Consider the following 57,671-nt stretch of genomic DNA (forward strand, 5'->3'; position numbering starts at 1 on the left):
ACTGCTTCGCCATCCAGCCCGGTACTTTTACGTTGTTCATCGCAGCAAAGCGAGATGCTTGCTTGAAGTTAGAAACCGGCAGAATGCCCGGTACAATCTCAACATCAACGCCAGCCGCTACACAGCGGTCACGAAAGCGTAGGTAGCTCTCTACATCAAAGAAGAACTGAGTGATGGCACGGTTGGCACCCGCATCCACTTTACGCTTTAGGTTAATAAGATCAGATTGAGCGCTTTTTGCTTCAGGGTGAACCTCAGGGAATGCCGCTACTGAGATATCAAAATCGTGGCGAGATTTAAGTAGCTCGACTAGGTCAGATGCGTACATCTCTGGCGCGCCGCCGCCTGCTGGAATATCACCACGTAGCGCAACAATACTCTCGATACCATTTGCCCAGTAATCGTCGGCAATTTGAATCAGCTCTTCACGGCTTGCATCAATACACGTTAGGTGCGGTGCAGCCACTAGGCCGGTTTGGTTTTTAATTTCTTTAATGATTGAGTGGGTACGGTCACGTTCACCCGAGTTTGCACCGTAAGTTACCGATACAAATTTTGGTTGAAGTGTTTTAAGGCGGTGAACAGAGTTCCACAGGGTCTCTTCCATCTTCTCACTGCTCGGTGGAAAAAACTCAAATGACACATTGATGTTGTCAGAAAGCTCAGCGATATTCTGATTTAAAGCGTCGATATGACTAGCGTGTGTGTATCCCATCTTACTCTCCCTGTGGCAAAAGCAACCACTAAAAACTCAAATCCTTAAACGACGTTTAGACGTCTATATGTCTGTAGAATGTATTGAATACGATTTAATGTCAACAGATCCATTATGAATTTTTCTCAAGTAGATCGTGAGTAAAACTCAAGTCGTTAGATGGGTCGCAAAGCAGAAATAATGTAGAAAAAAGGCTGAAAAACACATCGTGCTTTCAGCCTTATTTATCTTAGTGAATAGTATGCCATTTACGTACTAAAACAATTGATCTGAGTTTCAAACCAACCGATATGAGTATCAGAACAGACTAGACATTCTGTTTAGATCAGATTGAATTGCACCTGCCGTTACTTCACGACCGGCACCTGGGCCACGAATAACCAACGGATTATCTTTGTACCATTTGCTCTCAATCGCAAAGATGTTATCGCAAGGCAGCAAGTTCGCTAGAGCGTGTTCTTTAGATAGGGCTTCAACAGCTACGGTTGCCTTACCATTCTTCTCTAAACGCGCTACGTAACGCAGAACCTTCTGTTGAGAGTGCGCTTTCTCTAAGCGCTCCGCCAACTCTTCGCTTAGCACAGAAGCCTTATCAAAGAAGTCATCTACCGACAGGTCTTGCAACTCTTCAGGTACCAGTGATTCCACTTTTACGTTTTCAGGTTCGATATCCAAACCAGATTCACGCGCCAGAATCACCAGCTTACGCATCACGTCTGAGCCATCTAGGTCAGCACGAGGGTCAGGTTCCGTAAGGCCTTGTTGCCATGCTAAGTCAACCAACTCGCTGAACGGCACGGTGCCATCAAACTGTTGGAACAACCAAGACAACGTGCCCGAGAAAATGCCAGACAACGCAATGATGTCATCGCCACTTTCACGTAGGTCACGTACCGTGTGGTTAATCGGCAATCCAGCACCCACTGTCGCGTTGTACAACCAATGACGGCTGATCTTAGCGAAAGCATCTTGTACTTGATGGTAATACTCGCTCGATGCAGAACCTGCCACCTTGTTCGCCGAGATTAGGTGAATACCTTGTTGTGCGATTTGCAGATACTTTGCTGCAAGCACTGGGCTCGCAGTCACATCCAGAACCACTGCTTCGTCATAACCTTGAATAGAGCCCAAACGCTCTAACCAGTCGTTACCATTGTTAGCAATAGCTTCGTCGTCAAAGCGCTTACCTACCGAAGTCGCATCAATGCCTTGATCGTCGAACCAATAGGTTTGGCTATCAACCACGGCAACCAATTCAAAGTTCATTCCACGGCGCTTTTCAAGTTCCGCTTTTTGCTCAGCAAACAGGCTTAACCAGCTTGAACCAATATTGCCCTTACCACACAAGGCAATCGCAACACGCTTCTGCGCTTGGAACAGTTGAGAATGAATGCCTTTCACTAGACTTGATGTTTCACTCTTACGAATCACAGCCACCAAGCTTAAGCCTGAGTTCGCTTCTGAGATGAACTCAACCGGCGAGCTCTTAAGCTGCTGGTAGAAACCGTAGCAATGGTTAGGGTTCTTAGTCACACCCGCACCCACTGCAGCAATCAGAGAGAAACCTTCTTTTAGCTTAATTTCCGCTTCAATCGCATGGTCTTGGAGATATTCTAATGCACCACCAGCGATCTCTTCTGTGTAGGCAAGACGCAAACAGTGTTGATCCGGTTCAAGCTCATAAGCAAGCGGCTCAAGTTGAGCACGCTTAAGCCCTTCAAGCACTTCACTCTCTAGACGGTCGAAATCATGGCCGTGACCAAAGGTCAGTTGCACGATAAGCACTTCATCCAAAGAGGTAATGATTTTTGCGCCACGACCCGATGCCAGTACACGCTCGATCTGTGTAGAGCCCGCCTCCGGCTGATAGCTGCAGCGTAAGCTGAGATCCATAGCACTTTGAGCCACAGGCTGTAGCGTTCGGCTGTGAAGCACTGGAGCGGCAAGACGAGCCAATTCGCTGGCTTCATCAAGGCGAAGTAGAGGCAATAGACACGCATCTGAAACCAGACGAGGGTCAGCGCTGTAAACGCCTGCCACATCACTCCAAATCGTCACGCGTTCAACTTCAGCCAAAGCACCAATCACGGTTGCTGAGTAATCCGAACCGTTACGGCCAAGCAATACCGTTTCACCCTCGCAGTTCTGAGCCATAAAGCCCGTAATCACCACGCGGCAATGTGCATGCTGCGCCAAGGCTTCTTTGATCAGAGGGTAAGAACGTGCGCGGTCGACTTCAGGCTGAGCGCCCACTTCTGCACGTAAAAAAGCACGCGCATCTTGAGCAACGGCTTGTAAATCATGCTGGCACAACAAAGCCGCGAGTAGACGTGAAGACCAAACCTCACCGTGTCCAAGCACTTTTGCTTTTTGTGCTTCGCTCAAGGGAGCCGTTAGCTCACCCAAAGCGGTAAATTCTTGTTGAATGGTTGAAGTAAGTTGTGCGGCTGATTCACCCTCAAGCAGTGCTTCAATCAGATCGAGTTGGAACTGACGAAGTGCTTGTAGGCATTCATGGGCAATACGACCATCTTTGTCGAGCGCTTCAACAAATTCAATCAAACGGTTGGTTGTTTTGCCTGCTGCCGATACCACCACCAAATCAGATGCTGATGAGTATTCTCTAAGAATGTTGACCACGCGTTGGTAACATTCAGGATTCGCTAAACTGCTGCCACCAAATTTATGTAGCTGGCGAAAGGTTGCCATTATTAACCCTCCCCTTCAGCGATAAAGCGCTGTGTTCTTTCAAACGCTTGCTTGAGGTCATCGATTAGGTCTTCTGCATCTTCAAGGCCAACAGATAGACGCAGTAGTTGCTGAGAAACACCCGCTTCTGCTAAGGCTTCTTCACCCATCGCGCGGTGAGTCATCGACGCAGGGTGACAAATCAGGCTTTCAACACCGCCCAATGATTCTGCCAAAGAAAACAGCTCTAACTTATCAACAAAGTATTTAAGCGCCTCGAATGAGCCCGCAAACTCAAAACTGAGCATGGAACCAAAGCCCGATTGCTGTTTCTTCGCGATATCATGACCCGGATGTTCAGGAAGGCTTGGGTGGTAAATAGTGCCAACAAGATCTTGTTGCTGCAGAGACGCTAGAATTTCACGTGAGCTTTCTTCGTGAACTCGCATACGCGCACCTAGCGTACGAATACCACGTAAAGTCATGTAGCTATCAAATGGTGTGCCGGTCGCACCAATACAGTTGCCCCACCATGCTAACTCTTCAGCGTGTTCTTCTGTCTTAGTGACCACAACGCCACCAATAACATCTGAGTGTCCATTGATGTACTTAGTGGTTGAGTGGATAACAAAATCAGCACCCAGCTCTAAAGGCTTTTGGAACACAGGTGTCAAAAACGTGTTGTCGACAGCAACCAGAGCACCAACCTCTTTCGCTTTGCGGCAAGTTTCTGCAATATCAACCACACGAACCAGTGGATTCGATGGGGTTTCAATTAAGATCAACTTTGGCTTAAGCGCAATCGCCGCATCCAGAGCAGCTTGATCCGATTGATCAACGAACAGAACTTTGAAGTCACCTTTTAGCGAGCGAGTGTTAAACAGACGGTAAGTACCGCCGTAGCAATCGTGCGGTGCAATAATAAGATCATCGCCGCCTAAGAAAGCCGAAACCCATAAGTTAAGCGCCGAAGTACCACAGTTAGTCACAACCGCGCCTTTGCCTGATTCAAGCTCAAACAGTGCCGTCTCTAATAAACCGCGGTTTGGGTTACCAGAACGGGTGTAATCGTACTTTGGCACTTCACCAAAAGCGGGAAACCCATAGTTAGTCGAAAGATAAATGGGTGGGACAACGGCATGGTGTTGCGTGTCTGACTCGATACCAGTACGTACTGCGATTGTTGCTGGCTTCCGGCTGCTCATAGGTGCTTCCTTACAAGTTTTGCGTCTGAGAATCACAGCGGCTTGTCGGCATTTTGCGGCTGTGTTAGATATATGTTATTCACTTTACTTTCATAAACGTGAGACGTCAACACTTCTAGACGTCTATATGTCTTTGCTTATGGCAGTAAATCCCGCTAAAATCACCACTATTAATTTATTCTAACAACTAAAGTGATGAAGGTACGCAATGGCCGACTGGAATGGTGAATACATAAGCCCATATGCTGAGCATGGAAAGAAAAGCGAACAAGTAAAGAAAATTACAGTTTCTATCCCTCTAAAAGTGTTAAAGGTTCTTACTGACGAGCGTACTCGCCGCCAGATTAATAACCTACGCCATGCAACAAACAGTGAGCTACTGTGCGAAGCCTTTCTACATGCGTACACAGGCCAACCACTACCAACGGATGAAGACCTTCGTAAAGACCGCCCAGACGATATTCCTGCTGAAGTGAAAAAGCTGATGACAGAGATGGGTATCGAGTTCGAAGCGTTTGACGAAGAATAAAAACAACTCAGTCACTGCCTTCATTATTGATTCGCTCTAGCTGAACCTTATTTATCACATCGCGCATAGCTTTTTATGATTGCGCTGTGAATGATAGACATAAAAAAACCGACTCCAGATGAGTCGGTTTTTTATTATTCTTTTTGGCTCAATAGAGCAACAGCTATTAAGCCATATAGTTAGCAGGCATCTCGATACGAGCTACGCCAGATTCAACAGCCGCTTCCGCAACTGCTCGTGCTACGCGAGGAAGTAGACGTGGGTCCATTGGCTTAGGAATGATGTAACCCTTACCGAACTCCAGTGCAGTCTCGCCCGCAGCTGCTAGTACTTCAGCTGGAACTTCTTCTTTCGCCAGTTCACGAATCGCTTTAACCGCCGCTAGCTTCATTTCGTCATTAATTTCGCTCGCACGCACGTCTAGTGCACCACGGAAAATGAATGGGAAACAAAGTACGTTGTTTACTTGGTTAGGGTAATCACTGCGGCCTGTACCCATGATTAGGTCAGAACGAACTTCGTGTGCAAGCTCAGGCTTGATCTCTGGATCTGGGTTTGAACATGCAAACACAACAGGCTTATCAGCCATCAGCGTTAGTGCTTCAGCAGGCAGTAGATTCGGCCCCGATACACCCAAGAACAGGTCAGCGCCTTCGATAACATCTTCAAGCGTACGCTTATCAGTGTTATTTGCGAACAGCTCTTTGTATTCGTTTAGGTCATCACGACGAGTATGGATCACACCTTTACGGTCAAGCATGTAGATTTTTTCACGCTGAGCGCCACACTTAATCAGTAGTTCCATACAAGCAACCGCCGCTGCGCCAGCACCTAAACAAACGATCTTACACTCTTCAAGTTTCTTACCTTGAAGCTCGATCGCATTCAGCATACCCGCTGCCGTTACAATCGCAGTACCGTGTTGGTCATCGTGGAATACCGGAACATCACAACGTTCAATCAGGCGACGTTCAATCTCAAAACAGTCTGGTGCTTTGATGTCTTCCAGGTTAATGCCGCCGAATGTATCTGCGATATTCGCAACTGTATCAACGAACTCATCGATTGTGCGGTGTTTTACTTCAATATCGATAGAATCTAAACCAGCAAAACGCTTAAACAGGAGCGCTTTGCCTTCCATAACAGGTTTAGAAGCAATAGGGCCAAGGTTACCTAGGCCAAGAATCGCTGTACCGTTAGAGATAACTGCAACCATGTTGCCTTTACCTGTGTACTTATAAACGTTATCAACGTTCTGTGCGATCTCGCGAACAGGCTCAGCCACGCCTGGGCTGTATGCAAGTGCTAGGTCTTCTGCAGAGTTTGCAGGCTTCGTCAGTTCTACGGCAATTTTGCCAGGAATTGGGAACTCATGGTAATCAAGAGCTTGCTGACGGAATTGTTCTTGAGGCGATAACGATTTTTCAGATGATAACGCTTGAGAGGATTGAGCTTGGCTGCTGTCTTCAGACATAGGTGTAGGTTCCTAGGATATTATTATTTGGGGGATCTTGTTCATGTTAATGGATGTACTTCAAAGTTCCTAGGTGGTTGAAGCCTCTGTCTCATTAAAAAACGAGATTTCACTACTAATAAGACCAGTGAGCAGTTGAAATTACTATCGCTTGTTGAAGTTTCGTGCTGAATTTTGGTGAAGAGAGATACGCAAGGAATTGCCCTGAAATAGAATAGAGAGGCAACTTATCGTTGGGTGAGAGTGATGCTTGAATAGAAGTCAGTGCTTTCTCAAATTACAGGCAACAAAAAAGGACACCGAAGTGTCCTTTTTCATGTCTAAATAGCGAGAATTACTTCTTGCTAGAAAGAGCACCGAAACGCTTGTTGAAGCGATCAACACGGCCGCCAGTATCTACGATACGTTGCTTACCAGTGTAGAACGGGTGACATTTGTCACATACGTCTAGGTGGATTGATTCTTTTGCTAGCGTTGAGTTGAACTCAAATGTGTTGCCGCAAGAACAAGTTGCAGTAACTGCTTTGTATTCTGGGTGGATTCCAGCTTTCATGGGATAACCTCAAGTAGGCCGTGTCGCTATACGATTCTAAGCCGCACACCACACGTAGTTTAAAAAAAGAAATAAAGACACCGCATCGACACAAAAGAGTGATGAAGCCATACCTTTAAGGCGCAGTATAGTAATGAATCTATAAAGCAGGATCAACTGATTTGATACATTTTTCGCCAATATCGGCGTTATTTCCTTTGCTGGCTGTAATTCTTGGCTTGGCCCCAACCTCACCCGCTTCTCTGCCACATCACATTCAAACTGCTTCTCGAATTTAACCGCCTTATCCTTTAGACTGTTCGCTCTCGTCAATTCAGATAAAGCCGTCCCTTTATGCGTCCAATGATTGCCCGTGTGGCGCTGCCTGTTCCACTCGACAAGCAGTTCGATTACAAGATTCCAAACCACCTATTCCCGATTATTGGTGGTCGCGTCTCTGTGCCTTTTGGACGACAAACCTTAACCGGTATTGTAACGGCTCTGGTTAACGAATCTGAATTCGAGCTAGACAAGCTCAAACCCATTAAAGCCTTATTAGACAACCAACCCGTTTGGCCGGAATCTGTCTATTCACTGTTAATGTGGTGCAGTCAATTTTATCAGTACCCTCTTGGCGAGACCTTTGCTAACGCCCTTCCGAGCGCTCTAAGAAAAGGCAAAGCCGCCGACTTCGCAACGCTGGTTGAGTGGCAGTTAACTCCATCAGGCAAAGACCAACTGATGCAAGGTTTTGGTCGCGCAGTCAAACAAGCCAAAGTGATGCACATGCTTGAGCACGGCCCCGTTCCCCATCAAGAGTTCATTGATGAAGAAGTTGGCAGCGCCGTACTCAAGACACTAGAAGAGAAAGGCTGGATTGAATCGGTAGAGAAAAAGCCGAAGCGTCAGGCGTGGCCAGTTGATCTTGAAAACGACCAAGACAAACCTAAGCTCAATGCTGAACAAGCCATCGCGATTGCGACCGTAAATAGCCAAACCGACTTTGGTTGTTTCCTGTTAGAAGGCGTCACTGGCTCAGGTAAGACCGAGGTTTACCTGAATATGATTAAGCCGATTCTCGATCAAGGTAAACAAGCGTTAGTACTCGTGCCTGAGATTGGCCTCACCCCTCAAACAATTAACCGCTTTAAACGACGCTTTAATGTGCCTGTTGAGGTTATCCACTCAGGTTTAAACGATTCTGAGCGACTGAATGCTTGGTTATCGGCGCGTGATAAAATAGCGGGCATCGTGATTGGTACCCGTTCGGCTCTGTTCACGCCGTTTGCGGATCTGGGCATTATCATTGTCGATGAAGAACACGACGCCTCTTATAAACAACAAGATAGCCTGCGCTACCACGCTCGAGATGTGGCGATCATGCGTGCTCATAAAGCACAGATTCCAATAGTGTTAGGCTCGGCGACTCCGGCCTTTGAAACACTGCACAACGCTCAGATTGGTAAATACAGTTATCTCACCCTTACTTCACGTGCGGGTGTTGCACTGCCAACCACCAATAAAGTGCTAGATGTAAAAGGTGAATACCTAGAAAGCGGCTTGTCTGCGTCATTGATTGCAGAGATGCAACGACACCTAAAATCTGGCAACCAAGTGATGTTGTTTCTCAACCGCCGAGGATTTTCTCCGGCATTGATGTGTCACGATTGTGGTTGGACAGCCGAGTGTAAGCGCTGTGATGCGTACTATACCTACCATCAATACAGTAATGAAATGCGCTGCCACCATTGTGGCTCGCAACAGCATATCGTGCACAATTGCCAAGGTTGTGGGTCTGCGAACTTAGTGACTGTGGGTGTCGGTACCGAGCAGTTAGAGGCTCAGCTTGGCCAACTATTCCCTGAATACAAAACCATTCGTATTGACCGTGACAGCACCCGCCGTAAAGGCAGCTTAGAAAGCGCACTAGAGTCGATTCGTAAGGGGGAATATCAAATTCTTATCGGTACGCAGATGCTTGCTAAGGGCCACCATTTCCCTGATGTGACACTCGTGGCGTTATTGGATGTCGATGGCTCTTTATACAGCAGTGACTTCCGAGCCTCTGAGCGTCTTGCTCAGCTTTTTATTCAAGTGGCTGGTCGTGCAGGTCGTGCTAGTAAGCCAGGTGAGGTGATCTTACAAACGCACCACCCAGAACACGGGCTGCTGCAGGCGCTACTACATAAAGATTATAACCACTTTGCTCAAACGGCCTTGGCAGAGCGTAAACAGGCTATGTTGCCACCTTATACCTTTATGACGCTGTTTAGAGCAGAAGCGAACGACACGCGCTTGGTGGAAGAGTTCTTACGTCAAGTTCGTCACACATTGGAATCGCACCCGCTGTTTGATCAATATTGCATGGTGTTAGGGCCAACCCCGGCTCCGTTAGCAAAACGAGCGGGCAAATCTCGCTGGCAGTTAATCTTACAAACTCAGACGCGCTCGTTAATGCAGAAGCTATTAATGAGTGCCAAGCCGGCCATCAATATGTTACCTGCTGCGAAAAAAGTCCGTTGGTCACTCGATATTGAGCCGCAAGATTTGAGCTAAACCCACTTGGGTTAAAACTAATGATAAGTTTGTTCACAAATATTTCATATTTATCGTGAGCAACTTCACACTAGTCATGTGATTTTTGTTAATCTAGCCGTAACTTTACACGGATTAAACGAATAAAATATTGCAATAAAAAAAGTGTTAGCAACACTTTCATAATATCTATTCGATTACATTTATTATTCACGCCTTAGATGCTTAGGCGGCAAAGGAACTTAAAAGAGGGTTTAATTTATGGCGACAATGAAGGATGTTGCCCAGCTAGCAGGCGTCTCAACAGCCACGGTATCACGTGCATTGATGAACCCTGAGAAAGTCTCAGTTTCGACTCGCAAACGAGTGGAAACAGCAGTACTTGAAGCTGGATACTCACCCAATACATTAGCTAGAAACTTACGTCGCAACGAATCAAAAACCATCATCACTATTGTTCCTGATATCTGTGACCCTTATTTCGCCGAGATCATTCGTGGTATCGAAGATGCCGCAGTAGAAAATGATTACCTTGTTCTACTGGGTGATAGCGGCCAGCAAAAGAAGCGCGAGTCTTCGTTTGTTAACTTAGTTTTCACCAAACAAGCCGACGGCATGTTGCTGCTGGGTACTGACCATCCGTTTGATGTCAGCAAACCTGAACAAAAGAATTTACCGCCGATGGTAATGGCGTGTGAGTTTGCCCCTGAGCTTGAACTGCCTACGGTACACATCGATAACCTGACCTCTGCCTTTGAAGCGGTGAACTACCTAACTCAGTTAGGTCATAAGCGTATTGCTCAAATTTCAGGACCAGTATCGGCAACACTGTGTAAGTTCCGCCAACAAGGCTACCAGCAAGCGCTGCGTCGCGCCGGAGTCTCAATGAATCCAGCCTATAGCACGGTCGGTGACTTCACCTTTGAAGCGGGCGCTCAAGCGGTTCGTCAATTACTGGCACTTCCTGAACAACCTACAGCTATCTTCTGTCACAACGATGCGATGGCGATTGGTGCGATTCAAGAAACGAAGAAGCTGGGCTTGCGCGTTCCTCAAGACCTATCGATTGTCGGCTTCGATGACATCCAATTCGCTCAATACTGCGATCCACCGCTAACCACCATTTCTCAGCCTCGTTATGAGATTGGACGCCAAGCGATGTTGATGATGCTTGATCTATTAAAAGGCAACGATGTGCAAGCAGGTTCGCGTCTGCTTGAAGCTAAATTAGTGGTTCGAGGCAGTACAGCGCCACCTCGAATATAACCCTTAGAAATACCCTTATAAATCTGCGGCACATTTTGATGTGCCGCTTCCATTTCTGCACTATTATCCTCGCGCAATCTGGATTACCATGAGGGCAGAATCAGCAACTATTGAATTGTCTTGTGGCTAATAGAGATTATGTAAAGCGCGGTCGTGGCACGAAAAAACCGACCAAAAAACAAGCCCCTCGCCGTAAACCTTGGCGCAGTGGTCTTTTGGCGATCCTCCTTGCCGGTGGTTTTGGTTACGGACTTTACCTATTGAGTAATGATCCTGAGCCGCCTACACCAACGCCTGTGGCAACCAAACCAAAACCTAAGCCAAAACCAGCGAAAGTGATTCCGCCGCCTCCTGAAGAGAAGTGGGACTACGTTGAAACGCTGCCAAGCCGCGAGATTGAAGTAAAAGCCAAAGAGCAACAGATCTCTAAGATCCCTTACATCATGCAGTGTGGCGCTTACAAAACCTCGTCGCAGGCAGAAGCACGTAAGTTGGATATTGCCTTCCAAGGTATCTCAAGTGAGATCCGCAAGAAAGATGGCAGTAGCTGGTACCGTGTGGTTTTAGGGCCATACAAGTTGAAGCGTGACGCAGAACGCGATCGCCATAAGCTGCAACGAGCGAAAATTGAACCTTGCGCTATTTGGAAAGACGGGTCTTAATCAACTCAATATATAATAGGGGGAAGAGGATTCCCCCTATTGCTGTTTGAAAGCGTTCAATAGTTCATCGCACAAGCAATACCAGTATGTTAATCAAAAGAGTGCGTTTTAACGAAACTGAGGTACTTGTTCGTAGTACTCAAGCCCAAAGTCAGTCAGGTAGACCTGCTCCTTATTTATCTCGATGTAACCAAAAAAATCCAAGTGCGCTAAAACGTTAGGAAATGGACGTTTAAGAAAAACGTTGACCGAGTTTTTTAGATGTTCTGTTGAACACTCGCCCGCCTCCTGATACATCAGATGATGCAGTATAGACAGCTCATCCAGATCCATATCTCTATTAAAAAAACTGATATTGTCACTATTCATCACACTACTCCTTATGCAGTGAATACCACTGATTAGTGAACATCATTCCTTATAAATCAAACAAAAAGTGTTAACCATTTCACGTTAGAAATTTGTTTTATCTTTTTTTATATTTATCACAAACTATTAACCCACCAACCCTTGCCACACATAGGCTCAACAGGTAATGGATGTTTGAAACAACTGGTAACATTTAGTTTTTTTGATATGACATACCATTAAAAGTGGCACTTGAATTCATGATAGTGGAGCCACATATAAGTAGTAACCATAAATAATAATCAAAAGAGGTCGACTCGTGACTACCATTGTATCTGTACGTCGTAATAATAAAGTCGTCATCGCGGGTGATGGACAAGTATCTCTAGGCAATACTGTAATGAAGGGCAATGCCCGTAAAGTACGTCGCCTATACAACAACAAAGTACTGGCTGGTTTTGCTGGCGGTACGGCAGATGCTTTCACGCTATTCGAAAAATTTGAAAGCAAGCTGCAAATGCACCAAGGCCACCTAACCAAAGCTGCCGTTGAGCTGGCGAAGGATTGGCGTAGCGATCGTGCTCTACGTAAATTAGAAGCACTGCTAGCAGTCGCGGATGAAACCGCTTCACTGATCATTACTGGTAACGGTGACGTCGTTCAACCAGAGAACGACCTGATTGCGATCGGTTCGGGCGGTAACTTCGCTCAAGCAGCAGCGACTGCACTATTAGAAAATACTGATTTAGATGCGCGTGAAATCGCAGAAAAGTCGCTGAACATTGCAGGCGATATCTGTGTATTCACCAACCATCACCACACTATTGAAGAACTAGAAAGCACCGTTGAGCTGCCAAAGCCAGAGTAACGACCGCTTCCATCAATAACGTTGTATTCAACAGTGATTAAAGAATTAAGGAAAAACCATGTCTGAGATGACTCCTCGCGAAATTGTTCACGAACTCAATCGCCACATTATCGGCCAAGACAACGCTAAGCGCTCAGTGGCTATCGCTCTTCGTAACCGCTGGCGCCGTATGCAGCTTGAAGAAAGCCTACGTGTTGAAGTATCGCCAAAAAACATCCTGATGATTGGCCCAACGGGTGTAGGTAAAACTGAAATCGCTCGCCGCCTAGCGAAATTAGCAAACGCGCCTTTCATCAAGGTAGAAGCGACTAAGTTCACCGAAGTGGGTTACGTTGGTAAAGAAGTTGAAACCATCATCCGTGATCTAACGGACGTTGCGATCAAGATGACGCACCAACAAGCGATGGAAAAAGTACAATACCGCGCTGAAGAACAAGCTGAAGAACGCATTCTTGATGCCCTTCTACCACCAGCGCGTGATGCTTGGGGTCAGAACGAGCAATCAACTGAAGACACAACCTCTTCAAACACTCGTCAGATTTTCCGCAAGAAACTGCGTGAAGGTAAGCTAGATGACAAAGAGATTGAAGTTGATGTAGCCGCACCGCAAATGGGCGTTGAAATCATGTCACCTCCAGGCATGGAAGAGATGACAAACCAGCTGCAAGGCATGTTCCAAAACCTAGCGGGCGACACCAAGAAAAAGCGTAAGATGAAAATCAAAGACGCATTCAAAGCACTGACGGAAGAAGAAGCTGCGAAGCTTGTGAACCAAGAAGAGCTGAAAGAGAACGCGATCTTCAACGCTGAAAACAACGGCATCGTATTCATCGATGAGATCGACAAAATCTGTAAGCGTGGCGACAGTTCAGGCCCAGATGTATCTCGCGAAGGTGTTCAGCGTGACCTACTGCCTCTTATCGAAGGCAGCACAGTATCAACCAAGCACGGTATGGTTAAAACTGACCACATCTTGTTTATCACATCAGGCGCATTCCAAGTGGCTAAGCCATCTGACCTGATCCCTGAGCTACAAGGTCGTCTACCAATCCGCGTAGAACTTGAAGCACTATCAGCACATGACTTCAAACGCATCCTAACTGAGCCAAAAGCATCTCTAACAGAGCAATACATTGCCCTAATGAAAACAGAAGATGTCAACATTGAGTTCACTGAAGATGGCATCAACCAGATTGCGGACGCAGCATGGCGCGTAAACGAAACCACTGAGAACATCGGTGCGCGTCGTCTACACACAGTGATGGAGCGTCTAATGGATGAGATTTCATTCGAAGCAACAGACAAAGCTGGCAGCAAGCTAGTGATTGATGAAGCTTACGTAACATCGAAACTTGGCGAATTCGTTGAAGACGAAGACCTAAGCCGCTTCATCCTGTAGCACACCAAACTCTAACTTATTGCTCTATCTCAAAGAAATAGCAGCTAATAAGCGAATTCAAGGCCCACTTTCGAGTGGGCTTTTTATTACCCGAAAAATGGGCGTATACTCAAATCACAGTATGAAACGAAGACTTACAAAGAATTAGACCTACGATGAAACAATCTCTACTGATCTGGCTTGATGCCGCACGACCAAAAACTCTGCCTCTCGCACTTGTCTCTATTCTTACAGGAAGTAGTTTAGCGTTCGCCGGTGGTCAGTTTTCTTTATCGATAGCCCTACTGGCATTTTTAACCGCCACCCTATTACAGATTTTATCGAACCTAGCCAATGACTATGGCGACGCCGTAAAAGGCACAGACAACGAAAATCGTCTGGGGCCAACACGTGCCATGCAATCTGGCGCGGTAACAGCGAAAACCATGAAGCAAGCGATCATCCTCAACATCGTGTTTACTATGGTCGCTGGGCTGATTCTTATTTTTCATGCCTTAACCTCGATTGAAAGTATCTTATCTTTCATTGCGTTAGGCATATTAGCCATTGTTGCTGCCATCGCTTATACCGTCGGTAATAAGCCTTATGGCTATATTGGCCTTGGCGACTTATCGGTATTTATCTTCTTCGGTTTATTAGGTGTTTCAGGGACTTACTTCTTGCACACTGGCCATGTTGAACCAAGCCTATTCCTTCCGGCATTGGGCTGTGGCTTGATGGCGGTTGCGGTACTCAATATCAACAACATGCGTGATATCGAAAACGACAGCGAATGTGGTAAGCGCACCATGGCGGTTCGCCTAGGACAACGCAAAGCCAAACACTATCATTTTGCTCTGCTTGGCCTCGCCCTTGCGTCTTTCGCTATCTACCTGCTTATTCAAGAAAAGCCGGTCTGGATCAGCCTGCCGTTTTTGCTGAGCATTATTATTGTTTACAAGCATGGCAAAGCCGTTTGGGAAACCGAAAAGCCAGCGCAAATTGCACCAATGATGCCCGTGATTGTGAAATGCTCACTGGTCACTAACCTATTGTTTGCAGGGGTTGTCGTAGCTCAAACTCTATTGAGTTAAATGAGACTAATCATTGCAAAGGGATCAAGCGCCGATATACTCAAAGTAAGCTCATTGTTCAAAAGGTATACTAATGGAATACAACACTTCAGCACTGTGCGACATATATTTGGATCAAGTTGATGTCGTGGAGCCAATGTTCAGCAACTTCGGTGGACGTGCATCCTTCGCAGGACAGATCACGACATTAAAGTGTTTTGAAGACAACGCTTTGATTCGCTCTGTACTAGAGCAAGACGGTCTGGGGCGTGTGTTGTTAATCGATGGGGGCGGCTCACTACGTAAAGCGCTGATCGATGCTGAGATAGCCCTACTTGCCGAAGACAATGAGTGGGAAGGGATTGTGGTTTACGGGTGCGTTCGTGAAGTCGATGAGCTTGAAGACATGAACCTAGGTATCCAAGCCTTGGCTTCTATCCCTGTTGGTGCGAGCCAAGAAGGTGTCGGTGAATTAGACGTTCCAGTGAACTTTGGCAGCGTGACCTTCTTACCTGAAGATTACCTCTACGCAGACAACACTGGCATCATTCTTTCTGCCGAACCTCTAGATGTAGAACTCGATTTGGATGTCGAGGAAGAAGACGTCGAGTAACTCTCACTCAGCTTCAAATAATAAAACAAATCATAAGAACACAAACAAAAACGCCCGCTACTGAGTAGCGGGCGTTTTTTTAAATCTGAAGAGTCGATTACTCTACTTCATCCATTTTACCAAGAAGGTTACGGATGCGATCTTGCCATGCTGAATGCTCTTCCTGCATTTGCTGAGTTTTTTGCTCTAGCTCGTGACGGCTTGCTTTAAGCTCACCAGCTTCTGTTGCTAGTGCTTGTTTCTCTTCTTTAAGCTCTTCCACTTCCATTTGAAGAAGTGCAATTGTATCTACTGCTGTTTGAATTTTTGCTTCTAGCTGCTCTAGTACTTCAAAAGACATTCTGGCCTACCTTTAAGTTATCCGTTTGATGGTGAAGGTTCACTCCACTTATTTCCCCATTCTACTCAGCAGAGCAAGGATAAACACTCAATATATTCGATATTTTGCGCCATTCGATGAAAAAAACAGCACTTTTTACCGAATATTGACGTGAACGATTACCGCCACAACGGCAAACCGATTATTTTGATGAATAATAACTGTTTTCCACTGCGAATTGATCGAGAGCAATCTCCAAAAAACAAAAAGGCAAACGTTTCCTTTTGGATATGGTAAAATTCGCCGCGAAATTTCTATTCCCCCTTTGAAAATTTTGGAGTCCGCATGAAACGCGATTTAGCAATGTCATTCTCTCGTGTCACAGAAGGTGCAGCACTAGCTGGTTACAAGTGGCTTGGCCGTGGCGATAAAAACGCTGCAGATGGCGCTGCTGTAGAAGTAATGCGTAGCCTATTAAACAAAACCGAAATTAGCGGTGAGATTGTTATCGGCGAAGGTGAAATCGATGATGCACCTATGCTATACATCGGCGAAAACGTAGGTGTGGGCGGCGACGCTGTCGACATCGCAGTTGACCCAATTGAAGGGACACGCATGACAGCAATGGGCCAATCAAATGCATTGGCTGTATTGGCTGCGGGCGAAAAAGGCAGCTTCCTTAAAGCGCCTGATATGTACATGGAAAAGTTGGTTGTTGGCCCTGGCGCTAAAGGCGTGATTGACCTAGAACTGCCACTAACAGAAAACCTAGAAAACATCGCTAAAGCACTAGGTAAAACACTTGATACTCTAGTCGTAACCACGCTTGCTAAGCCTCGTCATGATCAAGTCATCGCCGACATGCAAGCAATGGGCGTTCGTGTATTTGCTGTGCCAGACGGTGATGTTGCGGCTTCTATCTTAACCTGTATGCCAGACAGTGAAGTAGACGTCATGTACTGCATCGGCGGCGCACCTGAAGGTGTGGTCTCGGCGGCGGTAATTCGCGCACTCGACGGCGACATGCACGGTCGTCTTCTACCTCGCCACGAAGTGAAAGGCGACACAGAAGAGAACCGCAAGCACGGTGAACTTGAACTTGAGCGCTGCGCAGAAATGGGCGTAACGGCGGGTATCGTATTGAAGATGGAAGACATGGCACGCAGCGACAACGTTGTATTCTCAGCAACAGGCATCACTAAGGGTGACTTGCTAGAAGGTATTTCTCGTCAAGGTAATATCGCAACCACAGAAACCCTGCTTATCCGTGGCCGCTGCCGTACAATTCGCCGCATCAAATCTATCCACTACCTAGAGCGTAAAGATCCAGAAGTAGTAGGTCATATCCTGTAAGCCTAAATTCGGTGAAACAGAATATTCCAAGGCTGATACCTAGTATCAGCCTTTTGTTTTATTAGCGCACCAGAATCTGACCATGGCAGCCAATAGAGTAAAACGCTATCTATAGAGTAAATTATCATCAATATAGTAAATGGTTTGCTTTATAAACACCTTGCCTCATAATAGTAAGGTTCATTAGGTAGGGATAGTATGAAAACAAGCGACAGAATCTTACAGACCATTAAGCGTCAAGGCGCGGTAACCGCGAAACAACTGTCAGAAGAATTTGGCATGACGACAATGGGGGCAAGGCAACATCTGCAAAGCCTGGAAGATGACGGTATTCTTGCGTTTCATGATGTGAAAGTGAAAGTGGGTCGCCCGACTCGCCACTGGTCCCTGACTCAACAAGGTCATAACCAATTTTCAGACCGACATGGTGAACTCACCATTCAAGTGATTGATGCTGTCGAGAATCTATTTGGTAAAGAAGGGCTGGCTAAGGTTGCTGCCGAGCGTGAACAACACACTCTTAAGCAGTATCAAACTGCGCTGTCTGGCTGTGATTCACTCATCAGCAAGCTTAAAAAACTCACCCAGCTTCGTGAAGACGAAGGCTACATGGCTGAGCTTCAAGAGCATGATGATCACTACATCTTGATTGAGAACCACTGCCCTATCTGTAAGGCTGCAACTCGCTGCCCTAGCCTGTGCCAATCTGAGCTCAACGTGTTTACTGAGTTACTAAAAGATGAGTGTCACGTGAGCCGTACAGAGCACATCATTGCTGGCGAACGACGCTGCACTTACACCTTAACACCCGCCCTTTGATTGCAAAGGTAATCGGCTAATACCGTCTCAATATTGAGAAAATACAAATAGATTAAAATTTGTACAGATTTCTTTCTTAAGCTTAGAGCATATGAAACACGCTTAATGCTAAGGAAGGAATGATGGCGCATCCACAACCCGCTCAAAAACTGCCACCCTTTGATGAACTTGTCCAACTCGCGAAAAGCGACCCGAAAGCATTCAATCAATTCAAACACGAGATGTGCGAACAGATGATTTGTTCGGCTTCAGACGTGATGCAAGACCGACTTCGTGCGCAGCAAAGTCACATCGACTTAGTGGTTAGCCGTTGTAAAAACCCACACCACGCCAATGTCGTACTCATGCAAGAGCTGCGCTGTCAGGTCTGTAAGTTCCAAGATGCACTCGAAGGGCGCTGCGGCTTTGAAGAATCTCTGCCTGAAAATGTCGTGCCTTTTAAGCCGAATACCGAACCTAAAATGTACTGAAATTAGCAAAGCACTAAAAAGAAAAAGGGAGCGTAATGCCCCCTTCTTATTGGTTCGCTGTTCAATATTCACATGGGTCTTCGCCGTAGTCATTACGGCCTTCTGTACCTTTCAACAAACCACACTCAATCAGAATCCAGAAACCACACACTAATGCCGCGACGGTTGCCGCCATATGAATTGGCGATACCGGCTCTGTCGTCGTTGCAACCATTGGCGAAGCTAAACGACCCAATACTAATGGCACATTCAATAGTAGCCAGTAATTAGACTTATTGCGGTCGTGCCAGCGCTTAGCGGTTACCGCAAGGTCTGGGATCACAAGCATCAATAGGATGATTGGTAGCAGGATATAAGAGTAAGCAGGGAACAACACAGAGATACCTGAAGCAAAACCGGTAATCGCTATGTAGTAGAAAACATTCCAAATCCAGTAAGTCTTACGACCAATTCTCCCCTTGAAAGAGAGCAGTAATTCTTTCATCGACATCTTAAATACTCAAATTTATACGCCGCTAAAAGTCAGCAGCAATGGTTAGTTTATTACTTTTTGAAAGCAACTTTTATCCATATCACGAATATTCACCGTTAAGCTTCTTACATGACTCGCTTGTTCTTGCAGGATCTGCATTAACGATCGTGACAATTCTCGCTTTTGCTCTTCCGTTCGTCCCGAAAGTAACTCAAAGCTGATATGAATAAAGTCTACACTATCTTCCTCATCACCGACCAACCAATTATGGCAACGCAGTGAACGAGATTTCACTGATGGCACATCAAACAAGCCACATGTGAGAGCGACTTGGTGGAGATCTTCCAGTAAGCCTTGGATATTTACTCGCTCATCCACTGAATTGGAGTACTCTAGAACTAGATTCGGCATTGTTACTTCCTGTTGTTAACGCAATCGTTTGTCCCTTAATAACAACTAACGATGAAAAATCCGAGAAGTTAGCTATTATTCTGTCTGCCGGATCACTGATATATGCTCAAAATCTACTCTGACCATTGAGTAAGATCCAAGAAAGTCATGACCACAGTCATGATCTGTTGATATTAATCTGTTATATTATTTCGTAATAAAGTTTACTTTTTTACATTCGATTTATTTAAATACTTTGGAGATATTCCTATGCGTCATCCTGTAGTTATGGGTAACTGGAAACTAAACGGCAGCAAAGAAATGGTTGTTGATCTACTAAACGGTCTTAACGCTGAACTTGAAGGCGTAACAGGCGTAGACGTAGCAGTTGCTCCACCAGCACTTTTCGTTGATCTAGCAGAGCGTACGCTTACTGAAGCGGGCAGCGCGATCATCCTAGGTGCTCAAAACTCTGACCTAAACAACAGCGGTGCATTCACTGGCGACATGTCTCCAGCAATGCTTAAAGAGTTCGGCGCATCTCACATCATCATCGGTCACTCTGAGCGTCGTGAATACCACAACGAATCAGATGAGTTCGTAGCTAAGAAATTCGCATTCCTAAAAGAGAACGGCCTAACTCCAGTTCTTTGTATCGGTGAATCTGAAGCACAAAACGAAGCAGGCGAAACTGTTGCAGTATGTGCTCGTCAACTTGACGCTGTTATCAACACTCAAGGTGTTGAAGCTCTTGAAGGCGCTATCATCGCTTACGAACCAATCTGGGCTATCGGTACTGGTAAAGCAGCTACAGCTGAAGATGCACAGCGCATCCACGCTCAAATCCGTGCACACATCGCAGAGAAATCTGAAGAAGTTGCTAAGAAAGTTGTTATCCAATACGGCGGTTCTGTTAAGCCAGAAAACGCAGCAGCTTACTTCGCACAACCAGACATCGACGGTGCTCTAGTTGGCGGCGCAGCTCTAGACGCGAAAAGCTTCGCAGCTATCGCTAAAGCAGCAGCTGAAGCAAAAGCTTAATTTAAACCTCACCGTTTAGATTAGATGAAAGGTCAACTTAGGTTGGCCTTTTTTGATCTCGCTCGAAAACCGCCACTCCCAACCTCTTTTTTGCACTGAGCTCTTTGTAACTTAATAACATTCCGGTTTATTAGACTGCGTTATGAAGATTTATACACAAGCTCATCTAAACACATTTCGAAAACAGCTCCGAAACAACATGCCTCAACCAGAACGCAAGCTATGGTTTTATATACGGAACAAGCAGCTTGGTATTAAGTTTCGCAGACAACATAGCATCGGAAAGTACGTCGTGGATTTCTTCAGCTGTGAACTAAAACTGGCCATTGAGATAGATGGTAATAGCCACTTTTCAGAACAAGCACAGGCTTACGATCATCAGCGTACACGAGACTTAAACAAGATTGGAATCAAGGTGCTTCGCTTTACCAATAATGAAGTTAATCAGAATCTTGAAGAAGTTTTGGTGAAAATCATGAATTCAATCCCCAAATAAACTTCTGTGTACGCATCCCCCTCTAACTCCCCCTTATTTCAACATTTTCGATTACCCTGCCGATCTAAGGTAAAGGGGGAGAACTTTCTTTGTTCACTTAGGTTCCTAGGCTTACTGAAACCATAAAATGTTCAATAAATCGCTAATAGGAAAGCTTACGTTAATCGCTAAAATTAGTTGTAGTCGGTATATGCTCCAACAACTACGGAACGGTTCCTCCCCTTTCCAATGAAAGCTAAAGGGATCTAGAAACCTGACATAAGGGGAGGCTAGGAGGGGATTTTACAATGAATCTAAAGAACGGCAGGCACAAAAAAACCGCTGAATAATCAGCGGTTTTTAAATTTGTTAAGCGAACGCTAAGCGTGGCTTAGAACAACTCTTCTGCAACGCGGAACAGCTCAGAACGGTCTGGGTTCTGCATGTTCTCGATACAATCGATGATGTCGTGGTGAACAAGTTCTTCTTTCTCGATACCCACACAACGACCACCGTGACCTTCTTGAAGAAGGTGAACAGCGTAGTTACCCATGCGAGAAGCCAATACACGGTCAAATGCAGTAGGACGACCACCACGTTGGATGTGACCAAGAACCGTTGCACGAGTTTCACGACCTGTTGAAGATTCAATCTCTTTAGCCAGTTCGTTAGCATCCATCATTAGCTCAGTTAGAGCGATGATTGCGTGCTTCTTACCTTTCGCAATGCCATCTTGGATGTTGCTGATAAGCTGTTCTTTATCTAGGCCAGTCTCTGGAGTAATGATGTACTCACAACCACCCGCGATTGCTGACATAAGCGTAAGATCACCACAGTGACGGCCCATGATTTCAACAATAGAAATACGTTGGTGAGAAGAAGACGTGTCACGTAGACGGTCAATTGAATCAATAACCGTGTTAAGCGCTGTAAGGTAACCGATTGTGTAGTCAGTACCCGCGATATCGTTATCGATTGTGCCTGGAAGACCAATACATGGGTAACCCATTTCAGTCAGCTTCTTAGCACCCATGTAAGAACCGTCACCACCGATAACAACAAGTGCTTCGATACCGTGTTTCTTAAGGTTCTCAATGCCTTTCTCACGAACAGCAACGTCTTTAAATTCAGGGAAACGTGCAGAACCTAAGAAAGTACCACCACGGTTGATCACGTCAGATACGCTTGAACGGTCAAGCTTTTCGATACGGTCTTCAACAAGGCCTTGGTAGCCATCGTAAATACCGTAAACTTCAATGCCAACTGATAACGCAGTACGAACAACGCCGCGAACTGCTGCGTTCATACCTGGAGCGTCACCACCACTGGTCAAAACACCGATCTTCTTAATCATGCTCACCCTCGATTTTTGGGAATCTATTATTCAATTCTTGTTCTTGCTGATTGTATATCAACAAGATTTTAAATCTATATTTGTGCGTTATGTTACATTTCCTCAACAGGAATAGCACTCAAATCGCGTAAAATTATGTAACATTTCTACTTCTGTAAGAGTATTACAGTTTTACTCAATAACTTTGTTGATTCACATCAGAATCAACATTAATTGTTACTAAGGTGGTTTTTGAATCACCTAACAGTTAGTAATTTTTACTCACTTTAGTTCAAAAGCCACCCACTTACCATTTGCCCGCTGATTTTTAGCACGCATTACCACGAGTGGAATTTCTGCTGCTTCTCTGGTCCAAATACGACCGAATACGGGTCTTGGTGAATTAATACATCAGCATCAGGGAACACGGAGATAAGCTTAGCCTCTACTTCGTCAGAAATGCGATGCGCTTCAATAAGTGGGATATTATCTTCCAATTCTAGATGCAGTTGGATGAAGCGTATTGGCCCCGAGCGACGCGTTCGTAATTGATGCACACCCAACACGCCTTCCACGCTCAATGATGTCTCTTTAATCTGTTTCAGCTCATCATCTGGCAGCTTATGATCAAGCAGAGACTGAACCGCTTCCATCGCCATTTGATAAGCGCTGTACAGAATGTAGATACCGATACCGACCGCGAATACTGAGTCCGCCTGACCAATCCCAAACCAGCTCAATGCCAGTGCCAGCATGATCGCAGCGTTCATATAAAGGTCTGATTGATAGTGCAGAGAGTCGGCCGCAATAGCTTGGCTGCCTGTTTTGTTGACCACATGCTTTTGGAATCGAACCAAACCGAAGGTCATCACCATCGCAAATAAGCTGACATAGATACCAATCTCTGGAGAATTCAGTTCATGAGGTCGGAAGAAGCGCTCAATACCATTGAGAATAAGGAAACATGCAGAGCCTGAAATAAACATTGCCTGCGCTAATGCAGCGAGAGATTCAGCCTTACCATGACCAAAGGTGTGCTCTTTGTCGGCAGGCTGCAGAGAGTAACGAACCACGATAAGGTTAACGACAGAGGCCGCGATATCCAGCATTGAATCCACGACGGAAGCCAGCAGACTCACAGAACCTGTTACCCACCACGCTGCGACTTTCACTATCAATAAAATAGTGGCGATGGTGGTGGCTGCCCAAGCGGCGAGCGTAACTAAACGTGCGTATTCTTGTTTCATAACTTGGCTATAAAGTGACTGATAGCACAAAGTATAACCTGCAAACAACCAATTGAATATGACAGCTATGATGTAAAACATTCATTTTTAAGGATCAAAAAAAGCGGCACTCGGCCGCTTCTTTCTAAACACTTTCATTCAACGCTGATTTTTCAAGCAATGAATTACTTGTCTTTGTTCATGCGTTTTCCCATTTTTTCAGCACACTTAGTCATGCGCTCTTGTTGGATTTCTTTCAGTTGAGTCTTTTGCTCAGCCGTTAGTACGCTCATCATTTGGTGTTGCTTCTTAAGCATTGCTACGCGACGCTCAGTTTGCTTCTCAACCATTTGGCTTGCTAGGTCGTTTGCTGCTGCTTCGTCAAAGTTGTCAGCAAGTACCAATGCTTGAACCTTTTCGTGATGCGCTTTCATTTGCGCCATTTTTGCCGTTTTGTTTGCACCGCGCTTTGCTTTCATCTCAGCACGGTCTGCTTCACGCATCTCTTTTAACTGTTCTTTTTGAGCGTCGGTTAGGTCTAGTTGGCGCATTACTTTTTTATCGAAACCGCCACACTTGTCGTGCATACCTTTGTGGTCACCTTTATCACCACCACCGTAAGCATACGCGCTTGCTGTACCAAAAATAAGTGGAAGTGCCGCAGCTGCTAGTACAAGTTTCTTAGTCATTTTCATAATTGTTGCCTCAATTCGGTATAATAAGTCATGTGTTGCGTCTGTTTCTCAGCGCTTGAATATAGATTAGTCTTTCCCTCGTAAAGTGACGTTTAGAAAGCGTAAAGAATCGTAAAGAGTGAAAGTTGACGAATAATTAGCAGTATTATTAACCTAACTAAATGATTAAGGCTTCCCAATGGCGAACATTCTTCTTATTGATGACGACACAGAGTTAACCAGCTTACTTAAAGACATTTTGAGCTTTGAGGGCTTCACTGTCTCCGAAGCCAATGATGGCTATGCCGGGCTTGAAGCGATCAATGATGAGATTGATCTGGTCCTTTTGGATGTGATGATGCCGCGCCTTAATGGCATGGAAACGCTAAAAAAGCTGAGGGAAAATTGGGAAACGCCGGTACTAATGCTGACCGCAAAAGGCGAAGAGATCGACCGTGTGATTGGTCTTGAACTTGGCGCGGATGATTACCTGCCTAAACCTTTCAGTGACCGAGAGTTGTTAGCTCGTATTCGAGCTATCTTGCGTCGTACTCAAACCAACACCGCACCTAAGGCGGCCAGTGATAGAGTTCAATATCAAGACATCGAAGTCTTCCCGGGCAAACAAGAAGCCTACTGCAATGGGGAGCTCATCGACCTCACCACAACCGAGTTCGCCCTACTGAGTCACCTTATCCAAAACCCAGGGCAAGTGATCACCAAAGAAGCATTGAGTTTGGATGTGCTGGGTAAAAGGCTCGCAGCGTTTGACCGCGCGATAGACATGCACATCTCTAATCTACGTAAGAAGATTCCTGAGCGCACTGACGGCAAATCACGTATCAAAACCTTACGAGGCCGTGGCTACTTATTGGTAGAGGAAGATTAATGCGTATACCTAAAATCACCAGCTTATATGGACGTATCTTTGCTATCTTTTGGTTCACCATGTTACTGGTGCTTTTGTCGGTGCTGTCACTTCCCCATTTAGACCCTCGAGTCGCGCGAGATGTGCCCGCAGATCACCTCGATAAACTCGAGCGTATCGCTAAAATCACAGAGAAACGCTACGCCAAAGAACCTAATCTGGGCAAGATTGTCTTCCAACTGGAGGCGCCACGCAGCCGCAAGGATTCTAGAGCTCGCATCTACCTGACCGATCTTGAGGGCGCAGTCCTTACCTCGAAAAGGCATTCAGACTATAAGCTAAAGGCGATTCGTAACTTTGTTACCTCGATTGATAACCCTGAGATACCGAAGCAAAAACTCTACGGACACTACATGGTCGCAGGGCCAGTGCCAATTACTCTCGCTGGTGAAGAGTTGCTGATGTATGCCGGAGTGAAGTGGAACCAACCACCGCCATTCTTACTGCGCCTGTTTGATAGACCTCTGCAGCTATTGCTTGCCGTGATGTTGGCGAGTACCCCGCTATTACTTTGGTTAGCTTGGGCACTCAGCCAACCTGCTCGTAGGCTTGAGCGCGCTGCTCAACGTGTAGCGAAAGGTCAGTTTGAAGTTGATCCAACACTTGAAAAAGGTACGTCTGAATTCAGACAAGCAGGTGAGAGCTTTAACCAGATGGTCGAAGCGGTGAACCAGATGATCTCAGGGCAGCAGCGCCTACTCTCTGATATTTCACACGAACTACGCTCACCACTGACTCGCCTGCGTATGGCCAACGCACTGGCAATTCGTAAACAGGGTGAGAGCCAAGAACTTGAACGTATCGATACCGAAGCACAACGTCTGGAACAGATGATCAGCGAGCTACTGACGCTATCGCGCATGCAGGTCGACAGCCACATTACTCGTGAGGTTCAGCCTATCTCTAGCCTATGGGAAGAGATCTTAAAAGACGCAGAGTTTGAAGCCGAACAGATGGGCAAACAACTGACGTTCTCGGAGATCCCAGAACGCTCTATTTCGGGGAACCCTAAACTGCTGATGAGTGCGCTAGACAACATTACACGCAATGCCATCTACTACGGTAAAGACCAAGTGGATGTACAGTTCCATGTGGTTCAAGATCAGCTAACAATTTGCGTCAATGATAATGGTGATGGTGTTCCAGAGGATGAACTCGATTCTATCTTCAGACCTTTCTACCGTGTCTCAACAGCGCGTGACAGAAACTCTGGCGGCACAGGGCTTGGATTAACCATTACTGAAAGTGCGATTCGCCAACACAGCGGAACCATCACCGCAACCCGCAGCCAGCTCGGTGGATTACAACTCGAAATCACCCTGCCTATCTTACCGGTGTAATACCCCTACAAAGATCGCAGTTGATAATGATTGCTATTATCATTATGGTGAATCCTCTAATTATGGAGGATTTACCATGTCGCACACTTTCCCTGAACTACCCTACGCTTACGATGCCCTAGAACCTTACATTGATGCTAAAACGATGGAAGTGCATTACAGCAAGCACCATAGAACCTACTACGATAAGTTTGTTGCGGCGGTGTCTGGCAGCGAGCTAGAACAGCAATCTCTGACCGAGATCTTTGCCAACATATCTCAGCACAGCCCTGACGTGCGTAACAATGGTGGTGGCTACTACAATCACATCTTGTATTGGAATTGCATGTCGCAAGACGGTGGTGGTGAACCTACGGGCGAGCTTGGTGAGGCTATCAAGAGTACCTTCGGTGATTTCGAGACATTCCAAGATCAGTTCGCCCAAGCGGCGATCAATACCTTTGGCTCCGGCTTTGCTTGGCTAGTGGTAGAGCAAGGGCAACTGAAGATCATCTCAACCTCGAACCAAGATAATCCGTGGATGGATACCGTGGCGAGTGATGGCGAACCGATTCTCGCGCTCGATGTTTGGGAACACGCCTACTACATCAGCTACCAAAACCGTCGTCCTGATTACATCAATGCATGGTGGAACGTGGTGAATTGGAATGCCGTATCTGAAAACTACGCGCAAGCACTAACGAACCAAGCGTAAGCGAATGGTGACGGTGGCGAACTGTACTCACTCAGCTTGCCACCGTATACTCGGGCTATCTTTGATTACTCTTGTGAACCAACATGTTTGATATCGCTCTATACGAACCAGAAATTGCACCCAATACGGGTAACATCATCCGCCTATGTGCTAACTGCGGCGCAAACCTGCACCTGATTGAACCGCTTGGCTTTGATTTTGAAGAGAAGAAGGTTCGTCGTGCTGGATTGGATTACCACGACCTTGCGCGAGTTAAGCGTCACAAGAACCTAGAAGCTTTCCTTGAGTATCTAGAGAATGAACGTGAGGGTGATTTCCGCATCTTTGCCTGCACTACTAAAACGACAGGTCACCACGTTGATGCAAAATTCCAACAAGGTGATGTGTTGATGTTTGGCCCAGAGACTCGCGGGCTGCCTGCTGAATTCATCGAAAGTATGCCAATGGAACAACGCATTCGTATTCCAATGATGCCAGACGCGCGCAGCCTGAACCTGTCTAACGCAGTGGCAATCATTGCTTTTGAAGCATGGCGACAAATGGGTTTTGAAGGCGCGGTATAACCGAACACTCAAGCTTATCTTTTATCTGTTATCTGTTATCTGTTATCTGTTATCTGTTATCGATAGTAAACAGTAAGTAACAGCTCGCGACAGACAATAAAAAAGGCTCTTACCATTATCACTTTCTTGCGAAGGATAAAGGTAAGAGCCTTTTCTGTTTTCCCTCTATATAAAGAGAGAAAAAATTAATTAGTTTAAGCGGTTACGATCGTTGTCGTCGTCTTTCTTCTCAAACTCACCTTCAAAGGTGTTGCCGTCTTTTGATTGGTCAGATGGATCGCGATTGAATGGGTCTTGTCCAAATGGGCTCTGGCCAAAACCAGCTTGTCCACCGGCATGGAAACCACCAGACATGTTGGTCACCACCATTTTTTCCATCATTTTCTTGGCAATCATCGCTCTTGGTGCTGGCAATAATACCAACATACCGAGTGCGTCCGTCATAAAACCCGGAGTCAGCAGCAATACACCGGCAACTGCAAGCATCACGCCTTCAAGAATCTGTTGTGCTGGCATTTCGCCTTGTTGCAAGCGACCTTGCACAGACATAAGTGTCTGAATGCCTTGGCTACGAACCAGCGATGCACCCACAAATGCAGTGATCAAAACCAACGCAATAGTTGGCCACAATCCTAAGAAGCCACCAACTTGAATAAATAGCCCAATCTCAATGATGGGTACGAAGATAAATAGTAATAATAAGATAGGAAACACACGCCCTCCTTTGTTACTTGCAGTTTACGCTGAAAGCCCTAACAATCTCAAATTTATCCTGTAAATAAGCGTGTTTATTGACCAAGAATAACTTTGCAAAATATTGACGAAACAAAACCGAAAAAGGTGATCCACTTAATATTTTTATGCGCTAAGTACAGTATCATGTGCCACATAAGTCAGGACGGATTTATCAGCCCAATATTCTAGCGAACGGAGTATTTGCACACAGAATAGGCTAATAACTAACTATATAATCAGAATAATTCTCTAAGGATCCTGTTATGGCTACTCAATCAGAAGCTCAAGTTGAAGCTCCTCAAGCTACTCGTCTCGAAGAAGATCTATTAGGTCAACGTCATGTTCCGGCTGATGCTTACTACGGCATCCACACTCTACGCGCAGTTGAAAACTTCAACATCTCAAATGTAACGATCTCAGATGTACCTGAATTCGTTCGCGGTATGGTGATGACTAAGAAAGCAGCGGCTTTAGCAAACAAAGAGTTAGGTGTAATTCCAAGCGAAGTGGCTAAATACATCATCCAAGCTTGTGACCTAATTCTAGACACGGGTAAGTGCATGGATCAGTTCCCATCGGACGTTTTCCAAGGTGGTGCTGGTACTTCTGTAAACATGAACGCAAACGAAGTTGTTGCGAACGTGGCTCTTGAACTTATGGGCAAAGAAAAAGGCCAATACGAGTTCATCAACCCGAACGACCATGTAAACCGCAGCCAATCTACAAACTGTGCTTACCCAACTGGCTTCCGTATCTCTGTTTACAACAGCGTTCGTAAACTGATTGATGCGATCGAATACCTAAAAGGTGCATTCGAGCTTAAGAGCCAAGAATTCAACACGATTTTGAAGATGGGTCGTACTCAGCTTCAAGACGCAGTTCCAATGACGGTTGGCCAAGAGTTCCACGCTTGGGCTGTAACCATCAATGAAGAAATCAAAAACCTAGAATACACTTCAAAACTACTGCTTGAAGTAAACCTAGGCGCAACGGCTATCGGTACAGGTCTGAACGCAGCACCGGGTTACCAAGGCCTAGCAGTGAAACACCTAGCAGAAGTAACAGGCCTAGAGTGTGTAGCGGCTGAAGATTTAATCGAAGCAACGTCTGACTGTGGCGCATACGTAATGACGCACGGCGCACTTAAGCGTCTAGCAGTTAAGCTATCTAAGATCTGTAACGACTTGCGTCTACTTTCTTCAGGTCCACGTACTGGTTTGAACGAGCTAAACCTACCTGAACTGCAAGCAGGTTCTTCAATCATGCCTGCTAAAGTAAACCCAGTTGTACCTGAAGTAGTAAACCAAGTTTGCTTCAAAGTTCTAGGTAACGACAACACGGTTTCTTTCGCTGCGGAAGGTGGTCAACTTCAACTGAACGTAATGGAACCTGTTATTGCACAAAGCATGTTTGAGTCTCTAGACATTCTGACAAACGCTTGTGTGAACCTGCGCGACAAGTGTGTAGACGGCATTACGGTAAACAAAGAAGTATGTGAAGCGCACGTATTTAACTCTATCGGTATCGTCACTTACCTAAACCCATACATTGGCCACCACGAAGGTGACATTGTTGGTAAGATCTGTGCAGAAACAGGTAAGAGTGTTCGTGATGTAGTTCTAGAACGCGGTTTATTGACCGAAGAAGAACTTGATGACATTTTCTCTGTTGAAAATTTGATGCATCCTCAGTATAAAGCGAAGCGCTACGAATAAAGTTAGCGAGAAAGGGTTCCAAACGGAGCCCTTTTTTAGGCTCCAATACGGTTAACCATGATTATTTTGTGGATTTCCGTTGGTTGCGCTTTTGCCAAATTGAATCTAAACCATAGAACTATTATGTGAACATTCCAGCGGCGAATGTTCACATAATAAAATCTAAATGAGGTGTTACTTATGATTGCAGTAGAACTGTTTGTCGTCCTGCTCTTTATCTTTTTGGGGGCCAGAATTGGCGGTATCGGTATTGGTTTTGCCGGTGGTGCTGGTGTTATTGCCCTTTCACTTATTCTTGGCGTTCCAACAAGCCAATCTTTCATCCCGATCGACGTAATCTTGATCATCATGTCAGTTATCACCGCAATTGCTGCAATGCAAGTTGCTGGCGGTATGGACTGGTTGGTACAAATTGCCGAAAACTTTTTGCGTAAACACCCTGAACGCATCACCTTTTACGCGCCGATTGTGACCTTTGTAATGACATTAATGGCGGGTACTGGTCACACAGCATTCTCTACGCTTCCTGTTATTGCAGAAGTAGCGAAAGGCCAAGGTGTTCGTCCTTCTCGTCCACTGTCTATCGCAGTTGTCGCTTCTCAAATTGCTATCACAGCTTCGCCAATCTCGGCTGCAGTTGTGGCTTTCGCAGCAATGTTGGCACCATTTGGTGTTGATTACCTAACGCTATTGATGGTTTGTATCCCAACAACCTTCATCGCTTGTATGGTTGGTGCGGTTGTTGCTAACTACATGGGTAGCGAATTGAAAGACGATCCTGTTTATCAAGAACGTCTAGAGAAAGGTCTAATCAAGCTAGCAACAGAAGAGAAACGCGAAATTCTACCTACAGCGAAGAAAGCAACGTACATCTTCCTAGCTGCAATTGGTTTCGTGGTTTGTTACGCAGCGGCTATCTCTAGCTCTGTTGGCCTAATTGAAAACCCGGCGCTAGGTCGTAACGAAGCGATCATGTCTGTAATGCTGGCAGCAGCAGCGGCTATCGTGATGTTCACTAAGATTGATGCAGCGAAGATTTCTTCAGCACCAACGTTCCGTTCTGGTATGACGGCATGTGTATGTGTACTTGGTGTGGCTTGGTTAGGTTCAACGTTTGTAAACGCACACGTTGCTGAAATCAAAGACGTAGCAGGCGCTCTACTGGCTGACTACCCATGGATGCTGGCTCTTGTTCTGTTCTTCGCTTCTATGCTGCTTTACTCTCAAGGCGCAACAACAGTTGCACTGATGCCTGCAGCACTAGCGATTGGCGTAGCACCACTAACAGCCGTTGCTTCTTTTGCTGCGGTAAGTGCGCTGTTCGTACTTCCAACTTACCCTACGCTACTAGCAGCGGTTGAGATGGATGACACAGGCTCAACGCGTATCGGTAACTACGTATTCAACCACCCATTCTTCATTCCAGGTGTGGTAACAATCAGTACTGCGGTAGCACTCGGCTTCGCATTCGGCGGTCTGTTTATCTAACATTCGCTGGTGATTGAACATTTAAAAGGAAGCTTCGGCTTCCTTTTTTGTTTTCTGCTCAATGTGTTATTTGATACGCATCAAATAACCATTATAAACTTTAAAAACCGCCTAAAAATAAAGTTTGAATAAAATTCCAAGATTATTCTGCCTAATCATAAACAACACCTACCAAATCAATCTCCTTCCACTTCCAGTTAATCCAAAACGAATATTAATCCAAGCTAACCAACCAAAAAACCTTGACGATTTTCTGCCATTTTTTAGCCCTTTTATTAGCCATTATTTTTGTGAACAGCACCAAACTTAAATACCGGAGTAAGGAATAAAATAACCGCAGCTAAATTAAATCTAACTTCATTTGGATTAGTAAATATAAAAACAACCTTAATTTAAAGTCAGCAACTTTATATCGTTGAGTGCTTTATAAGTGTCCGTGTATTTACAATCTATAAATCATTAGTCGCTAATTCACATCACTTCTATTTAAGATGATGTAAGGAGATAGCCATGACAACTCAAACGATACCAAGCGAGAAAAAAAAGGGCGGCTTCTTTGCCAACTTTAAATTCCCTTCTGCCTACACCATTCTATTTATTCTGATTGCGTTCGTCGCACTGCTTACCTGGATTGTTCCAGCAGGCCAATACGACCGTGCAATGAATGAAGAGCTAGGCCGAGAAGTACCCGTAACCGGAACCTATCAAGCGGTAGAAGGTAACCCTCAAGGCGTGATTGATGTACTGCTCGCGCCTATTGACGGCTTCTATGACCACAATAGCTATGAAGCGGCGGCTATCGACGTTTCGCTGTTCATCTTAATCATTGGTGGCTTCTTAGGGCTAGTAACCAAAACGGGTGCCATTGATGCCGGTATCGAGCGCGTCACCGCCCGCTTAGAAGGGCGAGAAGAGTTGATGATACCAATACTGATGGCGCTATTTGCCGCAGGTGGTACCGTCTACGGCATGGCGGAAGAATCACTGCCCTTCTATACATTGCTAGTGCCGGTAATGATGGCAGCTCGCTTTGACCCTCTTGTTGCCGCTGCGACCGTACTGCTTGGTGCAGGTATTGGGGTGCTGGGTTCAACGATTAACCCATTCGCAACCGTGATCGCTGCCAACGCCTCTGGTATTCCATTTACAGACGGTATCGTGTTGCGCATTGCGATGTTGATTATTGGTTGGGGTATTTGTGTTGCCTACGTAATGCGTTACGCAAGAATGGTTCAAGCCGATCCAACAACATCAATTGTCTACGACAAATACGAAGAGAACAAAGCGCACTTCTTAGGTAATGCGAGCGGCGAAAAACTTGAATTCACCGCGACTCGCAAACTGATTCTGACCATTTTTGGTGGCTCGTTCGCTGTAATGATTTATGGTGTATCCGTTGCTGGATGGTGGATGGCTGAGATCTCAGCGATGTTCTTAGCAGCAACCATCATCGTTGGTATTGTGGCTCGCATGAGCGAAGAAGAGTTTACCACCAGCTTCATTGATGGTGCCCGCGACCTACTTGGCGTTGCGCTCATCATAGGTATTGCACGTGGTATCGTAGTGGTGATGGACCGCGGTATGATCACCGATACCATTCTCTTCTCAGCAGAACAGATGGTAACGGGGCTTTCTTCGGTTATCTTCATTAACGTGATGTTCTTCTTAGAGATTCTACTGTCGTTCTTAGTGCCATCGACCTCTGGCTTAGCGGTACTGACCATGCCAATCATGGCACCACTGGCCGACTTTGCTGGCGTAGGTCGTGACTTGGTTATCACTGCGTACCAATCTGCATCTGGCTTGGTGAACCTAATCACCCCAACCTCCGCGGTGGTGATGGGTGGTTTGGCGATTGCTCGTGTCCCTTACGTGCGCTGGGTTAAATGGGTGATGCCACTAGTCGGTATATTGATGGTGTTCTGCATTGTTGTACTGAGTATTGGTGCGCTGATCTAACTAACAGCACTTCACTCCTTTCTCATCCAAAGCCGCTTCTCACAGCGGCTTTTTTATTGTTCCCTCTCAATGTAACCCTCTGCCACTGAAACAGCTCCTCAAAGCCATACACGCGATATTCAAGGTTCTTCTGTTCGTAGCCAAGCTCAACCAAACTCAAAGCACTCGCAATAGAAGAATCAATCCTACTTTTAAACATCTAATTTTCTTGATGAAATAACACTCTATTTTCAACCATGATGTTTAAACAAATAGTTAGTCACTTATTAGCGTTAATTATATTTAAAGTAATTAATAGCCTAATAAACAGACGAGGATTAATGCCCTTTTCTATCAAAAAACACACTTAAACAGCCGATTTTAAAATGTGATCGCAACAGCTTTATTCGCATTTACTTTGTTAATAAACAATTAATTCCACATCCAAAATTAAATATCTAAATAAAAACACTGCATACTTCCAAGCTAAGTACACTCTTATCAATAAAACTATTCTGCATATAATCTCTCGTAAATTAGATTCTAGTAAGTTTCGTCAAAAAAGCGTGCATAAAGTTCCCTAACTGCTAACTATTTAGAATGTATTATTCATAACTGAAAGTGCATAAAGTTTGTTAAAACCCTTAATTTTAAAGGGCTGCGGGATAAAAAACGATTTGTGATAGATCTCTAAGAATACCTGACTAGCAGGCGTAATATTAATTCCAGACAAGAGATATGAATAAATAATTCATTCTTCTCAACTGAAAATAAATAATTACTCTTAGCGATAAAAGTAATTCAAATATATAAGAGAGAGACGATCATGAGTAAGTTCTATGTAGGTTCTGAAATAGGTCAATTACGCCGCGTTCTAGTTCACCGTCCAAGACGCGCACTGACTCACCTAACACCCTCTAACTGTCACGATTTACTATTTGATGACGTACTGGCTGTTGAACGTGCTGGTAAAGAGCATGACGCATTTACTCAAACGCTGCGTGATCAAGGTGTTGAAGTTCTTCTTCTTACTGACTTGCTAGCCGACACACTAGCGGTGTCAGAAGCGAAAGATTGGCTACTAACCTGCCAAGTATCTGATTACCGTTTGGGTAAAACATTCGCCAATGATGTGCGCTGCTACTTGGGCGACTTACCAAACCTAGAACTAGCAAAAATCCTAACGGGTGGTCTGTCTTACGCTGAGATGCCAATGAAATCATCTTCAATGATGCAAGGCATGCACGCACCAACCGACTTCATTATCGAACCGCTACCAAACCACCTATTTACTCGTGACACATCTTGCTGGGTATACGGTGGCGTATCCATCAACCCGATGGCGAAACCTGCTCGTCAACGTGAAACCAACCACGTTCGCGCTATTTACCGCTGGCACCCAACATTTGCTGGCCAAGACTTCATTAAGTACTTCGGCGATGAAGAAAACATCAGCTACGACAACTCAACCATTGAAGGCGGTGACGTTCTTGTAATCGGTCGCGGTACGGTTCTTATCGGTATGTCTGAGCGTACAACAGCACAAGGTGTTGAGCACTTAGCATCTAGCCTATTCAAACACGGTCAAGCGAAACAAGTTATCGCAATGCAGCTACCAAAACACCGCTCTTGCATGCACTTAGACACCGTTATGACGCACATGAACGAAGATACGTTCTCTGTTTACCCTGAAGTGGTGAGTAAAGACGTACAGTGCTGGAACCTAACTGGTGATGAGTCTGGCGCAGTGAAAGTGAAAGAAGAAGGCTACTTCGTAACAGCTATCGAAAAAGCACTTGGCGTAGACAAGCTAAACCTAATCACGACCGGTGGTGACAACTTCCATGCAGAACGTGAGCAGTGGAACGATGCAAACAACGTTCTAACGGTTAAACCTGGCGTTGTGATTGGCTACGAAGGCAACACCTACACCAATGAAAAATACGATAAAGCAGGCATCACAGTTCTTCCTATCCCTGGAGATGAACTTGGCCGCGGTCGCGGTGGCGCACGCTGCATGAGCTGCCCAATTGAGCGTGATGGTATCTAATCACTAAGACGAAAACGGCCAAGTTGAATGATCTTAAATAATCTCAGCTTGGCCAAAATGAGAGAACACAATTATGACTAAGCAAACTGTTGTTGTTGCACTCGGCGGTAATGCCTTACTTCGTCGCGGTGAGCCGTTAGAAGCCGATGTTCAACGCCGTAATATTGAAACAGCGGTTAAAACCATCTCTGAAATCGCGAAAGTGTACAACGTGGTTCTAGTACATGGTAATGGCCCACAAGTTGGTTTACTGGCTCTGCAAGGTTTGGAATACAAAAAAGTAAACCCGTATCCGCTAGATGTATTGGGCAGTGAGACTCAAGGCATGATCGGCTACATGCTGATGCAAGAGTTCAAGAACTATCTACCTAACCGCAACATCTCGTGCATGTTGACGCAAATGACCGTTGATCCAAACGATCCTGCATTCGCCGATCCAACGAAGCCGATTGGCCCGATCTACGAAGAAGCGGAAGCGCGTGAATTGGCGGAGAAATTCCACTGGATCGTCAAACCAGACGGCCAACACTTCCGTCGCGTTGTGCCAAGCCCACGCCCTACTGGCATTGTTGAGCACGAAGCGATCACCCAACTTATCGATGCAGGCCACCTAGTGATTTGTACTGGCGGCGGTGGCATCCCAGTGAAAAAAGAGAACGGCAAATTAGTGGGTGTTGAAGCGGTTATCGACAAAGACATGTCAGCGGCTTTCTTAGCGAAACAACTGGATGCGGATGCACTGCTTATTTTGACCGACGCGGACGCTGTTTACCTTGATTGGGGCAAACCGACTCAACACGCACTGCGCAGCACCACACCAAGTGAACTGGCGAAATTCGAATTTGATGCAGGTTCTATGGGACCAAAAATTGAAGCATCGTGCGAATTCATTCAGCAAGGCGGCAAAGTCGTCGGTATTGGTGCACTCGAAGATGGTTTGCAAATCCTGCAAGGCTTGGCGGGCACCAACATCACCAAAGATTAATCTACTCGCGAGCTTTTCAAACCTTGCGAGAAAACTGAATCACCGTTTGAACTGAAATTAATACACAAAAATTGAATCGCGCTTTCTTGAATTTTCTTTCCCTGTAACAAGAAAGCGCCTAAATCTAAGAAGGAATACATCATGGCTTTTAACCTACGCAATCGTAACTTCCTAAAACTACTAGATTTCACTCCACGCGAAATTCAACACTTATTAGATCTTTCTATGGAGCTAAAAAAAGCGAAGTACAACGGTTACGAACAGCCAACACTAACTGGCAAAAACATTGCGCTTATCTTTGAGAAAACCTCAACTCGTACTCGCTGTGCATTCGAAGTAGCGGCATTCGACCAAGGCGCTCGCGTGTCTTACTTAGGCCCATCTGGCTCTCAAATTGGCCACAAAGAATCAATGAAAGATACCGCTCGCGTTCTTGGCCGTATGTACGATGGCATTGAATACCGCGGCTTCGGTCAAGAAATCGTTGAAGAGCTCGGCGCTTACGCTGGAGTTCCAGTATGGAATGGTCTGACTAACGAATTCCACCCTACACAAATTCTTGCTGACTTCCTAACCATGACGGAATACGGCCGTGGTAAACAACTGCATGAAATCAGCTTTGCTTACCTAGGTGATGCTCGCAACAACATGGGTAACTCTCTGATGGTTGGCGCAGCGAAAATGGGCATGGACATTCGCCTTGTTGCTCCAAAACAGTTCTGGCCACAAGAAGAACTATTGGCTCAGTGTCGTGAAATCGCAGAGCACACAGGTGGCAAAATTACACTGACTGAAGATGTTCAAGAAGGCGTGCAAGGTTGTGACTTCCTGTACACCGACGTTTGGGTATCTATGGGCGAAGCGAAAGAAGCATGGGCTGAGCGTATCAACCTAATGATGCCTTACCAAGTGAACATGGAAATGCTGAAAGCAACGGGTAACCCACATGTGAAATTCATGCACTGTCTGCCAGCTTTCCATGGCGAAGATACCACGGTAGGCAAACAACTTGCGGCTGAATATCCACAGCTAAAAGACGGTGTGGAAGTGACTGATGAGGTAGTTGAGTCTGAATACTCTATCGTGTTCGATGAAGCTGAAAACCGCATGCACACCATCAAAGCAGTAATGGTTGCAACACTAGGCAGTTAATTACCTAAACAGCTAAGAATCGAAACAACTAAGAAGTTAAGCACTCACTTGTTCGCGAGACATTGACAAGTTAAGTGTAATGACAGGGAAATGCGGGCGGCGAACTTGGGATTTAGCCCTTGGATAAAGCCCGCATTTTTTTTCATGTACTTGAGGGCATTATCGCCCCAAAAACCCTGAGATTTTCTGTTTCAACAAGGGCTTAAATCAAAGCAAAATGTAGAGGTTATTTCGCATAAAAATCCATTAAATGAATACTTTACGGAAAGTATTGCATGGCATTTTTATCTGAGTATAATCCTCCGCAATTTGTCTAAAGAGAGCAAAAAATGAACCGCAATTCTGTCGCACATAATTGTCAAACTACACGCCAAAGAGTGGCGGTGGTGTCATTTTTATTTTGCTCTATTGATCGTTTCGAAGCCTCCTATTTTTAGGGGGCTTTTTTTTGTCCGCAATTTGACTGTATGCATAGAAAAAGGAAGACCCGTTATGGCGCATTCGTTATTTAACAAGCACATCATCTCCATTCCAGAGCTCTCTCGTGATGAACTGGAGCTTATCGTCGACACAGCAGCAAGACTCAAGGCCGAGCCAAACCCAGAGTTGCTGAAAAATAAAGTCGTTGCGAGCTGCTTCTTTGAGCCTTCAACTCGAACTCGCCTTTCATTTGAGACCGCCGTCCAGCGCCTTGGTGGCACGGTCATTGGCTTTGATAATGGCGGTAACACCTCACTGGCGAAGAAAGGCGAAACACTTGCCGATTCAGTGCAGGTTATTTCATCCTACGTCGATGCCTTTGTAATGCGTCACCCACAAGAAGGGGCAGCACGTTTAGCGTCTGAATTTTCTAACGGTGTGCCGGTAGTAAACGGCGGCGACGGTGCTAACCAGCACCCGACGCAAACCTTGCTGGACCTGTTCTCGATTTACGAAACACAAGGCACGCTCGATAACCTCAATGTGGCGTTCGTCGGCGACCTAAAATATGGCCGTACCGTGCACTCATTGACCCAAGCACTATCGAAATTCAATAACGTGCGTTTCTTCTTTATCGCGCCAGAAGTCTTAGAGATGCCAGATTACATCTGTGAAGAATTGGAAGAGATGGGCATCCAATACAGCACTCACAGCAGCATTGAAGAAGTCGTGCCGGAACTGGATGTTCTGTACATGACTCGCGTGCAGAAAGAGCGCTTTGATGCGTCGGAATACGCACACATGAAATCGGCTTACATCCTCACCGCCGATACATTGAAAGACGCTCGTCAAAACATGAAGGTACTTCACCCGCTGCCACGCGTCGACGAAATCACCACCGACGTTGATAAAACGCCACACGCTTACTACTTCGAACAAGCTGAAAACGGTGTATACGCTCGCGAAGCCCTATTGGCCCTAGTTCTTAACGACACTTTATAAGCAGGAGAAACAGTCATGGTTAAACAAACTCAGCTACAAGTAGAAGCGATCCGTAACGGCAGCGTGATTGACCACATCCCTGCTCACCTTGGTATCAAAATCCTTAAACTGTTTAAGCTACACAAGACAGAACAGCGCATCACTATGGGCTTAAACCTGCCATCATCGGCACTTGGCCATAAAGATCTAATCAAGATTGAGAACATCTTCCTGACCAAGGAACAAGCCAACCAATTGGCTCTTTATGCTCCGCAGGCAACGGTCAATCAGATTGAAGAGTATAAAGTGGTTAATAAGCTAACCCTTGTGCTGCCAGAGCAAATCCACAGTGTCTACTCTTGCCCGAATAGCAACTGTATTTCGCACGGTGAACCTGTCGAAAGCAGCTTTAAAGTGCAGCTAAAACAGGAAAACGTGCAGCTAAAATGTCACTACTGTGAAAAAGTATTCTCTCGCGAGATCATGAGTGAAATTCGCTAACCCTTAGCGCCATTATCACGGTCTCCAAAGCACCCTAATACCGATGGATATTTATGCCAAACTTGGAATAAATATCCATTTAACAAAAGAATAAAACTCCAAAGTAAAAGCAATTAACTAGAATTTTATTTGGTGATCCCCTTCAAAAAGATAACTATCCTTTAGTGGTAGACTCAATGGGTAGACGATCATACATCACGCATGCCTTCCCTCTTTATTTCGGGATTCATCGGTAAGCCCTATTTAACAATCGTACTCTACGGCTTTGGGAGTACGCTCGGCGCTATGGACAAGCGATAACCACATGTTGACCTTAAGGAGTTGTTCATGAACCCAATCACTGAGCACGGTTGCTTGTATTCAGCTGAAGATAAAACACTGACTGCAGCGTGCAAACGCTTACTACAACAACAAAGCTTCTCGACCCAAAATCAACTGCGAGAGAAACTTGTCGATATTGGCTATACCGGTATCAGCCAATCGACCGTCTCTCGTATTTTGTCACAGCTTGGTGTTGTCAAAATTCAGAATGCTTGCGGTAAAAAGGTTTACTGCATCACGGTTGAAAGTGCACCGGTTCGTGTCGATGCATCCATCTCATCGCAAATCGAATTCATCACTCATAACCAAGCGATGGTCATCGTAAAAACTCATCCAGGTTGTGCTCAATTAGTCGCAAGATTAGTCGATATCGACCCACATACTGAGATTATCGGCACCGTTGGCGGTAATGATACCGTGCTTATTATTCCAAAAGATACGATGAATATTGATGCTTGCGAACAAGTAGTAAAAGCACGCTTGGGTGTAGCTTAAATGTCTCTTTTACAAAGGCAAGTCACTCAAGTTGAATTGCAGCTCCCCACTCGATTACCCAATAAAATCGCTATCCCGCCTTAGGGGATATTTGTTTGCCGATGAAACTAATAGCAAACTATTACGGTCTGATTGAGTTAAGATACCTTCAACTCCATTTTGATGACTAAATAGTATGCGACGACTTGCCACATTACTTTTTCTTTGTGTTTCCCTATTCACCCAGCCTGCGTGGGCGCTATTTGGGAACGACAACGCCGAGCCAAGCTTCGGAGGCAATAACAATGGTTTTGTCCCTGTAGACCAAGCTTTCCCTTTCAATTACTACCAGCAAGACGACAAAGTCCTTCTCGACTGGCAAGTAAAAGAGGGCTACTACCTCTATCAACATAGCCTCTCGTTCACCGGGCAAAATCTCGCTATCGGTAATGTTGAATTAGAAGATGGTAAGCCGCACCAAGATGAATTCTTCGGTGAGGTGAGCATTTATACTCAGCCGTTATTCGTGCAAGTTCCTCTGCAGAGTTACCAAGATGGCTCACAGCTGATCGTTAAGTATCAAGGCTGTGCGGACGCAGGGTTCTGCTACCCACCAGAGACTCGTATCATCGACATTGAACCTTTCACAGCAACAGGTTCTGCTAATTCGCAAGGTAGTGACTCACAAGCTTCATCTTCTGCTGGCAACGAAACCGATGTTTCTACGCAACCAACATCTCCGAAAGCAGACGTTGTAAGTAACACGACTCAACAGCCAAATGCCCCTGTTTCAAAAGAAGCAGGCTTAGCCGATAAGCTCGGTGACAGTTGGTGGACCCCTCTATTATTCTTAGCACTCGGTGTTGGTTTAGCCTTTACGCCGTGTGTGCTGCCTATGTATCCGATTCTAACGGGTATCGTTTTAGGTGGTGGCAAACTCAGCCAAGGTCGCGCGCTGATGCTGTCCTTTATTTACGTGCAAGGCATGGCGTTAACCTACACCTTATTAGGTTTAGTGGTTGCTTCAGCAGGCATGCAGTTCCAAGCCGCTATGCAGCACCCTTACGTGCTGATCGCGCTGAGTGTTCTGTTCGTGGCGTTGGCAATGTCGATGTTTGGCGTTTATAACCTGCAACTGCCAAGCAGCATTCAAACTTGGCTCAACAATCAAAGCAATAAGCAGCAAGGTGGCAATACCTTGGGCGTATTCGCAATGGGCGCTATCTCTGGCTTGGTGTGTTCACCTTGTACCACGGCGCCATTGTCAGGCGCACTGCTGTATGTGGCTCAGAGTGGTGACCTATTTACCGGTGCAATTGCTCTGTACGCGTTGGCTATGGGTATGGGTATCCCACTGATTTTAGTGGCAGTGTTTGGTAATAAGCTATTGCCTAAAGCGGGCAGCTGGATGGACAAGGTGAAGATCGTATTCGGCTTTATCTTGCTTGCCGCGCCTATCTTCCTGCTAGAGCGAATCATTCCTGAGTTGTGGGCAACCGTGCTTTGGTCTGGCCTTGGCTTCATCGCCTTTGGTTGGCTTTACCACAGTAAGAATGCACTGCCATTTGGTGGCTGGAAGCAAAGCGCTGTGGGCATCATTGCGATGCTTGGCCTGTTCGCATCAGCTCAACCTGCGCTCAATTACTGGTTTGCAGAAAAGAGCGTAACGGTAGAACAACAGCACATCCAATTTGCACGCATCAACACGGTTGAAGAGCTAGAAATCCAGCTCATCGAAGCGAAGAAACTCGGTAAGCCTGTGATGCTCGACTTCTACGCCGATTGGTGTGTGGCGTGTAAAGAGTTCGAGAAGTACACCTTCCATCAAGCTGATGTGGAAAACAAGCTTTCTGACTTTGTACTGCTACAAGCCGATGTAACGAGAAACATGCCTCAAGACATTGAACTGCTTAAACAATTACAGGTACTTGGCTTACCGACGATTGAGTTCTGGGATGGCGAGGGTAACCATGTTCCAAATGCTCGTGTAACCGGTTTTATGCCTGCTGATGTATTCTTAAAACACATGCAAAACCACCAGCTATAACGGCAATATTCACTAAAATATAAGCCGAATCGAAAGCCGCACCGCCCCTCCGTAACGAGATGGCAGTGCGGCTTTTTTGCTATTCAGAGTAACGCTTTCTTATTCCGGGGATAAAAGTCGATATGGTTCAGACTTTTAATGCATAGATATTGTCCACATACTCAATCAGGATGATAATAAATATTAACTAAATTGTTAAAAGTATGAACGTCATGGACTCGACCTATACCATCATCATTGCTGATGACCACCCTCTCTTTCGCAACGCCCTGTTTCAGTCAGTTCATATGGCGATCAGTGGTGCGAACCTGCTTGAGGCCGATTCTCTCGATGCCTTACTGACTCTGCTAAAGAAAGAAGGCGAGCCGGATCTATTACTGCTCGATCTGAAAATGCCGGGCGCCAATGGCATGTCAGGCTTAATTCAACTGCGCGCTGAATACCCAGATCTACCGATTGTGGTGGTTTCTGCCAGTGAAGATGCCAGCGTGGTCACTCAGGTGAAGAGCCACGGTGCGTTTGGCTTTATTCCTAAGTCGAGTGATATGCGTGAGTTGGTGAGTGCACTGAATCAAGTGCTGAATGGCGACCCGTTCTTCCCTGAAGGGCTTATCACCAATAATGCAGCGTGTAGCGACCTTGCAGAAAAGATTTCCACACTGACGCCTCAGCAATACAAGGTATTAGGGATGCTTTCTGACGGCTTGCTTAACAAGCAAATCGCGTATGAATTGAATGTTTCGGAAGCGACCATCAAAGCACATATGACGGCCATCTTCCGTAAACTGGATGTGAAAAATCGTACTCAAGCGGTTATCTTGCTACAAGAAGTCCACAATTAAGCTTCACTGATATCCTCTTCTAAAGTCGTCTTAGGTAAACATAAACCCAACCTGACGACTTTATGATCATCTATCTCTGCAACCACCCAAGTGATGTCATGCCACTCAAAGCTATCACCCAATACAGAGTGTGCGCCAAGCTCTTGAGCAACCAATTGTTTTAGCGTCATTTCTCGCTCTTCTTCCGAGCCAAGTTCAATACCATAACAATCACTCACTGCCGCAACTGATAGCTCAACATCCAAGAAGAAGTCACCAAAGAATCGTGCCGCCTCTTCTGCTAGAGGCGCCTCACTGAACAACGAACTTAAGCTGTCCAAATCTTTGTCTTGACCAAGCACACATAAGATATCGTTCGCCTCTAACACGGTGCTGCCTGATGGGTGAAGCAATGCATCCTTTCTAAACAGTGCAGTAATTCGCGTTCCTTCCGGCATAGACAAACGCTTTAGTGGTTCGCCCACACACCACTTCTCTTCTTTCAGCTTGTAGACAAACATCTCCCACTCACTAGCAGGGTAAATTTCAATGCCAGTACGAGAAATCGGTGTCGGCGTTGGAGGTAGCGTCACTTGAGCCAATCTCGCGACTTTCATCAAGCTGCCGCCTTGAACAATCAGCGACACCATAACCACGAAGAACGCGATATTGAAATACAGCTGAGCATTAGGCAGGCCAGCCATCATCGGGAACACCGCCAGAATGATCGGTACCGCGCCGCGTAGACCGACCCAAGAAACAAACCAACGTTCCTTGGTGGTAAAGCTTCTGAACGGCAGCAAACCCAACCAAACCGACAGCGGACGAGCAAACAAAATCATACCGAAGGCCAGTGCCAGCGCAGGCAGAGCAATGTCCATCAACGTTGATGGCGTCACCAATAAACCCAATACCAAGAACATCACGATCTGGCTTAGCCACGTCATGCCATCAAGAACATTAAGAATCGAGTGTCGCGAGCGCGTCGGACGATTACCAATGAACAAGCCCACTAGGTAAATCGATAAAATGCCGCTGCCGCCAAGCATGTTAGAGAACGCAAACAGAGCCACGCCCCCACTGAGTACCAGAATGGAATAAAGGCCATCAGCCAATTGTACTCGATTGATTAAGCTCCATAGAACCCAGCCGCCGCCAATACCAACAAGAGTACCGATACCAAACTGCATCGCAAAACTTTGCAGTAGGAAGTTCATTCCCATCTCAGCGTCAGGGTTACCTAACAGCGCAATTAAGGTCACCGTCAGGAAGACCGCCATTGGGTCGTTAGTGCCCGATTCGATCTCTAGGGTTGAGCCAACACGCTCATTGAGACTCTGTCCTTTCAGCAAAGAGAATACCGCTGCCGCATCGGTTGAACCAACAATCGCCCCGACCAAGATGCCCTGCATTAATGACAAGTCAAACAGCCAAGCCGCCATTAATCCGGTTAAGGTTGCTGTACATGCGACACCTATCGTCGCCAGCGAGAGCGAAGGCCAGAAAGCGACCTTGAAGCTCGCCACCTTGGTTCGCATACCGCCATCCAACAGAATCACGGCAAGCGCAAGGTTACTCACCAAGTAGGTCAGTGAGTAATCATCGAAATGAATATTACCGGGTCCATCTTCACCCGCTAACATACCAACGAACAAAAAGATCAAAAGAATAGGAACGCCCAATCGAGAGGACACTTGTGAGAAAAGCACGCTGATGGCGATGAGTACGGCACCAGTCAAGAATAAGTGGTTAATGGTTATTGCGTCCAATTCGTTCCCCCAAAGAATAAAATCCGAGCTTTAAGCCTGTTGATCTTTTGCCACTAGCTTGTTGATCTTCTGCCGTTTAGCAAGGCACGGTCGGTGAAAGTGCCGTTGTTACTATAACAAACTTATGTTTCGCTTCGTGTCATAAGCAGGGCTAAATACCGTTTCTCGGTCATTTAGTTGTTAAATTTTATGACTCGCAGTCTAATTCATCCCTTTTTGTTAGACCTTTGGCTAATTTAACACCATTTTAACATCACATTTTTCTATGATTATGTCTCCTAGCTCCCATATTTCAGTACATTAGCGCTAATACCATCCCGACTAAAGTTGCACAGATCCCTTGACTTATCCTTGCTACATTCTAAATCGTAACATTACGTTAACACGCTATTTTACAAAACGGTTTCACAAAAACAGTTTCTACGAAAACGGAATAAAGGAGAAGGCAATGGCGTTCGAATCTACGGAACATGCTCAAGCCTACTGGAAGGAAAACTTGGGAATTATGGGAACACTGCTCGCGGTCTGGTTTGCGGTGTCTTACGGCGCTGGCATCTTATTTGTGGATGCCCTCAATACCGTTCAGTTTGGCGGGTTCAAGCTAGGATTTTGGTTCGCTCAGCAAGGTTCGATATACACCTTCGTGGCGCTGATATTTATTTACGTTGTCCGCATGAATGCGCTCGACAAAAAATACAACGTACAGGAAGACTAGAGGCTAGAACATGGATATTCAAACTTGGACGTTTATTCTCGTCGGTATTACTTTCGCGGTATATATCGGCATCGCAATCTGGGCTCGTGCAGGGTCTACTAGTGAGTTCTACGTTGCTGGCGGTGGTGTACACCCAGTAGCAAACGGCATGGCGACCGCCGCTGACTGGATGTCGGCAGCATCATTCATCTCAATGGCAGGTATCATCTCATTCGTTGGTTACGACGGTGCGGTTTACCTAATGGGTTGGACAGGTGGTTATGTACTACTTGCGCTATGTTTAGCACCTTACCTACGTAAGTTCGGTCAGTTTACGGTTCCTGATTTCATCGGTGAGCGTTACTACTCGAAAACGGCACGTATGGTAGCGGTATTCTGTGCAATCTTCGTATCGTTTACGTACGTTGCAGGCCAGATGCGTGGTGTGGGCGTTGTATTCTCTCGTTTCCTAGAAGTTGATATTAACCTAGGCATCATCATTGGTATGGGTATTGTGTTCTTCTACGCAGTACTAGGTGGCATGAAAGGCATCACTTATACGCAGGTAGCTCAATTCTGTGTCCTCATTTTCGCCTTCCTTGTTCCAGCAATCTTTACCTCAATCATGATGACAGGTAACCCACTTCCACAAGTTGGTATGGGCTCTACGCTATCAGGCACAGATGTTTACCTTCTTGATAAACTGGATGGACTGACCGAAGAACTCGGATTTACCGCCTATACCGAAGGTAACAAGAGCATGGTAGATGTATTCTTCATCTGTGCGGCTCTAATGGTCGGTACTGCGGGTCTTCCACACGTAATCATTCGTTTCTTCACGGTACCAAAAGTACGTGATGCTCGTATCTCAGCGGGTTGGGCACTACTGTTCATCTCATTGCTATACACAACAGCACCAGGCGTTGCAGCATTCGCTCGTGTAAACATGATCGAAACAATCAACGGCCCTGACATGCAAGGTGTCGCTGCAGCGGACGCACCAAGCTGGTACAAAAACTGGGAAAGCACTGGCCTAGTAGGTTGGGAAGATAAGAACGGCGATGGCAAAATGTTCTACTCGGGCGATGAGCGCAACGAGATGAAGATTAACCGTGACATCATCGTACTGGCTTCTCCAGAGCTAGCGAAACTACCAAACTGGGTTGTAGCACTGCTTGCAGCCGGTGGCCTAGCAGCCGCACTATCAACAGCCGCGGGTCTACTATTGGTCATCTCAACGTCGATTTCACATGACTTGTTGAAGAAAGGCTTCAGACCAAACATGACCGACAAGCAGGAGCTGTTAGCCGCTCGTCTGGCAGCCATGGTCGCGATTGTCGGTGCCGGTTACTTAGGTATTAACCCACCAGGCTTTGTAGCACAGGTAGTAGCGTTTGCCTTCGGCTTAGCCGCAGCATCCTTCTTCCCAGCGATTATCCTAGGTATCTTCTACAAGAAGATGAACAAGGAAGGCGCAATTGCAGGTATGTTGTCAGGTATTGCCTTCACAGCAAGCTACATCATCTACTTCAAGTTCATTAACCCAGCAGCAAGCACACCTGAAAACTGGTGGTTTGGTATCAGCCCAGAAGGCATCGGTACGCTAGGTATGTGTCTAAACTTCGTAGTATCGATTGCTGTAAACAAAGTAACTGCTGAAGTACCACAAGATGTACAAGATATGGTTGAGAACATCCGTTACCCGAAAGGTGCAGGTGAAGCTCACGACCACTAAGCACGACCACTAAACAAAGATGTTTAGCAAAAAATGAATCAGTACTTACATTGTAGGGATTAGGTACTGACTCCAGAAAGCCGATACTTCGTGTATCGGCTTTTTCTTTTTCTGCTCACTTTATAAAAAGATAAACAAAGGGTTGTTTTTAAAACTTTACTTGATAATAATTATCATTAACATCCAATAAAGAGATGCAGATGATGATGAAAGAGCAGCAGGTTCTCTATTCGAGATTTTACAAAGCACAGGATCGCTTTGCTTCATTAGAACAAGTTCAAGGCCATGAGCCGTTTGTAATTCGAGAGTATATCGAGTGTGCACTGACGCTTTCGGCTTACTATGAAAAGCATGCCGCTCAAGAAAACATCTTGTTGTGCGAGCTGTATCTACGCCAAGTTTTCTTTCATTTGATTGAAGCGATTGAGTCTCCTCAGCGCAGTTTCGCCTTTCGTCATATCTGCCTAGACTCTATTCACTCACCACTATTTTATTTGAAGCGCCACTACTGCCAGCAACCTCAAGGCCAAGCGCGTTTTTTGAATCTCAGCCAAACACTACAACAAGTCCAAGCCCCACTTGGCTAACAAGGATAGAACATGACCCTACAATTTCGGATTGAAAAAGACAGCATGGGCGAAGTGAAAGTCCCTGCCGATGCGCTATACCAAGCACAAACTCAGCGTGCAGCGGATAACTTCGCGTTTAGCTCTCACAAGATGCCGACCAGTTTTATTCAAGCACTGGCGTTAATTAAACAGGCAGCGGCAGATACCAATGCTCAGTTAGGTCTACTGGAAGGTGATATTGCCAACGCGATAGCCAAAGCCAGCCAAGAGATCATTGAGGGTAAACACCTCGATCAATTCCCTATCGATGTCTACCAAACCGGTTCAGGTACCAGTTCCAACATGAATGCCAATGAAGTGATTGCTACGCTTGCCTCAAGAAGCTTGCAAGGCGACGTGAACCCCAATGATCACGTCAACATGGGCCAAAGCAGTAACGATGTGGTGCCAACCGCAATTCAAGTGAGCGTTGCTTTGATGGCTGAAAATAAGCTATTACCTGCATTAACTCACCTTTCTGAAGCACTCACCATCAAACAACAGGAACTTGCGGAGGTCGTGAAGACAGGTCGCACTCATCTAATGGATGCGATGCCAATGACCTTTGCTCAAGAGCTAGGTGGTTGGAAATTTCAGATAGAACACGCTAAGCAAGCAATAGAGAACACCCTGCCCGCTATCAAGGCTTTAGCACAAGGTGGTACTGCGGTTGGAACAGGGATCAATGCTGACCCACGCTTTGCCGATAAGTTTGCGAGTAACCTGTCTCAATCGACAAAGATCAGTTTTAGCTCGAGTGAAAACTTCTTTTTTAGCCTCAGCAGTCAAGACGCGATCGTTGCGCTGTCAGGTCAGCTCAAAACGGCAGCAGTTGCGATCATGAAGATCTCAAACGATCTTCGCTGGATGAACTCTGGGCCGTTGGCTGGCTTAGGGGAAATTGAATTACAGGCTCTACAACCAGGCTCATCGATCATGCCTGGCAAGGTAAATCCTGTGATTCCAGAAGCTGCAGCTATGGCGGCGGCGCAAGTCATTGGCAACGACACCACCATTACCGTAGCCGGACAATCAGGTAACTTCCAACTTAATGTGATGCTGCCAGTGATTGCTCATAACGTGTTGGAAAGTATTGAGTTATTGGCTAATAGCTCTGTCGCATTGGCAGATAAAGCCATCGCGACCTTCACGGTACGCCAAGACAATCTCGATTTGGCACTGTCAAAGAACCCAATCCTAGTGACCGCACTTAACCCTGTGATTGGCTACTTGAAGGCGGCTGATATTGCCAAGAAAGCTTACAAAGAAGGCTTACCAATTCTGGATGTCGCAGAAAGAGAAACCGATCTTAGCCGAGAAGAGCTCAGTAAACTGCTTGATCCAACCACACTGACACAAGGTGGCATTGCTGGTTAGTTATTGAATTAACAAGCGAATCGGCGTTCGCAAAAAAAACAGAGACAAAAAAGGCCTCATCTGAGGCCTTTTCACTATCCGCTCACGAACGTACTAATCCGAGCCTGTTAACCCAAACTAGCTCACTCGATTCAAGACCGCTCTTAACTTAAGTGGCTTCACTGGCTTGGCAATAAAGCGAAAGCTGTTGGCCTTTATCGCTGCCAACATGTCATCGGTTCTATCGGCACTGATGATGACACCTTCAAAAGAATCTCCAAGGCGCAAGCGACACTGCTGCAGGACTTCGAGACCCGTTCTGCCATTATCTAAACGGTAATCAGAGAAAATCACATCAGGTAGCCAACCCTCATCTAGGCACTGCAAGCTTTCGACCAAATCAACCGCCGTCTTAACCTCACAGCCCCAACGTCCGATCAGGTTTTCCATACCGACTAAGATTTCTCGTTCATTATCGACACACAATATCTTGAGATGTTCGATGTCGCTGGTCGCCATTGGCGTCGAAGCTTGCACAACTGGAGCCACTTTTTCCGCTCTAGCTAAGGTGATGGAAAAGACACTGCCTTGCCCCGGCCATGAGCGCATCGAAATTTGATGGCCAAGCACATGAGCAATACCTTTCGAGATAGCCAGCCCTAACCCCAATCCTTGATCGGCTCGTACTTGGCTGCCACGAGTAAACTCTTCAAAGATTTCTTGTTGCTTGTCTTCATCGATACCGGTTCCATTATCCCACACATCAATTCGAACCTGTCCATTCACTCTTCTCGCACCCAGTACCACTTTCCCTTCCGGGTTATAGCGGAACGCATTGGTCAAAAAGTTCTGAATCACACGCCTCAACAGCTTAGGGTCTGAATGAATGAACAATGACGACGGAATCATCTTAAACTCAATTTTCTGTTGTCTCGCTAGAGCGCTAAATTCCGCGTTCAAATTGGTTAATACGTCATGCACGGCAATCGCGTGAATGTTGGTTTCTAACTTTCCGGACTCCAATCGAGAGATATCTAGCAAGTCACCAATCAAATCTTCTGCGGCGCCAAGTGCACTCTCGATGTGAGATGACAATTGCTTCACCTCTTGCTCTTTTGCCACCTCAGACAGTGACGAAGCAAATAGACGTGCGGCATTGAGCGGCTGCATCAAATCGTGGCTTACCGCGGCTAGAAAACGACTCTTAGATTGTGATTCTTGATCCGAAATCTGCGTGGCTTTTACCAAGCGATGGTTCAGTTTTTCGAGTTCTTGAGTTCGCTCATGCACTCTCGATTCCAAACTTTCGTTGGCATCTTTTAGCGCTTGCTCTGCTTGTCGGAATACCGTGATGTCGGTAAAGCTCATCACAAAACCACCACTTGGCATCGGGTTACCTTGCACCTCAATCACTCGACCATCAGGACGAATACGAGAAGAGGTGTGTCGTGTTCCTTGCTCAAGGTGATAAACACGACGGCGAACGTGATCTTCTGGGTCACCCGGGCCACACAAACCTTGTTCAGCATTATGACGAATCACATCTGAAATGGGTCGCCCAACCTGAATCAAGCCAGCAGGGAACTCAAACAACTCTAGGTAACGCTGATTCCATGCCACCAGCCTCATTTGTTTGTCGATTACTGCGATGCCTTGGCCAATATGTTCAATCGCTCCTTGCAGTAAACCACGGCTGAAGTCGTACAGTTCCGAAGCTTCATCCACGATGGTCGCGACTTCTTCAAGCTGCATGTTTCTTCCCTGTAAAGCGGAAGTAAGTACTAACTTAGCAGACGAAGCACCGAATACTCCGGCGAGCACGCGCTCTGCGTGTCGAATCAGACTTGCAGGCGCTTGTTGATTAGGAAGCAGCGGCTGACCGTGTTGTTGCCAATAGCTGTGTAAGGCACTTTTGGCACGCTTACGGCCTACAAAACGCGACGCCAGCATCTCTAATTCAGCGACCGTCACTCGGTTCTGGTAAAGGCTGATATTCTCGTTTTCAGGCAGCGGCGTGCCAACAAATGCTGCTGATTGTAAGCGCTCACTTAGGCTTGGGCGAGTCGTCATCGAAACCACGGCATAGCACAAGGTATTAAGTACAATACTCAGCACAATGCCCCAGTTTGAACTGCTGATATTCCAGCTACTGAGCAGTTCTGGCGGCGTGATAATCCACAGTAAAAGGTTACTTTCACTGTCGCCAGCCAACATGCTGGTTTGGCTCATCAAGGTAATCAGCCAAATCAACGAGCCCACCATTAAGCCGACATACACGCCCTTGCGGTTACCCGGGCGCCAGTACAAACCACCAATAAGTGCTGGCGCGAATTGAGCAATCGCAGCAAAGGAAAGAAAGCCAATCGCTGACAGTGAATGGATGGTATCGAGCGCCTGATAAAACAGCCAAGCACCCAGTAACAGCAGTAAAATTAGCCCGCGGCGAATCACCAATAGCAGGCCAGAAAAGTGTCGATGGGTTCTTTGAGTTAGGCGCATACGGCGCAGTAACAATGGCATCACTAAATCATTCGACACCATGATCGCCAAGGCGATGGTCGACACTATCACCATGCCACTTGCCGCAGACGTACCACCAAGGAAAGCCAGCAAGGCAATGTGATTAGCGCCTTCTGACATTGGCACACTGATCACATAGGTATCCGCTGGCATACCAGTAAGTAGTCCTTGTCCTGCCCAAGCAATTGGCAGCACGAACAGTCCCATCAAAATCAGGTAAAGCGGAAACAACCAACGAGCGGTATGCAGGTCTTGAGGACGTTCGTTCTCTACCACCATGGTATGGAACTGGCGTGGCAGACAGACAATCGCCAACATGGTCAAAACGGTATGAATAATTAAGGTCGGAATATTGGGTGATTCGTAGGTGGAAGCCGCCACATCAAGCAAGTCGATCTTGTCGCTGCTCATCGCCAGATACATGATGAATAGGCCAACGATCAGGAATGCCGCGAGCTTAACGATGGATTCAAACGCCACCGCCATCATCATGCCACGGTGATGCTCTGTGTTATCAATGTGTCTTGTACCAAACAGCATGGTGAAAATAGCCAAAGCACCGACCACAAACCAAGACACATGATAGTCCTGATAACCGAAGTCAGCCGCTAGGTTGGGCGCAACAATATCCAACCCCATGGTAATACCACGCAGTTGCAGAGCGATATAAGGAAGGATACCGACCACGGCGATAACCGTCACCGCCACAGCTAAGCCCTGAGATTTCCCGTAACGAGCCGCGATAAAGTCGGCAATGGAGGTGATGTGCTCCCGCTTCGCAATCAGGATCAGCCGCGCCAAGATCCGCCAGCCTAGTGTAAAGACCAGAATCGGGGCGAGATAAATGGGTAAAAAAGACCAAGGGTTATTGCTCGCCTGCCCGACAGTTCCATAGAAGGTCCAAGAGGTACAATACACGGCAATCGAAAGGCTATAGATCCACGGGCGCCAACGCGATAGCCAACGAACCTGCCTGTCTCCATACCAAGCGATCAGAAATAACACGCCCAAGTAGGCTAAAGAGACTGGAATTACTATCCATCCTTGCATTGAAAACCCTTTTTTCATCCATAAAAAAACCTCTCCATAAGGGAGAGGTTTCATTTAACTAAGGATGGGTGATTAACTCAATCGCATCGCTTAAATTCTGTGCTTTAGACTCTAATTATCAGCATTTGCTGTGAGATTCTGACTGTTCCGAATCTGATTGATTAATCTCAACCACTGAACTTCTTTCATCCAACTTAATGAACAGAGCAAGTGCACCCATTGCAGCCATGCCCCAGAAGATATTTGCGCCCCAAAGCTCATAACCCCAACCACTTAAGGTGGTCATCAGTGCAATAAAGGCACCTAATGGAATCGCGTTATACAGGGCTTGTAGCGCAACCATCTTGTTTTGTTCTTCAGATTGGATGTATTGAATCGCGGCGATGTGTGCCATGGCAAATGTCACACCGTGCAGCAACTGCACCATCACCAGTGCAAAAATCGCCGTCGTTGATGCGGTAATACCCCAACGCGCCATCACCCCAATAGCCGCGACGACAAACAAAGTACGCAGTGACCAGCCTGAGAATAATCGCTTACTCAGAGCAAATACGGCCACTTCAGCAACAACACCTAAACTCCACAAATAACCGATGATAGCTTCTGAGTGACCCGCTTCTTTCCAATAAATCGCACTAAAACTGTAGTAAGCCGCATGACTACCTTGCAGCAGCGCCATCAAGGCTAAAAACTTTACCACTGACGACTCACGCAGCAGTTCACCTAGTTTTGGTCGCGCCGCTTGTTGCTCAGATTGCGTTACTGGCATCACATTGGGGTTTCTCATCGCAAGAATCAATGACAGCAACACACCGGCAAGCGCAGTATACAAAATCATGTCAGTGCCGAATTGTGCCACCAAATAGCCAACAACCGTTGAACCTGCGATAAAGGCAATTGATCCCCAAAGACGAGTTCGGCCGTAGTCGAGCATTTTCAAACGACTGTAATGGTTAGCCATCGCATCAGAAAGAGGAATGATCGGCCCACAACAGAGGTTAAACAGTACCGTTGCCAACAACATCAGTATAAAACTGCCACCGGTGAAGAAGTGGAAACCGACAAACAGCAGCGCAGCGAAACTCAAACAGCGTAGCGCTGGCATCAAGTGTTCCACTTTATGGATACGCGGCGTAATCACTAAGTTGGCCACACAACGAGTTGCAAAGCCGATACCAATCAATACGCCAATATCACCAGCAGACACGCCTTGGTCTTCAAACCACAACGCCCAAAATGGCAAATACACGCCATACGCAAAAAAGAAACCAAGAAAATACTGAGAGATCCAGCCATAGGGTGAAGGGCTAAACATAAATGACCTATAAAGTGTGCGGAAAAAGGCAGCACCAATTATGCCTATCTCGCATACGATGAAAAAGGGAATTATTACTGGGATAGTATTCCCATATTCAATGGGTCTGGATATCGCATTTCAACAAGAGATTTCACGCTCATCAATACTCATACTCGCATTTAGACTAAAGTCGTCTGGAGCTTCGCTGGTATTTTGTCAGACTGATTAAAGACTCCCATTTCTTCTTGTGATGCTTATGCCTGACAAATTTAATATGCAGCACCCGCCCTTCGATAGCCTGTCCGACGCCGAACAGTTGAAGCTTCGCTCTTCATTAGACGTGGTGTATTACCGCTCTCAAGAAGTGATACTGGAAGCTGAAAGGCCGAGCCGACACCTGCATATTTTGATCAAAGGAGCTGTTGAAGAGCGCGCGAGCAGTGATGGTGAGATTTACGCACACTATGCCAATGACGATATTTTTGATGTCCGCAGCCAGTTTGAACCCCACACCAAACACCGATATATCGCACTCGAAGATACATTAAGTTATCTGCTGCCCACCGATATTTTTCTTGAGCTTTACCACGCCAATGGCCAATTCGCTGCCTACTTTGATAGCAACCTATCAACACGAAAAGCTTTGATAGAAGCCGCCCAGCAGCAACAGAATCTTGCCGAGTTTATATTAACCAAAGTGGATGACTCTATCTATCACCCACCACTGATACTTGAACCAAACCAACCGATCAACCAAGTCACTCAAACCCTTAAAGAACAAGGGTTAGACTCGGCCCTAGTCCATTTGGAACATAATGATCCAAAAGCTTTTGGATCATCATGTTCCTTGCCGTATGGAATCGTCACTCGAACCAATTTATTGCATGCTGTGATGCTCGATAATTTCACACTGGATGCGCCTGTCGGTGAGATCGCAACGTTTCCGGTGATGCACGTGAACCAAGGCGATTTCTTATTTAACGCCATGATTACCATGACCAGAAATCGAGTAAAAAGGTTGATGGTTTGTGATGGTAAAAATGCGGTCGGCATGGTGGATATGACACAGATTCTCAGTGCATTCTCCACACACTCCCACGTTCTTACTTTGCGTATTGCGCGCGCCACCAGCGTTGAAGAATTGGCAATGGCATCCAACAAACAACGTCAACTGGTCGAGAGCTTGCTCAGTAATGGGATTCGCACACGCTTTATCATGGAGCTGATTTCTGCGGTCAACGAACAGATCATAGAGAAGGCTTTTGAGTTGGTGATCCCACCTGCACTGCATAATCATTGCTGCCTAATCGTGTTGGGTTCTGAGGGGCGTGGAGAGCAAATTCTCAAAACCGATCAAGACAACGCTCTGATTATTCAAGATGGTTTGGAATGGCATCAATGCCAAAGTGCCATGAACGACCTCACCCATACCCTTCAACAATTGGGTTACCCACTGTGCCCGGGCAACGTAATGGTCAACAATCCGAAATGGGTGCATTCAGAACAAGAGTGGAAACAAACCCTCACCCATTGGGTAAAAAAAGCCACGCCAGACACCGTGATGGATATCGCGATCATGGCAGATGCACACGCAGTAGCGGGGAATAGAGAGTTATTAAAACCTGTAAAGCAGCACCTCAGTGATTTAATGCTCGGACAAGAATTGATTCTGACGGAGTTCTGCCGCCCGGCGCTGAACTTCTCAGTTCCCCTGACCCTGTTTGGTAATGTGAAGCAATCTAAGTCCGGACTCGATATCAAACAAGGCGGTATTTTCCCTATCGTGCATGGTGTGAGAGCGCTTTGCCTAGAACATGGTGTCACGGTCAACAACACCTTCGAACGCATTGAGCAGCTGGTCAGCAAGAAAGTATTAGAGCAAAGTACTGCCGATAATCTCAGTGAAGCACTCAAGCAATTCTTTAAGTGGCGCTTAGCCCAAAGGCTTTCTCAGCAGCACAGCAGCAACAAGATTAACGTCAAACTGATGGAACGAGCAGACAGGGATCTGCTTCGTCATAGCCTGCACGTGGTGAAGAAATTCAAGCAATGGCTCGGCTACCACTATCAGATACGGGATTAGGCATTGAACGATGAATAGGTTGGTTCGCTATTACTGGCATCACAAGCTCAAAGGCTCCCTCTATCAGCCTCTGTTTACTGCGCCTATTGATCATGAATATGTATCGCTCGATTGTGAAACCACCAGCCTAGATCCCAATCAGGCAGAATTAGTTACCATTGCCGCGACCAAGATCATCGGTAACCGAATCATTACCAGCCAACCTTTTGAAGTCCGGTTGCGCGCCCCCCAATCGCTCGATTGCAATTCAATAAAAATCCACCGTATCCGTCATCAAGATCTAAAGCACGGCATCGAAGAAAAACAGGCTTTAATCGAGCTACTGAACTTCATTGGAAATCGTCCTTTAGTCGGCTATCACATCCGCTATGATAAAAAAATTCTCGACCGCGCCTGTTTAAAACAGCTTGGATTTCCACTGCCTAACCGATTAGTCGAAGTGAGCCAACTCTATCAAGACAAACTCGAAAGACAGCTGCCCAATGCCTATTTTGATCTCAGTATGGACGCCATCTGTCGCCAACTCGATTTACCTATCCCGGTCAATAAACATGATGCATTACAAGACGCTATCTCCGCTGCGCTGATCTTTGTGCGCCTGAAACATGGTGACCTTCCCCGTTTCAACTCTTCTTATTCTTAATTCAACCACTGTCGCTTCACATAGAGAGCAACATCTCAAAATTGAACTTAACTCGCTATTTTGTAAGTGAAAAGCAGCGTCTCATCCTAAAGTCTAATTGTGGAAATCGCCGTCCTAGCCGAGAGTGATAACACAAAGACGGTTCTGTAATAGACCTAGAAACTGAACACAAAGGAAGTTGCCAGTTCATTAGGAATGTAGGCACAAGGAGAGATGCAATGAGTGAAGCCCACGTTTATCCGGTAAAAGAAAATATTAAATCAACCACACACGCGGATAATGACACTTACCTAGCCATGTACCAG

The 57,671-nt window shown here is 46.0% G+C and carries 51 protein-coding genes (2 of these 51 cut by a window edge); 35 read left to right on the forward strand and 16 right to left on the reverse strand.

Features of this window, described 5'->3' with window-relative positions; all coding sequences use genetic code 11:
- The 3 genes from metF to AB4133_RS16115 all read right to left on the reverse strand — a co-directional run.
- Nucleotides 1–715, reverse strand: partial view of a methylenetetrahydrofolate reductase gene (metF, locus tag AB4133_RS16105; RefSeq protein WP_004729683.1) — the 5' portion only. Its footprint begins 185 nt before the window's first position; only the first 715 of its 900 coding nucleotides appear in the window; the start codon lies at nucleotides 713–715; its stop codon lies beyond the left edge, outside the window.
- Nucleotides 716–1,012: 297 nt separating this feature from the next.
- Nucleotides 1,013–3,424 (reverse strand): bifunctional aspartate kinase/homoserine dehydrogenase II, encoded by a 2,412-nt coding sequence (locus tag AB4133_RS16110; protein WP_372225029.1) that lies wholly within the window; start codon nucleotides 3,422–3,424, stop codon nucleotides 1,013–1,015.
- A 2-nt stretch (nucleotides 3,425–3,426) separates the two neighbouring features.
- Nucleotides 3,427–4,608 (reverse strand): O-succinylhomoserine (thiol)-lyase, encoded by a 1,182-nt coding sequence (locus AB4133_RS16115; RefSeq protein WP_017061143.1) that lies wholly within the window; start codon nucleotides 4,606–4,608, stop codon nucleotides 3,427–3,429.
- Between the two features lie 208 nt (nucleotides 4,609–4,816).
- Here AB4133_RS16115 and metJ point away from each other — a divergent pair, with 208 nt between their 5' ends.
- Nucleotides 4,817–5,137, forward strand: a complete 321-nt coding sequence (gene metJ, locus AB4133_RS16120; RefSeq protein WP_004415993.1) for a met regulon transcriptional regulator MetJ — start codon at nucleotides 4,817–4,819, stop codon at nucleotides 5,135–5,137.
- A 166-nt stretch (nucleotides 5,138–5,303) separates the two neighbouring features.
- On the opposite strand, the gene AB4133_RS16125 is transcribed toward metJ, so the two are convergent.
- Nucleotides 5,304–6,611 (reverse strand): malic enzyme-like NAD(P)-binding protein, encoded by a 1,308-nt coding sequence (locus AB4133_RS16125; RefSeq protein WP_017063680.1) that lies wholly within the window; start codon nucleotides 6,609–6,611, stop codon nucleotides 5,304–5,306.
- Between the two features lie 334 nt (nucleotides 6,612–6,945).
- Entirely contained in the window at nucleotides 6,946–7,164 is a 219-nt protein-coding gene (gene rpmE / locus AB4133_RS16130) for a 50S ribosomal protein L31 (protein WP_004737142.1), read from the reverse strand.
- 333 nt (nucleotides 7,165–7,497) lie between these two features.
- Here rpmE and priA point away from each other — a divergent pair, with 333 nt between their 5' ends.
- The 3 genes from priA (at nucleotide 7,498) to AB4133_RS16145 (ending at nucleotide 11,606) form a co-directional block, all read left to right on the forward strand.
- Nucleotides 7,498–9,699, forward strand: a complete 2,202-nt coding sequence (gene priA, locus AB4133_RS16135; protein ID WP_372225032.1) for a primosomal protein N' — start codon at nucleotides 7,498–7,500, stop codon at nucleotides 9,697–9,699.
- Between the two features lie 240 nt (nucleotides 9,700–9,939).
- The gene (cytR, locus tag AB4133_RS16140; protein WP_372225033.1) at nucleotides 9,940–10,944 is read left to right on the forward strand and encodes a DNA-binding transcriptional regulator CytR; all 1,005 of its coding nucleotides are present in this window, start codon (nucleotides 9,940–9,942) and stop codon (nucleotides 10,942–10,944) included.
- A gap of 122 nt (nucleotides 10,945–11,066) precedes the next feature.
- Nucleotides 11,067–11,606, forward strand: coding sequence for an SPOR domain-containing protein (locus tag AB4133_RS16145; RefSeq protein ID WP_017065989.1), 540 nt, complete (start codon nucleotides 11,067–11,069; stop codon nucleotides 11,604–11,606).
- 108 nt (nucleotides 11,607–11,714) lie between these two features.
- Here the strand turns inward: AB4133_RS16145 and AB4133_RS16150 are convergent, their stop codons facing one another.
- A complete protein-coding gene (locus tag AB4133_RS16150; RefSeq protein ID WP_017061149.1) occupies nucleotides 11,715–11,975 on the reverse strand; it encodes a hypothetical protein in 261 nt (86 codons plus the stop codon).
- A 298-nt stretch (nucleotides 11,976–12,273) separates the two neighbouring features.
- On the opposite strand from AB4133_RS16150, the gene hslV reads away from it, so the two are divergent.
- From hslV to rraA, 4 genes are all read left to right on the forward strand, one after another.
- The gene (hslV, locus tag AB4133_RS16155; RefSeq protein WP_004729692.1) at nucleotides 12,274–12,822 is read left to right on the forward strand and encodes an ATP-dependent protease subunit HslV; all 549 of its coding nucleotides are present in this window, start codon (nucleotides 12,274–12,276) and stop codon (nucleotides 12,820–12,822) included.
- Between the two features lie 58 nt (nucleotides 12,823–12,880).
- The gene (hslU, locus tag AB4133_RS16160; RefSeq protein ID WP_017061150.1) at nucleotides 12,881–14,221 is read left to right on the forward strand and encodes an HslU--HslV peptidase ATPase subunit; all 1,341 of its coding nucleotides are present in this window, start codon (nucleotides 12,881–12,883) and stop codon (nucleotides 14,219–14,221) included.
- A 155-nt stretch (nucleotides 14,222–14,376) separates the two neighbouring features.
- Nucleotides 14,377–15,294: a 1,4-dihydroxy-2-naphthoate polyprenyltransferase gene (locus tag AB4133_RS16165; protein WP_017061151.1), complete on the forward strand. Its 918-nt coding sequence runs from the start codon at nucleotides 14,377–14,379 to the stop codon at nucleotides 15,292–15,294.
- A gap of 73 nt (nucleotides 15,295–15,367) precedes the next feature.
- Complete coding sequence (gene rraA, locus AB4133_RS16170; RefSeq protein WP_017061152.1) at nucleotides 15,368–15,886, forward strand: ribonuclease E activity regulator RraA; 519 nt, start codon at nucleotides 15,368–15,370, stop codon at nucleotides 15,884–15,886.
- 97 nt (nucleotides 15,887–15,983) lie between these two features.
- Here the strand turns inward: rraA and zapB are convergent, their stop codons facing one another.
- Nucleotides 15,984–16,226 (reverse strand): cell division protein ZapB, encoded by a 243-nt coding sequence (gene zapB / locus AB4133_RS16175; RefSeq protein WP_008219652.1) that lies wholly within the window; start codon nucleotides 16,224–16,226, stop codon nucleotides 15,984–15,986.
- A gap of 324 nt (nucleotides 16,227–16,550) precedes the next feature.
- Here zapB and glpX point away from each other — a divergent pair, with 324 nt between their 5' ends.
- The 3 genes from glpX (at nucleotide 16,551) to AB4133_RS16190 (ending at nucleotide 18,847) form a co-directional block, all read left to right on the forward strand.
- Nucleotides 16,551–17,558, forward strand: coding sequence for a class II fructose-bisphosphatase (gene glpX, locus AB4133_RS16180; RefSeq protein ID WP_017061153.1), 1,008 nt, complete (start codon nucleotides 16,551–16,553; stop codon nucleotides 17,556–17,558).
- A 198-nt stretch (nucleotides 17,559–17,756) separates the two neighbouring features.
- Nucleotides 17,757–18,377, forward strand: coding sequence for a metalloregulator ArsR/SmtB family transcription factor (locus AB4133_RS16185; RefSeq protein ID WP_017063674.1), 621 nt, complete (start codon nucleotides 17,757–17,759; stop codon nucleotides 18,375–18,377).
- A gap of 122 nt (nucleotides 18,378–18,499) precedes the next feature.
- Complete coding sequence (locus AB4133_RS16190; protein ID WP_017061155.1) at nucleotides 18,500–18,847, forward strand: DUF3135 domain-containing protein; 348 nt, start codon at nucleotides 18,500–18,502, stop codon at nucleotides 18,845–18,847.
- A gap of 61 nt (nucleotides 18,848–18,908) precedes the next feature.
- Here the strand turns inward: AB4133_RS16190 and AB4133_RS16195 are convergent, their stop codons facing one another.
- Nucleotides 18,909–19,337, reverse strand: coding sequence for a DUF805 domain-containing protein (locus AB4133_RS16195; protein ID WP_017061156.1), 429 nt, complete (start codon nucleotides 19,335–19,337; stop codon nucleotides 18,909–18,911).
- 45 nt (nucleotides 19,338–19,382) lie between these two features.
- The gene (locus tag AB4133_RS16200; RefSeq protein ID WP_017061157.1) at nucleotides 19,383–19,730 is read right to left on the reverse strand and encodes a 5-carboxymethyl-2-hydroxymuconate Delta-isomerase; all 348 of its coding nucleotides are present in this window, start codon (nucleotides 19,728–19,730) and stop codon (nucleotides 19,383–19,385) included.
- A gap of 249 nt (nucleotides 19,731–19,979) precedes the next feature.
- Between AB4133_RS16200 and tpiA the strand changes: the two genes are divergently transcribed.
- A complete protein-coding gene (tpiA, locus tag AB4133_RS16205; protein ID WP_017061158.1) occupies nucleotides 19,980–20,750 on the forward strand; it encodes a triose-phosphate isomerase in 771 nt (256 codons plus the stop codon).
- A gap of 142 nt (nucleotides 20,751–20,892) precedes the next feature.
- The gene (locus AB4133_RS16210) at nucleotides 20,893–21,246 is read left to right on the forward strand and encodes an endonuclease domain-containing protein (protein WP_017061159.1); all 354 of its coding nucleotides are present in this window, start codon (nucleotides 20,893–20,895) and stop codon (nucleotides 21,244–21,246) included.
- A gap of 370 nt (nucleotides 21,247–21,616) precedes the next feature.
- Here AB4133_RS16210 and pfkA read toward each other — a convergent pair whose 3' ends face one another.
- The 3 genes from pfkA to AB4133_RS16225 form a co-directional block, all read right to left on the reverse strand.
- The gene (gene pfkA / locus AB4133_RS16215; RefSeq protein ID WP_017061160.1) at nucleotides 21,617–22,579 is read right to left on the reverse strand and encodes a 6-phosphofructokinase; all 963 of its coding nucleotides are present in this window, start codon (nucleotides 22,577–22,579) and stop codon (nucleotides 21,617–21,619) included.
- Between the two features lie 317 nt (nucleotides 22,580–22,896).
- Nucleotides 22,897–23,805, reverse strand: a complete 909-nt coding sequence (gene fieF, locus AB4133_RS16220; RefSeq protein ID WP_029235400.1) for a CDF family cation-efflux transporter FieF — start codon at nucleotides 23,803–23,805, stop codon at nucleotides 22,897–22,899.
- A 164-nt stretch (nucleotides 23,806–23,969) separates the two neighbouring features.
- Complete coding sequence (locus AB4133_RS16225; protein WP_137001893.1) at nucleotides 23,970–24,479, reverse strand: CpxP family protein; 510 nt, start codon at nucleotides 24,477–24,479, stop codon at nucleotides 23,970–23,972.
- Nucleotides 24,480–24,657: 178 nt separating this feature from the next.
- Between AB4133_RS16225 and AB4133_RS16230 the strand changes: the two genes are divergently transcribed.
- The 4 genes from AB4133_RS16230 to trmL all read left to right on the forward strand — a co-directional run bounded on the left by AB4133_RS16230 (nucleotide 24,658) and on the right by trmL (nucleotide 27,983).
- Complete coding sequence (locus AB4133_RS16230) at nucleotides 24,658–25,347, forward strand: response regulator (protein ID WP_017066566.1); 690 nt, start codon at nucleotides 24,658–24,660, stop codon at nucleotides 25,345–25,347.
- The gene (gene cpxA, locus AB4133_RS16235) at nucleotides 25,347–26,726 is read left to right on the forward strand and encodes an envelope stress sensor histidine kinase CpxA (protein ID WP_017068848.1); all 1,380 of its coding nucleotides are present in this window, start codon (nucleotides 25,347–25,349) and stop codon (nucleotides 26,724–26,726) included. Before AB4133_RS16230 ends, cpxA begins: the two co-directional genes overlap by 1 nt.
- A 76-nt stretch (nucleotides 26,727–26,802) precedes the next feature.
- Nucleotides 26,803–27,420 (forward strand): superoxide dismutase, encoded by a 618-nt coding sequence (locus AB4133_RS16240; RefSeq protein WP_372225037.1) that lies wholly within the window; start codon nucleotides 26,803–26,805, stop codon nucleotides 27,418–27,420.
- Between the two features lie 83 nt (nucleotides 27,421–27,503).
- The gene (gene trmL / locus AB4133_RS16245) at nucleotides 27,504–27,983 is read left to right on the forward strand and encodes a tRNA (uridine(34)/cytosine(34)/5-carboxymethylaminomethyluridine(34)-2'-O)-methyltransferase TrmL (protein ID WP_009844716.1); all 480 of its coding nucleotides are present in this window, start codon (nucleotides 27,504–27,506) and stop codon (nucleotides 27,981–27,983) included.
- A 189-nt stretch (nucleotides 27,984–28,172) separates the two neighbouring features.
- Here the strand turns inward: trmL and AB4133_RS16250 are convergent, their stop codons facing one another.
- Nucleotides 28,173–28,697, reverse strand: coding sequence for an FxsA family protein (locus tag AB4133_RS16250; protein WP_012604974.1), 525 nt, complete (start codon nucleotides 28,695–28,697; stop codon nucleotides 28,173–28,175).
- 284 nt (nucleotides 28,698–28,981) lie between these two features.
- On the opposite strand from AB4133_RS16250, the gene aspA reads away from it, so the two are divergent.
- From aspA to AB4133_RS16305, 11 genes are all read left to right on the forward strand, one after another.
- Nucleotides 28,982–30,433, forward strand: coding sequence for an aspartate ammonia-lyase (gene aspA / locus AB4133_RS16255; RefSeq protein ID WP_017063668.1), 1,452 nt, complete (start codon nucleotides 28,982–28,984; stop codon nucleotides 30,431–30,433).
- 180 nt (nucleotides 30,434–30,613) lie between these two features.
- Nucleotides 30,614–31,921, forward strand: coding sequence for an anaerobic C4-dicarboxylate transporter (locus AB4133_RS16260; protein ID WP_017061168.1), 1,308 nt, complete (start codon nucleotides 30,614–30,616; stop codon nucleotides 31,919–31,921).
- A 510-nt stretch (nucleotides 31,922–32,431) separates the two neighbouring features.
- Complete coding sequence (locus AB4133_RS16265) at nucleotides 32,432–33,880, forward strand: YfcC family protein (protein ID WP_017062726.1); 1,449 nt, start codon at nucleotides 32,432–32,434, stop codon at nucleotides 33,878–33,880.
- An 805-nt stretch (nucleotides 33,881–34,685) separates the two neighbouring features.
- Nucleotides 34,686–35,909 (forward strand): arginine deiminase, encoded by a 1,224-nt coding sequence (gene arcA / locus AB4133_RS16270; protein ID WP_017068850.1) that lies wholly within the window; start codon nucleotides 34,686–34,688, stop codon nucleotides 35,907–35,909.
- Nucleotides 35,910–35,982: 73 nt separating this feature from the next.
- Complete coding sequence (arcC, locus tag AB4133_RS16275; RefSeq protein WP_017062723.1) at nucleotides 35,983–36,894, forward strand: carbamate kinase; 912 nt, start codon at nucleotides 35,983–35,985, stop codon at nucleotides 36,892–36,894.
- Nucleotides 36,895–37,035: 141 nt separating this feature from the next.
- The gene (argF, locus tag AB4133_RS16280) at nucleotides 37,036–38,046 is read left to right on the forward strand and encodes an ornithine carbamoyltransferase (RefSeq protein ID WP_372225039.1); all 1,011 of its coding nucleotides are present in this window, start codon (nucleotides 37,036–37,038) and stop codon (nucleotides 38,044–38,046) included.
- 492 nt (nucleotides 38,047–38,538) lie between these two features.
- Entirely contained in the window at nucleotides 38,539–39,468 is a 930-nt protein-coding gene (gene pyrB, locus AB4133_RS16285; RefSeq protein WP_017063665.1) for an aspartate carbamoyltransferase, read from the forward strand.
- Nucleotides 39,469–39,483: 15 nt separating this feature from the next.
- Nucleotides 39,484–39,948 carry an aspartate carbamoyltransferase regulatory subunit gene (gene pyrI / locus AB4133_RS16290; RefSeq protein WP_017062720.1) on the forward strand — a complete coding sequence of 155 codons (465 nt, stop codon included), beginning with the start codon at nucleotides 39,484–39,486 and terminating at the stop codon, nucleotides 39,946–39,948.
- Nucleotides 39,949–40,275: 327 nt separating this feature from the next.
- Complete coding sequence (locus tag AB4133_RS16295) at nucleotides 40,276–40,764, forward strand: arginine repressor (RefSeq protein WP_017063664.1); 489 nt, start codon at nucleotides 40,276–40,278, stop codon at nucleotides 40,762–40,764.
- Between the two features lie 175 nt (nucleotides 40,765–40,939).
- Nucleotides 40,940–42,790 carry a protein-disulfide reductase DsbD gene (locus AB4133_RS16300; RefSeq protein ID WP_372225041.1) on the forward strand — a complete coding sequence of 617 codons (1,851 nt, stop codon included), beginning with the start codon at nucleotides 40,940–40,942 and terminating at the stop codon, nucleotides 42,788–42,790.
- A 212-nt stretch (nucleotides 42,791–43,002) separates the two neighbouring features.
- Entirely contained in the window at nucleotides 43,003–43,632 is a 630-nt protein-coding gene (locus tag AB4133_RS16305; protein WP_017062717.1) for a response regulator transcription factor, read from the forward strand.
- On the opposite strand, the gene AB4133_RS16310 is transcribed toward AB4133_RS16305, so the two are convergent.
- Nucleotides 43,629–45,380 carry a potassium/proton antiporter gene (locus tag AB4133_RS16310; protein ID WP_017066561.1) on the reverse strand — a complete coding sequence of 584 codons (1,752 nt, stop codon included), beginning with the start codon at nucleotides 45,378–45,380 and terminating at the stop codon, nucleotides 43,629–43,631. The two genes, AB4133_RS16305 and AB4133_RS16310, sit on opposite strands and share 4 nt — an antisense overlap.
- A gap of 448 nt (nucleotides 45,381–45,828) precedes the next feature.
- On the opposite strand from AB4133_RS16310, the gene AB4133_RS16315 reads away from it, so the two are divergent.
- From AB4133_RS16315 to AB4133_RS16330, 4 genes are all read left to right on the forward strand, one after another.
- Nucleotides 45,829–46,095 carry a DUF4212 domain-containing protein gene (locus tag AB4133_RS16315; RefSeq protein ID WP_010435433.1) on the forward strand — a complete coding sequence of 89 codons (267 nt, stop codon included), beginning with the start codon at nucleotides 45,829–45,831 and terminating at the stop codon, nucleotides 46,093–46,095.
- Between the two features lie 10 nt (nucleotides 46,096–46,105).
- Complete coding sequence (locus AB4133_RS16320) at nucleotides 46,106–47,809, forward strand: sodium:solute symporter family protein (protein WP_017062715.1); 1,704 nt, start codon at nucleotides 46,106–46,108, stop codon at nucleotides 47,807–47,809.
- A gap of 200 nt (nucleotides 47,810–48,009) precedes the next feature.
- Nucleotides 48,010–48,396, forward strand: a complete 387-nt coding sequence (locus AB4133_RS16325; protein ID WP_017062714.1) for a hypothetical protein — start codon at nucleotides 48,010–48,012, stop codon at nucleotides 48,394–48,396.
- A gap of 12 nt (nucleotides 48,397–48,408) precedes the next feature.
- On the forward strand, nucleotides 48,409–49,794 hold the full coding sequence (locus tag AB4133_RS16330) for a class II fumarate hydratase (protein WP_372225043.1): 1,386 nt from the start codon (nucleotides 48,409–48,411) through the stop codon (nucleotides 49,792–49,794).
- 117 nt (nucleotides 49,795–49,911) lie between these two features.
- Here the strand turns inward: AB4133_RS16330 and AB4133_RS16335 are convergent, their stop codons facing one another.
- Both AB4133_RS16335 and AB4133_RS16340 read right to left on the reverse strand, forming a co-directional pair.
- Nucleotides 49,912–53,343: a PAS domain-containing hybrid sensor histidine kinase/response regulator gene (locus tag AB4133_RS16335; RefSeq protein ID WP_136974344.1), complete on the reverse strand. Its 3,432-nt coding sequence runs from the start codon at nucleotides 53,341–53,343 to the stop codon at nucleotides 49,912–49,914.
- A 118-nt stretch (nucleotides 53,344–53,461) separates the two neighbouring features.
- Nucleotides 53,462–54,658: a 3-phenylpropionate MFS transporter gene (locus AB4133_RS16340; protein ID WP_017062710.1), complete on the reverse strand. Its 1,197-nt coding sequence runs from the start codon at nucleotides 54,656–54,658 to the stop codon at nucleotides 53,462–53,464.
- A gap of 232 nt (nucleotides 54,659–54,890) precedes the next feature.
- On the opposite strand from AB4133_RS16340, the gene AB4133_RS16345 reads away from it, so the two are divergent.
- The 3 genes from AB4133_RS16345 to acs all read left to right on the forward strand — a co-directional run.
- Nucleotides 54,891–56,723, forward strand: coding sequence for a DUF294 nucleotidyltransferase-like domain-containing protein (locus AB4133_RS16345; protein WP_017062709.1), 1,833 nt, complete (start codon nucleotides 54,891–54,893; stop codon nucleotides 56,721–56,723).
- Between the two features lie 10 nt (nucleotides 56,724–56,733).
- Nucleotides 56,734–57,366, forward strand: coding sequence for a 3'-5' exonuclease (locus tag AB4133_RS16350; protein ID WP_017062708.1), 633 nt, complete (start codon nucleotides 56,734–56,736; stop codon nucleotides 57,364–57,366).
- Between the two features lie 218 nt (nucleotides 57,367–57,584).
- A protein-coding gene (gene acs / locus AB4133_RS16355) for an acetate--CoA ligase (RefSeq protein ID WP_009844693.1) crosses the window boundary here: on the forward strand, nucleotides 57,585–57,671 show its 5' portion. It continues 1,863 nt past the right edge of the window; 87 of the gene's 1,950 nt are visible here — the first part of the coding sequence; its start codon is at nucleotides 57,585–57,587; its stop codon lies off the right edge, out of view.

This window comes from Vibrio sp. 10N.286.52.F8 (assembly GCF_041468745.1).
Taxonomy (GTDB): Bacteria; Pseudomonadota; Gammaproteobacteria; order Enterobacterales; family Vibrionaceae; genus Vibrio; species Vibrio crassostreae_C.

Bases quoted from the DNA above. Each gene is read 5' to 3' on its own strand.
- AB4133_RS16110 (WP_372225029.1), bottom strand. From the start codon at position 3,424: ATGGCAACCTTTCGCCAGCTACATAAATTTGGTGGCAGCAGTTTAGCG.
- AB4133_RS16115 (WP_017061143.1), bottom strand. From the start codon at position 4,608: ATGAGCAGCCGGAAGCCAGCAACAATCGCAGTACGTACTGGTATCGAG.
- metJ (WP_004415993.1), top strand. From the start codon at position 4,817: ATGGCCGACTGGAATGGTGAATACATAAGCCCATATGCTGAGCATGGA.
- AB4133_RS16125 (WP_017063680.1), bottom strand. From the start codon at position 6,611: ATGTCTGAAGACAGCAGCCAAGCTCAATCCTCTCAAGCGTTATCATCT.
- rpmE (WP_004737142.1), bottom strand. From the start codon at position 7,164: ATGAAAGCTGGAATCCACCCAGAATACAAAGCAGTTACTGCAACTTGT.
- priA (WP_372225032.1), top strand. From the start codon at position 7,498: ATGCGTCCAATGATTGCCCGTGTGGCGCTGCCTGTTCCACTCGACAAG.
- cytR (WP_372225033.1), top strand. From the start codon at position 9,940: ATGGCGACAATGAAGGATGTTGCCCAGCTAGCAGGCGTCTCAACAGCC.
- AB4133_RS16150 (WP_017061149.1), bottom strand. From the start codon at position 11,975: ATGAATAGTGACAATATCAGTTTTTTTAATAGAGATATGGATCTGGAT.
- hslU (WP_017061150.1), top strand. From the start codon at position 12,881: ATGTCTGAGATGACTCCTCGCGAAATTGTTCACGAACTCAATCGCCAC.
- AB4133_RS16165 (WP_017061151.1), top strand. From the start codon at position 14,377: ATGAAACAATCTCTACTGATCTGGCTTGATGCCGCACGACCAAAAACT.
- rraA (WP_017061152.1), top strand. From the start codon at position 15,368: ATGGAATACAACACTTCAGCACTGTGCGACATATATTTGGATCAAGTT.
- zapB (WP_008219652.1), bottom strand. From the start codon at position 16,226: ATGTCTTTTGAAGTACTAGAGCAGCTAGAAGCAAAAATTCAAACAGCA.
- glpX (WP_017061153.1), top strand. From the start codon at position 16,551: ATGAAACGCGATTTAGCAATGTCATTCTCTCGTGTCACAGAAGGTGCA.
- AB4133_RS16185 (WP_017063674.1), top strand. From the start codon at position 17,757: ATGAAAACAAGCGACAGAATCTTACAGACCATTAAGCGTCAAGGCGCG.
- AB4133_RS16190 (WP_017061155.1), top strand. From the start codon at position 18,500: ATGGCGCATCCACAACCCGCTCAAAAACTGCCACCCTTTGATGAACTT.
- AB4133_RS16195 (WP_017061156.1), bottom strand. From the start codon at position 19,337: ATGTCGATGAAAGAATTACTGCTCTCTTTCAAGGGGAGAATTGGTCGT.
- AB4133_RS16200 (WP_017061157.1), bottom strand. From the start codon at position 19,730: ATGCCGAATCTAGTTCTAGAGTACTCCAATTCAGTGGATGAGCGAGTA.
- tpiA (WP_017061158.1), top strand. From the start codon at position 19,980: ATGCGTCATCCTGTAGTTATGGGTAACTGGAAACTAAACGGCAGCAAA.
- AB4133_RS16210 (WP_017061159.1), top strand. From the start codon at position 20,893: ATGAAGATTTATACACAAGCTCATCTAAACACATTTCGAAAACAGCTC.
- pfkA (WP_017061160.1), bottom strand. From the start codon at position 22,579: ATGATTAAGAAGATCGGTGTTTTGACCAGTGGTGGTGACGCTCCAGGT.
- fieF (WP_029235400.1), bottom strand. From the start codon at position 23,805: ATGAAACAAGAATACGCACGTTTAGTTACGCTCGCCGCTTGGGCAGCC.
- AB4133_RS16225 (WP_137001893.1), bottom strand. From the start codon at position 24,479: ATGAAAATGACTAAGAAACTTGTACTAGCAGCTGCGGCACTTCCACTT.
- AB4133_RS16230 (WP_017066566.1), top strand. From the start codon at position 24,658: ATGGCGAACATTCTTCTTATTGATGACGACACAGAGTTAACCAGCTTA.
- cpxA (WP_017068848.1), top strand. From the start codon at position 25,347: ATGCGTATACCTAAAATCACCAGCTTATATGGACGTATCTTTGCTATC.
- AB4133_RS16240 (WP_372225037.1), top strand. From the start codon at position 26,803: ATGTCGCACACTTTCCCTGAACTACCCTACGCTTACGATGCCCTAGAA.
- trmL (WP_009844716.1), top strand. From the start codon at position 27,504: ATGTTTGATATCGCTCTATACGAACCAGAAATTGCACCCAATACGGGT.
- aspA (WP_017063668.1), top strand. From the start codon at position 28,982: ATGGCTACTCAATCAGAAGCTCAAGTTGAAGCTCCTCAAGCTACTCGT.
- AB4133_RS16260 (WP_017061168.1), top strand. From the start codon at position 30,614: ATGATTGCAGTAGAACTGTTTGTCGTCCTGCTCTTTATCTTTTTGGGG.
- AB4133_RS16265 (WP_017062726.1), top strand. From the start codon at position 32,432: ATGACAACTCAAACGATACCAAGCGAGAAAAAAAAGGGCGGCTTCTTT.
- arcA (WP_017068850.1), top strand. From the start codon at position 34,686: ATGAGTAAGTTCTATGTAGGTTCTGAAATAGGTCAATTACGCCGCGTT.
- arcC (WP_017062723.1), top strand. From the start codon at position 35,983: ATGACTAAGCAAACTGTTGTTGTTGCACTCGGCGGTAATGCCTTACTT.
- argF (WP_372225039.1), top strand. From the start codon at position 37,036: ATGGCTTTTAACCTACGCAATCGTAACTTCCTAAAACTACTAGATTTC.
- pyrB (WP_017063665.1), top strand. From the start codon at position 38,539: ATGGCGCATTCGTTATTTAACAAGCACATCATCTCCATTCCAGAGCTC.
- pyrI (WP_017062720.1), top strand. From the start codon at position 39,484: ATGGTTAAACAAACTCAGCTACAAGTAGAAGCGATCCGTAACGGCAGC.
- AB4133_RS16295 (WP_017063664.1), top strand. From the start codon at position 40,276: ATGAACCCAATCACTGAGCACGGTTGCTTGTATTCAGCTGAAGATAAA.
- AB4133_RS16300 (WP_372225041.1), top strand. From the start codon at position 40,940: ATGCGACGACTTGCCACATTACTTTTTCTTTGTGTTTCCCTATTCACC.
- AB4133_RS16305 (WP_017062717.1), top strand. From the start codon at position 43,003: ATGGACTCGACCTATACCATCATCATTGCTGATGACCACCCTCTCTTT.
- AB4133_RS16315 (WP_010435433.1), top strand. From the start codon at position 45,829: ATGGCGTTCGAATCTACGGAACATGCTCAAGCCTACTGGAAGGAAAAC.
- AB4133_RS16320 (WP_017062715.1), top strand. From the start codon at position 46,106: ATGGATATTCAAACTTGGACGTTTATTCTCGTCGGTATTACTTTCGCG.
- AB4133_RS16325 (WP_017062714.1), top strand. From the start codon at position 48,010: ATGATGATGAAAGAGCAGCAGGTTCTCTATTCGAGATTTTACAAAGCA.
- AB4133_RS16330 (WP_372225043.1), top strand. From the start codon at position 48,409: ATGACCCTACAATTTCGGATTGAAAAAGACAGCATGGGCGAAGTGAAA.
- AB4133_RS16335 (WP_136974344.1), bottom strand. From the start codon at position 53,343: ATGCAAGGATGGATAGTAATTCCAGTCTCTTTAGCCTACTTGGGCGTG.
- AB4133_RS16340 (WP_017062710.1), bottom strand. From the start codon at position 54,658: ATGTTTAGCCCTTCACCCTATGGCTGGATCTCTCAGTATTTTCTTGGT.
- AB4133_RS16345 (WP_017062709.1), top strand. From the start codon at position 54,891: ATGCTTATGCCTGACAAATTTAATATGCAGCACCCGCCCTTCGATAGC.
- AB4133_RS16350 (WP_017062708.1), top strand. From the start codon at position 56,734: ATGAATAGGTTGGTTCGCTATTACTGGCATCACAAGCTCAAAGGCTCC.